The organism is Chryseobacterium sp. A301, from assembly GCF_054489425.1.
Window position 1 is genome coordinate 173,015 of sequence record NZ_JBTMWY010000001.1, and the last position, 57,671, is coordinate 230,685.

Annotated in this window: 54 protein-coding genes (1 of these 54 cut by a window edge); 25 read left to right on the top strand and 29 right to left on the bottom strand. The window is 40.9% G+C overall.

Features of this window, described 5'->3' with window-relative positions; all coding sequences use genetic code 11:
• Window positions 1-2: 2 nt before the first annotated feature.
• The 5 genes from ACX3PU_RS00805 to ACX3PU_RS00825 all read left to right on the top strand — a co-directional run bounded on the left by ACX3PU_RS00805 (window position 3) and on the right by ACX3PU_RS00825 (window position 4,639).
• Entirely contained in the window at window positions 3-332 is a 330-nt protein-coding gene (locus tag ACX3PU_RS00805) for a HesB/IscA family protein (RefSeq protein ID WP_459082838.1), read from the top strand.
• A 75-nt stretch (window positions 333-407) separates the two neighbouring features.
• Window positions 408-1,856, top strand: coding sequence for a Fe-S cluster assembly protein SufB (sufB, locus tag ACX3PU_RS00810; RefSeq protein ID WP_459082840.1), 1,449 nt, complete (start codon window positions 408-410; stop codon window positions 1,854-1,856).
• Between the two features lie 71 nt (window positions 1,857-1,927).
• Entirely contained in the window at window positions 1,928-2,674 is a 747-nt protein-coding gene (sufC, locus tag ACX3PU_RS00815) for a Fe-S cluster assembly ATPase SufC (RefSeq protein ID WP_459082842.1), read from the top strand.
• 71 nt (window positions 2,675-2,745) lie between these two features.
• A complete protein-coding gene (sufD, locus tag ACX3PU_RS00820) occupies window positions 2,746-4,053 on the top strand; it encodes a Fe-S cluster assembly protein SufD (RefSeq protein WP_459082844.1) in 1,308 nt (435 codons plus the stop codon).
• Window positions 4,054-4,120: 67 nt separating this feature from the next.
• On the top strand, window positions 4,121-4,639 hold the full coding sequence (locus ACX3PU_RS00825; protein ID WP_459082846.1) for a hypothetical protein: 519 nt from the start codon (window positions 4,121-4,123) through the stop codon (window positions 4,637-4,639).
• Window positions 4,640-4,659: 20 nt separating this feature from the next.
• Here ACX3PU_RS00825 and ACX3PU_RS00830 read toward each other — a convergent pair whose 3' ends face one another.
• Together ACX3PU_RS00830 and ACX3PU_RS00835 are read right to left on the bottom strand one after the other, a co-directional pair.
• A complete protein-coding gene (locus ACX3PU_RS00830; RefSeq protein WP_459082848.1) occupies window positions 4,660-5,817 on the bottom strand; it encodes a M20 aminoacylase family protein in 1,158 nt (385 codons plus the stop codon).
• 1 nt (window position 5,818) lies between these two features.
• Window positions 5,819-7,282 carry an MFS transporter gene (locus ACX3PU_RS00835; protein WP_459082850.1) on the bottom strand — a complete coding sequence of 488 codons (1,464 nt, stop codon included), beginning with the start codon at window positions 7,280-7,282 and terminating at the stop codon, window positions 5,819-5,821.
• Window positions 7,283-7,499: 217 nt separating this feature from the next.
• On the opposite strand from ACX3PU_RS00835, the gene ACX3PU_RS00840 reads away from it, so the two are divergent.
• On the top strand, window positions 7,500-8,192 hold the full coding sequence (locus tag ACX3PU_RS00840; RefSeq protein WP_459082852.1) for a ribonuclease H-like domain-containing protein: 693 nt from the start codon (window positions 7,500-7,502) through the stop codon (window positions 8,190-8,192).
• A 9-nt stretch (window positions 8,193-8,201) separates the two neighbouring features.
• Window positions 8,202-8,531 (top strand): SUF system Fe-S cluster assembly protein, encoded by a 330-nt coding sequence (locus ACX3PU_RS00845; RefSeq protein WP_459082854.1) that lies wholly within the window; start codon window positions 8,202-8,204, stop codon window positions 8,529-8,531.
• A gap of 68 nt (window positions 8,532-8,599) precedes the next feature.
• Here the strand turns inward: ACX3PU_RS00845 and ACX3PU_RS00850 are convergent, their stop codons facing one another.
• Complete coding sequence (locus tag ACX3PU_RS00850) at window positions 8,600-9,442, bottom strand: sulfurtransferase (RefSeq protein WP_459082856.1); 843 nt, start codon at window positions 9,440-9,442, stop codon at window positions 8,600-8,602.
• 12 nt (window positions 9,443-9,454) lie between these two features.
• The gene (locus ACX3PU_RS00855) at window positions 9,455-10,303 is read right to left on the bottom strand and encodes a hydroxymethylglutaryl-CoA lyase (RefSeq protein ID WP_459082858.1); all 849 of its coding nucleotides are present in this window, start codon (window positions 10,301-10,303) and stop codon (window positions 9,455-9,457) included.
• A gap of 161 nt (window positions 10,304-10,464) precedes the next feature.
• Here ACX3PU_RS00855 and pepT point away from each other — a divergent pair, with 161 nt between their 5' ends.
• A complete protein-coding gene (gene pepT / locus ACX3PU_RS00860; protein ID WP_459082860.1) occupies window positions 10,465-11,718 on the top strand; it encodes a peptidase T in 1,254 nt (417 codons plus the stop codon).
• Window positions 11,719-11,826: 108 nt separating this feature from the next.
• Window positions 11,827-12,660: a UDP-2,3-diacylglucosamine diphosphatase gene (locus tag ACX3PU_RS00865; RefSeq protein ID WP_459082862.1), complete on the top strand. Its 834-nt coding sequence runs from the start codon at window positions 11,827-11,829 to the stop codon at window positions 12,658-12,660.
• Between the two features lie 5 nt (window positions 12,661-12,665).
• Here ACX3PU_RS00865 and thiL read toward each other — a convergent pair whose 3' ends face one another.
• Both thiL and ACX3PU_RS00875 read right to left on the bottom strand, forming a co-directional pair.
• A complete protein-coding gene (thiL, locus tag ACX3PU_RS00870) occupies window positions 12,666-13,724 on the bottom strand; it encodes a thiamine-phosphate kinase (RefSeq protein WP_459082864.1) in 1,059 nt (352 codons plus the stop codon).
• Between the two features lie 36 nt (window positions 13,725-13,760).
• Complete coding sequence (locus ACX3PU_RS00875; protein ID WP_459082866.1) at window positions 13,761-14,255, bottom strand: acyl-CoA thioesterase; 495 nt, start codon at window positions 14,253-14,255, stop codon at window positions 13,761-13,763.
• Window positions 14,256-14,342: 87 nt separating this feature from the next.
• On the opposite strand from ACX3PU_RS00875, the gene ACX3PU_RS00880 reads away from it, so the two are divergent.
• On the top strand, window positions 14,343-15,551 hold the full coding sequence (locus ACX3PU_RS00880; RefSeq protein ID WP_459082868.1) for an aminoacetone oxidase family FAD-binding enzyme: 1,209 nt from the start codon (window positions 14,343-14,345) through the stop codon (window positions 15,549-15,551).
• Between the two features lie 9 nt (window positions 15,552-15,560).
• On the opposite strand, the gene mutS is transcribed toward ACX3PU_RS00880, so the two are convergent.
• Entirely contained in the window at window positions 15,561-18,140 is a 2,580-nt protein-coding gene (gene mutS / locus ACX3PU_RS00885) for a DNA mismatch repair protein MutS (protein ID WP_459082870.1), read from the bottom strand.
• Between the two features lie 64 nt (window positions 18,141-18,204).
• Between mutS and ACX3PU_RS00890 the strand changes: the two genes are divergently transcribed.
• The 10 genes from ACX3PU_RS00890 (at window position 18,205) to ACX3PU_RS00935 (ending at window position 27,347) form a co-directional block, all read left to right on the top strand.
• Window positions 18,205-18,741, top strand: coding sequence for an RNA methyltransferase (locus ACX3PU_RS00890; RefSeq protein WP_459082872.1), 537 nt, complete (start codon window positions 18,205-18,207; stop codon window positions 18,739-18,741).
• Window positions 18,742-18,985: 244 nt separating this feature from the next.
• A complete protein-coding gene (locus ACX3PU_RS00895) occupies window positions 18,986-19,639 on the top strand; it encodes a CBS domain-containing protein (protein WP_459082874.1) in 654 nt (217 codons plus the stop codon).
• Between the two features lie 3 nt (window positions 19,640-19,642).
• Window positions 19,643-20,509 carry an NAD kinase gene (locus tag ACX3PU_RS00900; RefSeq protein ID WP_459082876.1) on the top strand — a complete coding sequence of 289 codons (867 nt, stop codon included), beginning with the start codon at window positions 19,643-19,645 and terminating at the stop codon, window positions 20,507-20,509.
• A gap of 73 nt (window positions 20,510-20,582) precedes the next feature.
• Window positions 20,583-21,653, top strand: coding sequence for a class II fructose-bisphosphate aldolase (gene fbaA, locus ACX3PU_RS00905; RefSeq protein ID WP_459082878.1), 1,071 nt, complete (start codon window positions 20,583-20,585; stop codon window positions 21,651-21,653).
• Between the two features lie 78 nt (window positions 21,654-21,731).
• Complete coding sequence (accD, locus tag ACX3PU_RS00910; RefSeq protein WP_459082880.1) at window positions 21,732-22,583, top strand: acetyl-CoA carboxylase, carboxyltransferase subunit beta; 852 nt, start codon at window positions 21,732-21,734, stop codon at window positions 22,581-22,583.
• A gap of 52 nt (window positions 22,584-22,635) precedes the next feature.
• Window positions 22,636-23,148 (top strand): DUF6973 domain-containing protein, encoded by a 513-nt coding sequence (locus ACX3PU_RS00915; RefSeq protein WP_459082882.1) that lies wholly within the window; start codon window positions 22,636-22,638, stop codon window positions 23,146-23,148.
• A gap of 38 nt (window positions 23,149-23,186) precedes the next feature.
• Complete coding sequence (locus ACX3PU_RS00920; protein WP_459082884.1) at window positions 23,187-23,696, top strand: DinB family protein; 510 nt, start codon at window positions 23,187-23,189, stop codon at window positions 23,694-23,696.
• Between the two features lie 47 nt (window positions 23,697-23,743).
• Entirely contained in the window at window positions 23,744-25,456 is a 1,713-nt protein-coding gene (locus ACX3PU_RS00925; RefSeq protein ID WP_459082886.1) for a M14 family metallopeptidase, read from the top strand.
• Window positions 25,457-25,536: 80 nt separating this feature from the next.
• Entirely contained in the window at window positions 25,537-26,940 is a 1,404-nt protein-coding gene (locus ACX3PU_RS00930) for a nucleoside recognition domain-containing protein (protein ID WP_459082888.1), read from the top strand.
• 5 nt (window positions 26,941-26,945) lie between these two features.
• Window positions 26,946-27,347, top strand: a complete 402-nt coding sequence (locus tag ACX3PU_RS00935; RefSeq protein ID WP_459082890.1) for a hypothetical protein — start codon at window positions 26,946-26,948, stop codon at window positions 27,345-27,347.
• Window positions 27,348-27,385: 38 nt separating this feature from the next.
• Here the strand turns inward: ACX3PU_RS00935 and ACX3PU_RS00940 are convergent, their stop codons facing one another.
• From ACX3PU_RS00940 to mraZ, 15 genes are all read right to left on the bottom strand, one after another.
• Window positions 27,386-27,796, bottom strand: coding sequence for a BrxA/BrxB family bacilliredoxin (locus tag ACX3PU_RS00940; RefSeq protein ID WP_459082892.1), 411 nt, complete (start codon window positions 27,794-27,796; stop codon window positions 27,386-27,388).
• 214 nt (window positions 27,797-28,010) lie between these two features.
• Window positions 28,011-28,457 (bottom strand): GatB/YqeY domain-containing protein, encoded by a 447-nt coding sequence (locus tag ACX3PU_RS00945; protein ID WP_459082894.1) that lies wholly within the window; start codon window positions 28,455-28,457, stop codon window positions 28,011-28,013.
• Between the two features lie 49 nt (window positions 28,458-28,506).
• Window positions 28,507-30,342, bottom strand: a complete 1,836-nt coding sequence (gene ftsZ, locus ACX3PU_RS00950; RefSeq protein ID WP_459082896.1) for a cell division protein FtsZ — start codon at window positions 30,340-30,342, stop codon at window positions 28,507-28,509.
• Window positions 30,343-30,356: 14 nt separating this feature from the next.
• Window positions 30,357-31,733, bottom strand: a complete 1,377-nt coding sequence (ftsA, locus tag ACX3PU_RS00955) for a cell division protein FtsA (protein ID WP_459082898.1) — start codon at window positions 31,731-31,733, stop codon at window positions 30,357-30,359.
• A 30-nt stretch (window positions 31,734-31,763) separates the two neighbouring features.
• The gene (locus ACX3PU_RS00960) at window positions 31,764-32,609 is read right to left on the bottom strand and encodes a cell division protein FtsQ/DivIB (RefSeq protein WP_459082900.1); all 846 of its coding nucleotides are present in this window, start codon (window positions 32,607-32,609) and stop codon (window positions 31,764-31,766) included.
• A gap of 18 nt (window positions 32,610-32,627) precedes the next feature.
• Window positions 32,628-33,995 (bottom strand): UDP-N-acetylmuramate--L-alanine ligase, encoded by a 1,368-nt coding sequence (murC, locus tag ACX3PU_RS00965; protein WP_459082902.1) that lies wholly within the window; start codon window positions 33,993-33,995, stop codon window positions 32,628-32,630.
• Between the two features lie 2 nt (window positions 33,996-33,997).
• Window positions 33,998-35,092 (bottom strand): undecaprenyldiphospho-muramoylpentapeptide beta-N-acetylglucosaminyltransferase, encoded by a 1,095-nt coding sequence (murG, locus tag ACX3PU_RS00970; RefSeq protein ID WP_459082904.1) that lies wholly within the window; start codon window positions 35,090-35,092, stop codon window positions 33,998-34,000.
• 13 nt (window positions 35,093-35,105) lie between these two features.
• Window positions 35,106-36,341, bottom strand: a complete 1,236-nt coding sequence (locus tag ACX3PU_RS00975) for an FtsW/RodA/SpoVE family cell cycle protein (RefSeq protein ID WP_459082906.1) — start codon at window positions 36,339-36,341, stop codon at window positions 35,106-35,108.
• 3 nt (window positions 36,342-36,344) lie between these two features.
• Entirely contained in the window at window positions 36,345-37,682 is a 1,338-nt protein-coding gene (gene murD, locus ACX3PU_RS00980; protein WP_459082908.1) for a UDP-N-acetylmuramoyl-L-alanine--D-glutamate ligase, read from the bottom strand.
• A gap of 4 nt (window positions 37,683-37,686) precedes the next feature.
• A complete protein-coding gene (gene mraY, locus ACX3PU_RS00985; RefSeq protein WP_459082910.1) occupies window positions 37,687-38,928 on the bottom strand; it encodes a phospho-N-acetylmuramoyl-pentapeptide-transferase in 1,242 nt (413 codons plus the stop codon).
• Between the two features lie 9 nt (window positions 38,929-38,937).
• Window positions 38,938-40,398, bottom strand: coding sequence for a UDP-N-acetylmuramoyl-L-alanyl-D-glutamate--2,6-diaminopimelate ligase (locus ACX3PU_RS00990; RefSeq protein WP_459083483.1), 1,461 nt, complete (start codon window positions 40,396-40,398; stop codon window positions 38,938-38,940).
• Window positions 40,399-40,413: 15 nt separating this feature from the next.
• On the bottom strand, window positions 40,414-42,405 hold the full coding sequence (locus ACX3PU_RS00995) for a penicillin-binding transpeptidase domain-containing protein (protein WP_459082912.1): 1,992 nt from the start codon (window positions 42,403-42,405) through the stop codon (window positions 40,414-40,416).
• Window positions 42,392-42,754: an FtsL-like putative cell division protein gene (locus ACX3PU_RS01000; RefSeq protein WP_459082914.1), complete on the bottom strand. Its 363-nt coding sequence runs from the start codon at window positions 42,752-42,754 to the stop codon at window positions 42,392-42,394. Before ACX3PU_RS01000 ends, ACX3PU_RS00995 begins: the two co-directional genes overlap by 14 nt.
• A gap of 37 nt (window positions 42,755-42,791) precedes the next feature.
• A complete protein-coding gene (gene rsmH, locus ACX3PU_RS01005; protein ID WP_459082916.1) occupies window positions 42,792-43,694 on the bottom strand; it encodes a 16S rRNA (cytosine(1402)-N(4))-methyltransferase RsmH in 903 nt (300 codons plus the stop codon).
• A 22-nt stretch (window positions 43,695-43,716) separates the two neighbouring features.
• Window positions 43,717-44,190, bottom strand: coding sequence for a division/cell wall cluster transcriptional repressor MraZ (gene mraZ, locus ACX3PU_RS01010; RefSeq protein ID WP_459082918.1), 474 nt, complete (start codon window positions 44,188-44,190; stop codon window positions 43,717-43,719).
• Window positions 44,191-44,440: 250 nt separating this feature from the next.
• Between mraZ and ACX3PU_RS01015 the strand changes: the two genes are divergently transcribed.
• From ACX3PU_RS01015 to ACX3PU_RS01025, 3 genes are all read left to right on the top strand, one after another.
• Window positions 44,441-45,199 carry an alpha/beta fold hydrolase gene (locus ACX3PU_RS01015; RefSeq protein ID WP_459082920.1) on the top strand — a complete coding sequence of 253 codons (759 nt, stop codon included), beginning with the start codon at window positions 44,441-44,443 and terminating at the stop codon, window positions 45,197-45,199.
• An 80-nt stretch (window positions 45,200-45,279) separates the two neighbouring features.
• Window positions 45,280-45,903, top strand: coding sequence for a ribosome biogenesis GTP-binding protein YihA/YsxC (gene yihA, locus ACX3PU_RS01020; RefSeq protein ID WP_459082922.1), 624 nt, complete (start codon window positions 45,280-45,282; stop codon window positions 45,901-45,903).
• Window positions 45,896-46,351 carry a GNAT family N-acetyltransferase gene (locus ACX3PU_RS01025; protein WP_459082924.1) on the top strand — a complete coding sequence of 152 codons (456 nt, stop codon included), beginning with the start codon at window positions 45,896-45,898 and terminating at the stop codon, window positions 46,349-46,351. Before yihA ends, ACX3PU_RS01025 begins: the two co-directional genes overlap by 8 nt.
• 28 nt (window positions 46,352-46,379) lie before the next feature.
• Here the strand turns inward: ACX3PU_RS01025 and msrA are convergent, their stop codons facing one another.
• From msrA to ACX3PU_RS01050, 5 genes are all read right to left on the bottom strand, one after another.
• Window positions 46,380-46,937, bottom strand: a complete 558-nt coding sequence (gene msrA / locus ACX3PU_RS01030; protein ID WP_459082926.1) for a peptide-methionine (S)-S-oxide reductase MsrA — start codon at window positions 46,935-46,937, stop codon at window positions 46,380-46,382.
• A 107-nt stretch (window positions 46,938-47,044) separates the two neighbouring features.
• The gene (locus tag ACX3PU_RS01035; protein ID WP_459082928.1) at window positions 47,045-48,022 is read right to left on the bottom strand and encodes an ROK family protein; all 978 of its coding nucleotides are present in this window, start codon (window positions 48,020-48,022) and stop codon (window positions 47,045-47,047) included.
• Between the two features lie 182 nt (window positions 48,023-48,204).
• Window positions 48,205-51,276, bottom strand: coding sequence for a preprotein translocase subunit SecA (gene secA / locus ACX3PU_RS01040; RefSeq protein ID WP_459082930.1), 3,072 nt, complete (start codon window positions 51,274-51,276; stop codon window positions 48,205-48,207).
• 115 nt (window positions 51,277-51,391) lie between these two features.
• The gene (locus ACX3PU_RS01045) at window positions 51,392-51,613 is read right to left on the bottom strand and encodes a DUF2795 domain-containing protein (RefSeq protein WP_002662059.1); all 222 of its coding nucleotides are present in this window, start codon (window positions 51,611-51,613) and stop codon (window positions 51,392-51,394) included.
• A gap of 149 nt (window positions 51,614-51,762) precedes the next feature.
• On the bottom strand, window positions 51,763-52,794 hold the full coding sequence (locus tag ACX3PU_RS01050; protein ID WP_459082932.1) for a GDP-mannose 4,6-dehydratase: 1,032 nt from the start codon (window positions 52,792-52,794) through the stop codon (window positions 51,763-51,765).
• A gap of 77 nt (window positions 52,795-52,871) precedes the next feature.
• On the opposite strand from ACX3PU_RS01050, the gene ACX3PU_RS01055 reads away from it, so the two are divergent.
• Both ACX3PU_RS01055 and ACX3PU_RS01060 read left to right on the top strand, forming a co-directional pair.
• Entirely contained in the window at window positions 52,872-53,672 is an 801-nt protein-coding gene (locus ACX3PU_RS01055) for a DUF2797 domain-containing protein (RefSeq protein WP_459082934.1), read from the top strand.
• A gap of 85 nt (window positions 53,673-53,757) precedes the next feature.
• A complete protein-coding gene (locus ACX3PU_RS01060; RefSeq protein ID WP_459082936.1) occupies window positions 53,758-56,409 on the top strand; it encodes an AsmA family protein in 2,652 nt (883 codons plus the stop codon).
• Window positions 56,410-56,455: 46 nt separating this feature from the next.
• Here ACX3PU_RS01060 and ACX3PU_RS01065 read toward each other — a convergent pair whose 3' ends face one another.
• Window positions 56,456-56,806 carry a hypothetical protein gene (locus ACX3PU_RS01065; protein WP_459082938.1) on the bottom strand — a complete coding sequence of 117 codons (351 nt, stop codon included), beginning with the start codon at window positions 56,804-56,806 and terminating at the stop codon, window positions 56,456-56,458.
• Between the two features lie 178 nt (window positions 56,807-56,984).
• Window positions 56,985-57,671, bottom strand: the 3' portion of a protein-coding gene (locus ACX3PU_RS01070; RefSeq protein WP_459082940.1) for a prolyl oligopeptidase family serine peptidase. Its footprint extends 1,434 nt past the window's final position; only the last 687 of its 2,121 coding nucleotides appear in the window; its start codon lies off the right edge, out of view; it ends in the stop codon at window positions 56,985-56,987.

Consider the following 57,671-nt stretch of genomic DNA (forward strand, 5'->3'; position numbering starts at 1 on the left):
CAATGATCAAAGTAAGCGATCAAGCAAAACAGAAAGCCATCCAACTCATGAGCGATGATGGGTTCGATGCACTAGTAGACTACATTCGTGTAGGCGTGAAAAGTGGGGGATGCTCAGGACTTGAATATGTCCTGAAATTCGACCATTCGAAAGAAGAATTAGATCAGGTTTTTGAAGACAACGGCATCAAAATAATCATTGATAAGAAATCTATCCTCTACCTAGCGGGAACCGTACTTGAGTATTCAGGTGGCCTCAATGGAAAAGGATTCGTATTCAACAATCCGAATGCCTCGAGAACTTGTGGTTGTGGAGAAAGTTTTAGCTTATAGCAAGCAAAGGGCTCCAAGTGCAGCCTCTAATTCTATAAAACAAATCGTTTTAAAGAATAACCTATTGTAAATCTTATGACTAAATATACAGAAGACGATCTTAGAGAAGATCTCAAAACCAAAGAGTACGAAGCGGGCTTTTATACGGACATTGAATATGAAGATTTCCCGACCGGACTGAATGAAGACATTGTTCGATTAATCTCGGAAAAGAAAGAAGAACCAAGCTGGATGACGGAATGGCGTTTAGACGCATACCGAGTTTGGCTTAAGATGACTGAGCCTACTTGGGCCAACATCAAACATGAATCTCCAGACTTCCAAGCTATTAAATACTATTCAGCGCCCAAGAAAAAGCCAGAATTAGAAAGTCTTGACGAAGTAGATCCAGAACTACTGAAAACCTTTGAAAAACTAGGGATTAACATCGAGGAGCAAAAAAGGCTTTCCGGTGTGGCTGTGGACATCGTAATTGATTCCGTATCTGTAAAGACCACCTTTCAAAAGACACTAAAAGAAAAAGGGATTATTTTCTGCTCTATTTCGGAAGCCATCAGAGAACATCCGGAACTGGTCAAAAAATACCTAGGCAAAGTAGTTCCGAGAGGAGATAATTTCTATTCTGCCCTAAACTCCGCTGTATTTTCGGACGGTAGTTTCTGTTACATTCCAAAAGGGGTGAAATGCCCTATGGAACTTTCTACTTACTTTAGAATTAACCAAGCGGGAACAGGCCAATTCGAAAGAACTTTGGTCATCGCAGACGAAGGAAGCTATGTATCTTACCTGGAAGGATGTACTGCACCATCGAGAGATGAAAACCAATTGCACGCTGCCGTAGTAGAGCTAATTGCAATGGACGGTGCCGAAATTAAATATTCCACAGTCCAAAACTGGTATCCAGGAGACGACCAAGGAAAAGGAGGGGTTTACAATTTTGTAACCAAACGTGGACTTTGCGAAAAGAATGCAAAAATTTCTTGGACCCAAGTAGAAACTGGATCTGCCGTGACTTGGAAATACCCAAGCTGCATTCTTAAAGGAGACAACTCCATTGGAGAATTCTACTCGATTGCTGTGACCAACAATCATCAATATGCCGATACTGGGACCAAAATGATCCACATAGGTAAAAACACAAGATCCACGATTATTTCCAAAGGGATTTCTGCTGGAAAATCGAACAACTCATACCGTGGACTAGTGAAGGTGATGCCAAGCGCAAAAGGAGCGAGGAACTTCTCACAGTGTGATTCACTCTTAATGGGCAATGAGTGCGGCGCGCACACTTTCCCATATATTGAAATAAAAAACCCAACTGCGCAACTTGAGCATGAGGCCACCACTTCCAAAATCGGAGAGGATCAGATTTTCTATTGCAACCAAAGAGGAATCAACACAGAAAAGGCCATCGCACTTATTGTCAATGGATTCAGTAAGGAAGTACTAAACAAGCTTCCCATGGAATTTGCAATTGAAGCTCAAAAATTACTTGAAATATCACTAGAAGGATCTGTAGGATAATATCCCCAGATTAAAAACCTAAATTTAAAGTCTGCCATCACGATTGGCATCACAAATACGCAAATTAGATTATGCTTAAAATTAACAACCTACATGCCGAGATTAAAGAGGAAGGCATTGAAATACTAAAAGGAATCAACCTAGAGATCAAACCGGGAGAAGTCCATGCAATCATGGGACCTAACGGAGCAGGAAAATCAACTCTTTCTTCTGTCATTGCAGGAAAAGAGGATTACGAAGTTACGCAGGGAGATATCCAATTTGAAAACAGCAGTATTCTAGAGGACGCACCGGAAGACCGGGCACACAAAGGAATTTTCATGTCCTTCCAATACCCGGTGGAAATACCTGGTGTGACGGTAACAAACTTTATCAAAGCTGCGTTAAACGAGACTCGTAAAGCGCATGGTTTAGAGGATCTACCTGCAAAAGAACTCCTTGCTCTTGTGAGAGAAAACTCGGAAAAACTAAATATTCGCAAAGATTTCTTAGGCCGTTCGTTAAACGACGGATTCTCAGGTGGAGAAAAGAAAAGAAATGAAATTTTCCAAATGCTAATGTTGAATCCCAAACTTGCGATTCTGGACGAAACGGATTCGGGACTCGATATCGATGCCTTGCGAATCGTTGCAGACGGGGTAAATTCATTTAAAAACGAGGGAAATGCAGTTTTATTAATCACGCACTACCAAAGACTTTTAGATTATATCCAACCTGACTTTGTTCATGTTCTAGCCGATGGGAAAATCATCAAAACGGGTGACAAATCTCTTGCCTTAGAACTTGAAGACAAAGGCTATGATTGGCTGCTAAACTAAGATCTTAACCTGGGAGGCCAACCTCTCGACTTATTTTTTGCCCCGTGGGGCAGTAAAACCTAAATATAAGAATGCCACTATTAGAATCAATTCAAAATAACCACCCTGAATTTCTACAAACTCTTGAGCACCGTTTTCTAGATGAACCTAGAAAGGAGGCTCTTGCGAAATTCCTTGATCTAGGCTTTCCGACTAAGAAAGACGAGGAATATAAATACACGAACCTAAAGGAAATTACAGAAAAAGAGTACTCGATGTTCCCTGTGGAAGAACATCATATCACCGAGCAGCAATTAAGCGAACTGCATCTAGGAGAAGAAAACTTTGACTGGATCGTGTTCATTAACGGGAAGTTGCATAAAGAACTATCCAAAGTCTCCATTGAAAATGTGGAATTCATGTCCTTTAAGCACGCCTTAAACGATGCGAACTACAAAGAAGTTTTTGAGAAATACTTTGGCAAAGTTGCAAATCCAGAATTGGCGTTTACCAATTTGAACATGGCTTATTTCCGCAATGGATTCTTCATGAAAGTACAGAAAAACGTCGTGATTGAAAAACCAATCCACGTATTCTATCTATCCGACAATCAACCTACCCATACTTTCTATAACACAAGAAACCTACTGATCGTGGATCAAGGTGCTGAAATCGAAGTCATTGAAAGTCATCACAACTTTGACTCTCATAGCGTCCTAACCAATTCGGTTACGGAAATTTTCACCTACTCCAATGCAAAAGCGGATTGGCACAAAGTTCAAAACGACTCTGCTACTTCCTATTTAATTGACCACACGTTTGCCCAACAAGAAAGTGACAGTCTCACCACAGTAAACACATTCTCTTTCGGAGGGAAAATCATTAGAAACAATTTGGATTTCATTCAAAACGGTTCTAATATTAATTCGTTCATGAACGGAATTACCCTTATTGGAGACGACCAACTTGTAGATCACCACACGGCGGTACACCACAACCAGCCTAACTGTGAGAGTTATCAAAACTACAAGGGAATCTACAACGATCGTTCTCACGGGGTCTTTAATGGAAAGGTTTTTGTGGATAAAATCGCACAAAAAACCAATGCCTACCAGCAGAATAACAATATTTTACTCTCTGAAGGAGCAAGTATTGACACGAAGCCACAATTAGAGATTTTTGCAGACGATGTAAAATGCTCCCACGGCTGTACCGTAGGTCAGTTAGACAAAGATGCACTGTTCTATTTAAGACAGCGCGGGATTTCTGTCAAAGAAGCGCGGGCCCTTTTATTATATGCCTTTGCAAATGATGCGATGGAAAACATCGACATCGAACCTCTAAAAACCAAAATCTCAAAACTTTTAGCCGAAAAACTAGAAGTTCAAATTGAGTTTTAATTTTTTTCATAAATGATTTTTTAGATCTGCCGCCTTTTGGACGGCAGATTTTTCGTTATTTTACACCATGGATCACAAGGCAATTAAAGAAAATATCCTTTCCTATTCAAAAGAGCAGAAAGTAAAAGAGGCTGTGGAATACCTCGTGGAAACCTATGGATTAAGCCACAGCAACATTCATGGGTTTGAGCTCCGAAGCGAAATCTCACCAAACAGTCTTCTTCTCACAGCCGAAGGCCCCATAGGAGGAAAGCAAACGGTGTATTTGCCTCAAAATATTTTGCATTTCGATCTTTCCCTTATCCTCAATATGATTGCACATGAGATGCTCCATGTTCGTCAAAAGGACCGCGAAAATCCAGTGGAGGATAAAAATGAACGCGAATGGCAAGCCTACTACGAAATGCTATTCCATCCCCACTTTCCTTTGATCCCTGATGCTCCTGATTTTAACCGCATTCAATTTGCCGAAAAAGCCCTTATTTACTACAACAGGATGGGAGAAGGATCTGCACTCCAAATTCGATATGAAAAACAAAAAAGGCAAGTTCAGGCGCTACTTGAGTCTCTGAAATTGCCTAGTTAGAAAGGAATGTGATTCTTTATCTATTTTAGATACTCTTCCACGAGGTGGATCCAATAGCTCGCGCCAACTGGTAAAATACTTTGATTAAACTGGTATTTTGGATGATGTACCATAAAGCCTTCTCCATTGCCCACCATGCAATAATTTCCCTTTTTCTTTTGTAGCATAAAAGCGAAATCTTCACTTCCCATATACGGCGGGGAAGGATATTCCACACGTTCATTGCCAAAATACTTTTCTGCAACTCCTTTAGCAAACGCTGTTTCTTCTGGTGTATTCACGAGCACTGCACCGGGCACTCCTTCTTTGATTTCATAAGTCACTCCAAAACTTTCTGCCTGCGCTTTCGTGATGGACTTAATCTTAGCTAAAACCATTTCTCGATCCTCAGAGCGCATCGTTCTCGTACAAATCTTTAACGAAGCGGTTTGCGGAATTACATTTCCTGCATTTCCTGAATTGAAAGCTCCTATGGTCACCACCGCGCTATTCCATGGACTCATATTTCGACTTACAATCGTTTGCAATGCCATTACTAGGGCGCTTCCTGCCACTACAGGATCAATTGCTTTTTCAGGCATGGAACCGTGTCCTCCTTTGCCCTCTAAGATGATCTCCCAATTGTCAACTGCAGCCATAAACTCGCCATCTGCAAAATGAAAGGTCCCTTCTTTTAGCCCCGGCATATTATGCATTCCAAAAACAGCATCCATAGGAAATTTTTCAAAGAGCCCATCTTCGATCATTGCGACTCCTCCCTCCATGGTTTCTTCACCCGGCTGAAAAATTAAATGGATCGTTCCGTTAAAATTCTTCGTTTCAGCTAGGTATTTTGCCGCTCCAAGAAGCATAGAGGTGTGTCCATCATGCCCACACAAATGGGACTTCCCTTCGAACTGACTTTTGTAAGGGAGATTGTTATCTTCCTGGATAGGAAGCGCATCAAAGTCTGCTCGTAAGCCTATGGATTTATTTGAATCTCCAACTTTCAAAGAAGCCACGATTCCGTATTTCCCTATCCCCTTGGTGACCGTATACCCTTCAAACTGTTCCAATTTCTCTGCAATAAAATCCGCTGTGTTTTCTTCTACCATGGACAGCTCAGGCGACTTGTGCATGGTTTCCATCCACTGGTTTAACTCTGCCTGTCTGCTTTTTAAAATTTCAATTGTGTCCATACTATTCAATTTGTTTTTTACCTTTTGGTATTGTGACCAGAATGCTAATTATGGCAAGAATTGCCATAATGAAATTTACGCCTAAGGCGATACTAGCGCCTTGGCGAATTGCTAAATTATCTTGTCGTCCCTGAAAAACGACCAAGTTGTTCACCCATTCAATCGGGCCCTCATTCCCGCTAAGTGCCGTAAACACACTTGCAGAAATCGCCACTCCAATAGCCGCTCCTAACGAAGAAGCCATTTTATAAATTCCCGAGCCTGCGCCTGCCTGATCATCAGGCAAATTGGAAAGTGCCGCATCCGTCGAAGGCGTGGCATAAAAGGCAAGACCCACCCCGAAAAGTGAGAAGGCTACAACGGCTAAAATTTTATAGGTATCCGTCATGACAAAGGTCAACATCAGAAGTAAAATGGAAAACCCTACAATACTTGCTCCCCAAAGCATCGGTTTTCTTGCTCCAAAACGTTGGAGCAACTTTTCTCCGACTCGGATAAAGGCGACAATGGCGATTGCGTATCCTAAGGTTAAAACACCTGACTCTTGAGAACTTAAACCTGCTCCCAATTGAACGAGGGATAGGGAAATAATCAAAATTCCGGCGCACGCATTTAAAAGAAAATTAGAAATTGTTGCCCCTGTATACGTAAGGTTTTTAAACAATTTAAAATCCACGAACGCTAAAGAATTCTTAATTTCAACTCGGAAAAACACAACACCGAAAAGAACAAATACTCCAAGTAGCCCTAAGGACTTTGGACTCATCCAGCCCCAATCACTTCCATTCGATATGAAGAATTGAAAGGCTATAATCGCGATCATAAAAGTGACCACGCCCAGGAAATCAAATTTATAGGAGCCGTTCGTTTCTGTTTTGCTCTCCGGAGTTCCTCTCACCATTAAGAATCCAATGATGGAGATGATAACGGTACTCCAAAAGATATAGCGCCATCCTAAATTAGAGGCCACAAGTCCGCCAAATAAAGCACAAAAACCTGAACCTCCCCATGAACCAATCGACCAAAGACTAATGGCTCTTTGTCGTGCAGGACCTTGCCAATAAGCTTTCACTAGTGCAAGACTGGCAGGCATTAAACAAGCTCCGGAGAGTCCTTGCAAAATCCTCCCGCTGATTAATACATAAGAACTAGAAGGTCCTATCGGCGTAATTGCAATGAGAGCGGACCCCAGCATGCTTAGAATAAATCCTATCTGAACCATTTTCACTCTACCCACACGGTCTGCAAGTCCTCCCATGACCACGATAAAAATTCCTGAAAATAAAGAGGTAATTGAGACGGCAATGTTCATCGTGTTTTGCTGAATTCCAAGATCTTTCGCCATTTCCACATTGATATTCAATGTAGTCTGTGCGAAGAGCCAGAAAGCAAGCACCCCAAGAATCATCCCAAAAAGCAAACGATCTGTACCCTGGAAGCCTGAGGACGTTGTGTTTGTTTCCATACTATGTTATTTATATGTTTTTGTGCTTAGAAAAAGTATTCTTTTTAGGTTTCTTGAACCTGCCATTCACGAATTATTCCTACCCTGCTTTTCAAATACCTACTTACAAATTGTAAGAATTTTATCTTCTTTGATTAACGAAGTTAGTATATTTTTCTTTGCCGTGAAGTGTAAAAGTGTTAACTTAACTTTACATTAGTATCTAAAGTCCCATCCTATGATAAAACAAATTCCCATTGAAAAGATCCTATTTTTAGACATAGAAACTGTCTCACAAAAGCCAAAATGGGAAGAACTTTCCGATACAGAAAAGTACCTATGGAACAAAAAAGCAAAATCCCAACTTCTGGAAGGTCAGGATTCCTCGGAAGTCTACTTTGAACGGGCCGGTATTTTCGCAGAGTTTGGAAAAATTGTCTGTATCTCTGTGGGTATGGTCGAAAAATCAGGCCGCTTGAAAATTAAAAGCTATGCTGACAATGACGAACTCATCCTTCTTCAAGAATTCGGCGAACTTTTTAACCACGCTGGCATGCGTGGGACAATTCTCTGCGCTCACAACGGAAAAGAATTTGATTTTCCATGGATTTCTCGGCGCTATCTAATCAATGGAATGCAGCCACCCCAAGCGTTCCAAAATTTTGGAAAAAAACCTTGGGAAATCCCCCATCTAGACACGCTCGAACTTTGGAAATTCGGAGAATACCGTAGTTTCGTTTCCTTAGAACTTCTTTCTCATGTATTAGGTCTTCCCACGCCAAAAGACGACATTGACGGGTCCATGGTTTCGTCTATCTTTCATATAGACAAAGATTTAATTAGAATAATTAAATATTGTGAAAAAGATGTCTTAACTTTGGCAAACGTATTTTGCCGACTTAGGCAAGAACCTATTTTAGAACGTTATTAAGAGAATTAAATGAGTTTAACAGACGAACAAGTCGCTAGTATAGGCGAAAAGATTATTTTAACATTAAAGACGGTTTACGATCCTGAGATTCCGGTCGATATATACGAATTAGGGCTTATTTATGATGTCCAAATTTCAGAAGAAGGGGAAGTGAAAGTCATCATGACTTTAACCACTCCGAACTGTCCAGTTGCCGAATCCCTACCCCAAGAAGTGAAGGAAAAAGTCGCAGGAGTTCCTGGCGTGAAAAATGTAGATTTAGATTTGACATTTGAACCGGCATGGAACAAAGACATGATGAGCGAGGAAGCAAAATTCGAGCTTGGCATCTTATTCTAATCGTTAGCCTAGATATAGGCAAAAAATCATACAAAAAAAGAGGATTTAGCATCCTCTTTTTTGTTTTTTTAACGCGTAGCAAGCGGCTCGCTGCTTCGACTCCACTCACTCCATGATCCCACATAGAGCGTAGGGACTTCAAGTCCTGCATAACTCATTGCCAAAATGGTATGACAGGCCGTGACACCAGAACCACAATGTACAATAGGGGAATGACTCTCCTCTTTCTCAAGAATTGATTCGTATTTTGATCTTAAAATTTCTTTGTCTAAAAACAGTCCGTGCTCATCTAAATTTTCAGAAAAGGGAACATTCAAGGCTCCTGGAATATGGCCTGCGACTAGGTCAATGGGTTCAAAATCTCCTTGGAAACGGCTCTCTTCTCTCACGTCAATTACCACTCGCTCTTTTTGATCTATTGCTTTTTTCACCTCAAGAAGGGATACAACAGGAAGACCCCATACTGTGGCCGCTATTCTTTCGGCAGGCTTTGCTTGCTGAGGTCCTGAACCCAGAGGGATTCCCTTAGATGCTCCTGCTGCAAATCCACCGTCTAGTACGTAGACCTCATCGAGGCCAATCGCTTTTAACATCCACCAAGCTCTTGCGGCCGCATTTGCGCCAAAACTAGTGTCATAAATCACGACAAATGAGTCACGTCCTATTCCGAGCTGACTCACCGTCTCTAAAAACACAGAAATTTGCGGAAGCGGATGTCGTCCCCCTTTTGTAGGGTCTTGCGTTACAGCACTTAAATCTGTATTTAAATCTACAAACAATGCTCCGCTTAGGTGGCTTGTCAAATACTCCTCCTTGGCTCCCGCTCCTGTTCTTGCGTCCCATAAGACAAGTGAGGGATCAGAAAGCCTATCCTTCAACTCCTTTGCTGAAATTAATGTAGTGTTCTTCATTGCATTAAAGTATTAAAAATGGAACACGTCTTTTGCCCGGTTATAGGCACTTTCAAAATTCAGTAAATTAAGACCGTGGGGAATATTTTTATTGTGCAGAAAATTAATCAATTGCTCCGTTGGAAGATTACCGACTAAATCGTCTTTGGCCATTGGGCATCCTCCAATTCCTTTAATAGCAGTGTCAAAACGCAAGCAACCCCGATCGTAGGCTGCTTTAATTTTTTCGTAAGAGTCCTCGTAGCGATTGTGAAAATGCGCACCAAAATTAATCTCCGGATTTAAACTTGGAATTTTGTCGAATAACAAATCTATGGTCTCGACTGTAGCCACTCCAGTTGTATCGGAGAGTTGGATGTTCGTGATGCCTAACTCAATAAAACGTTTGGCCCAATAATCCACATCCTCCCATCTCCATTTTTCCCCATAAGGGTTTCCAAAGGCCATCGAAAAGTACAAATTCAATTCTTTGCCTTCTGCATTTGCCATTTTAAAAATCTCTCCAATTTGTCGAAAGGCTTCTTCTTGATTCTTGTTTGTGTTTCGGAATTGAAAAGTTTCCGAAATAGAGAAAGGGAAGCCTAAAATATCGACATTGGAATGGCTTAGTGCTTTTTCAGACCCGCGTATATTCGCGACAATCACAGAAAGTTTTGTCTTCGAATTGGATTTGTCTATTCGGTCAACTACTTCTCCACTGTCCGCCATTTGGGGAATTGCCTTTGGGGATACAAAGCTTGCGCAATCTAAAACATCAAAACCTACACTCATAAGTTCATTTATGTAGTCAATTTTAGTGTCAGTGGGAATAAATTCACCCCATCCTTGCATGGCATCTCTTGGACATTCAGTAAGAAACATGTGTTTGTATTTGCGTTTACGTAAAGATAAACATTTTGACCAAAGTCCAAAATCTACTCTCAAAAAATCACCGAACTCCAAACGGGGCATAAACCTCCTTGCAAGAGTTTAGGGCTAATTTATTACCTTTGTTTAATTACAATTACATATTCTATTAAAGCATGCAACCGATAAATTTTACACCTGAGTGGAAGTCTAAACTTCAAGACCGTTTTCTGAATTACGTGAGAATATACTCCACCAGTGACCCTGAAAGTGAATCTTGTCCTTCAACTCCTCAGCAGTGGACCATTGCAAAATACATATTTCAAGAGCTTCAAGAACTAGGACTTAGCGATGTAGAACTAGACGGACAGGGGTATATTTATGCCACCCTGCCTTCCAATAAAGAAAATGACAGTGATCCGACAATCGGATTTATTGCGCACTACGATACTTCACCCGACTTTAATGGAGAGAACGTCAATCCTCAAATTTGGGAAAATTACGACGGAAAAGATCTTATTTTAAATGAGAAAACAGGATTTACTTTGTCTCCTAACCGCTTTGAGAGCTTGAAAAACTATGTAGGTCAAACCTTAATTACTACGGACGGAACCTCTCTTTTAGGGGCGGACGACAAAGCAGGTGTAGCGGAAATCGTGACTGCAGCTGAATACCTGTTAGCACATCCCGAAATCAAACACGGAAAAATAGCCATTGGATTTACTCCTGATGAAGAAATTGGTAGAGGGGCTCATAAATTTGATGTCGAAAAGTTTGGAGCAAAATGGGCCTACACCATGGACGGAAGTGAAGCGGGAGAACTTGAATATGAAAACTTCAATGCTGCAGGAGCGGTTGTGAAGATCCACGGACTTAGTGTCCACCCTGGATATGCCTATGGAAAGATGGTGAATGCTGCTTTGCTGGCCAGTGAGTTTGCAGCGCTACTTCCTGCAGATCAAACCCCTGGAACGACAAGGGGGTATGAGGGATTTTTCCATCTTATGGAAATCACAGCGGACATCTCCGAAGCTAAACTTCAATACATTATCCGTGACCATGACAGTGAAAAATTTGAACAGAGAAAATCCCTACTTGTATCCATCGTGAAGGAGTTCAATGCAAAGCATGGAGACGACACTGCGCAGGTCGAAATCACGGAGCAGTATCGAAACATGAAACAACAATTTGAAGGCAAGATGCACATTGTCGATATTGCAGCTGAGGCTATGAAAGCCTCAGGTGTTGAACCCAAAATTAAAGCCATCCGCGGAGGTACTGACGGAGCACAACTTTCCTACATGGGACTTCCTTGCCCAAATATCTTTGCGGGAGGAATGAATTTCCACGGACCCTATGAATACGTGGCAATAGAAACGATGCAAAAAGCAATTAAGGTTATTATTAACATCGCTCAAGCAGAGAAATAAATTGAGTCCATACTCCCCTTACTTTCACTTGAATTAAGGGGAGTTTAAATTTAATTTTAAGTTCATACGCAATTCATATCTACCCTTTATCTTTGGGAAAAACGCATTATGGCGGACCGAAGAGAAATTGAAATTGCTATCGTCTCAGATCTTCATCTTGGAACCTACGGGTGTCATGCCAAGGAATTTTTAGCTTATTTGAAAAGTATCCATCCCAAATTACTCATTTTGAATGGAGACATTATAGACGGTTGGGCCTTCTCCAAGCGCTATTTTCCAACGTCGCATATGGCCGTCATTTCTGAACTGTTCAAGATGATGCAGCGAGGAACCAAAGTGATTTACATTACAGGAAATCACGATGAATTCCTAAGAAAATACGCCGACATTTCCTTTGGAAACCTACAACTGACCAATAAGTACCTTCTTGAGATTCATGGGAAAACGCATTGGATCTTCCACGGAGACATCTTCGATCATACGACGAAAGGGGGTGCCAAGATAATTGCGAAAATAGGAGGTATTGGGTACGATTGGCTCATCCTACTCAACCGAGCCATCAATTGGGTTTTAAAATTGATGGGCAAACAAAAAGTCTCTCTTTCCAAACAGATTAAGAATTCGGTGAAAAAAGCGGTCAAATTTGTGGGCGATTTTGAACAAAAAACCATTGAACTGGCGATTGACAATCAGTACGATTTTGTCATCTGCGGTCACATCCACATGCCTTGCGACAAGGTTGTGGAAACGAAAATGGGAAAAACCCGCTATCTTAATTCTGGGGATTGGATTGAAAATCTTTCTTGGTTAGAATACGATCTAGGAGAATGGAGCCTTCATTACTTTGATTCCACTCAATACAAAATCCCTAAACTCGAACCTTACAAAACAAATGTAGAGCTTAAGGATTTTCTAACTCAGAATAATTCCGCAGTGGTGTAGACTCTTTATTCCTCCGCATTCAAAAAAGCATCCCAACCTTGAGCCGTCAAGTCGGCCAATTCGTTACTTCCTCGAAGTACCATTTTATTTCCTTGTGGCGCATCCACAACATGTCCAATGATTGAAAAATCAGGATGGTTTTGAATTTTATCGAAATCTGTAGCGGCAATCGTAAAAAGAAGTTCATAGTCTTCTCCTCCATTAAGGGCACACATGGCTGGATTAAGATTAAACTCATCGGCCGTCGTAATCGTGTTTGGATCTAAAGGAATCTTCTCTTCGTAAAGTCTAATTCCCACGCCAGATTGCTGGGAAAGATGCAAAATTTCGGAGGCCAGTCCGTCTGACACATCAATCATCGAAGTCGGCTTAATACCCAGAGTAACTAATTTTTCCTTTATATCCGTTCTTGCTTCCGGTTTTAGTTGACGCTCTAAAATGTATTCATATCCTTGCATCTCAGGCTGCATGCTTGGATTGACAAGGAAAACAGAATGTTCTCTCTCTAAAATTTGAAGACCTAGGTAGGCTCCTCCGAGATCACCACTTACCACAAGTAAATCTCCTTCGTTTGCCCCGCTTCTTTTCACAATTTGATCCTCTGGGCTTAACCCAATGGCTGTGATACTAAGAATTAGCCCGGAAGTTGAACTTGTGGTATCTCCCCCTACTAAATCCACCTTATAATGCTCACAAGCGAGACGAATACCTTCGTAAATCTCCTCCAATGCTTCCACAGGAAAACGATTGGAAACCGCAACGCCGACCACAATCTGTGTAGGTGTCGCATTCATTGCGGCAATATCACTCAAATTTACAACCACCGATTTATACCCCAAATGCTTTAAAGGCACATATCCCAAATTGAAGTGAACTCCTTCAATCAGCATGTCGGTACTTACCAGTACTTGCTGATTCAAAGGATCGATCACGGCCGCATCGTCTCCGACGCCTCGTTTTGAACTCTCATTCTTTAAACTGATTGTGTCTGTGAGGTGCTTAATTAAACCAAACTCTCCCAAAGCAGAAATCGGTGTGCGCTGTGGATTTTTCTCTTCTAACATAGGCTATAACTTGAATTCTAAATTGTGAGATATACTTTATTTAAACTGTGAAGGATCTATGTTTTCGGGACGAAATGGGAGAGACTTCAGATCGTCTTTGGTGAGGATTTTTGTGGATTCTGATTTAAATTCATTCATCACTTCCATAATATCAGAAGGAGGTGTGGTGCTTTTTCTAAGCATTGTATCAATCCATACACCCAGAGCTACCGCACTGGCACAGTGAGTCCCATCCGCCAAATAAAACTTGTGCAAAAACCGATAGATTCCTCCATCCTCTGAAACTCCATCAATTTCCAAACTAACTTTCACTTTCTGCCCCATGTAAATTTCTTTAAAAAAGGAGAATTGTTCGTTTAGAATCACAGGGCCAATGCCCCATCGGTTTAATTCTTTTAAACCCATCTTACGTTCAGTCATAAAAGCCATCCGGGCCTGTGCGCAATACTGCATATAAGACGAATTGGCCAAATGGCGGTTGGCATCGATATCGCTCCAACGCACGTTAAAATCACAAAAGTATGTTGACATATAAGTATACTATTTAATTCTTCAAAATTACGCATAAATGAGCGGCTAGAAAAATTGTAATTTTGCAGCTGAAAATTAATCGTACTCATGCAAAAAAAGCACGTGATCGTAATTGGAGGAGGAGCAGCTGGATTTTTTTCAGCGGCTAACCTTGATGCCTCCAAATACCATCTGACCATTCTGGAGCAAAATCAAGAAGTATTACAAAAGGTAAAAATATCCGGGGGAGGTCGCTGCAACGTATCGCATGCCGAATTCGATCCGAGAGAATTAGTGGAGTACTATCCGAGAGGAAAAAAAGAGCTCCAAAGTGTTTTCTCCAAATTTCAGCCTGCAGACACCATGGAATGGTTTTCTCAGAGAGGAGTCGAAATCAAAATTGAAAACGACGCTAGAATGTTTCCTATATCCAATTCTTCTTCATCTATTATAGAATGTCTTAAAAACGAGGTCCAAGGTAAAGGATTTGAAATCCGCACCAAGACCACGGTTCTAGCTCTTGATTATGAGGACGGATTCTACCGCGTGCAAAGTACAGCAGGAGAATTTAAGGCCGATTATGTTATTTTCGCGACAGGTAGTTCACCAAAATCACTAAAACTATTGGAATCGATGAATCATAAATTGGTTCCGCAGGTCCCGTCCTTATTCACCTTTAACATTAAAGACCCAAGACTAGAAGGGCTCGCTGGCACATCTTTTCCCCAGGCCGAAGTTAGGTTTCCTCAACTAAAGTCTGAAGAAAATGGTCCAGTGCTCATTACCCATTGGGGACTTTCTGGCCCCTGCATTCTTAAAGCCTCTGCATGGAATGCAAGAGAGCTCGCGGATTTAAAATACGATTTCAAAATCGTCGTCAACTTTATTAACCTTTCTTTCGAGGAAGCGAAATCCCGGTTCATGGAGTACAAAGAGGCGCATCCTAAAAAAAGTCTTGCCCAAAGCAAGCTTTTTGAAGTCACCAATCGCTTCTGGAATCACATGATTCACTATTGTCATATAAAAGAGGAAAACCAGCTGGCCAATCTATCCACCGCACAAATTCATACCCTTATGAAAAACCTATGCGAAAGTGAATTTCAGGTGAAGGGCAAGTCTACTTTTAAAGATGAATTCGTTTCCGCAGGCGGTGTGGATTTAAAAGAAATCGATTTTAAAACGATGGCTTCAAAAAAGAAGGACCGCCTTTACATCGCGGGAGAAGTCTTAAACATTGATGCAATCACAGGAGGGTTTAATTTTCAGGCCTGTTGGAGCGAAGGCTGGCTCATTAGCCAAGCGCTAAACAACCTCTAAAAAGAGCCTCTACTTCCCAATCATTTTTTTAATCGAATTCAATTTCATTAGAGCTTCGATCGGAGTTAACTCATCAATGTTAATCTTGGTAAGTTCTTCGCGAATGTTTTCAAGAACGGGATCGTCCAACTGGAAGAACGACAATTGCATATCTTCCTTTTGATCTTTCCTTCCTTTCTTTTCAGGTGTGGCTCTTCGGCTCTCAAGTGTTTTTAAAATTTCATTTGCGCGATGAATCACAGGAGAGGGCATCCCTGCTAATTTGGCCACATGAATCCCGAAACTATGCTCACTACCTCCCCGAAGCAGCTTGCGTAAGAAAACAATACTTCCTTTGTTTTCCTGAATGGAAACATGGTAATTCTGAATTCTTGCAAAAGAACTGCTCATCTCGTTTAATTCATGATAGTGCGTAGCGAAAAGGGTTTTGGCCTTTGTTTTATCCTCATGAAGAAATTCAGCAATGGCCCAAGCGATTGAAACCCCGTCGTAAGTAGAGGTTCCCCGTCCGATTTCATCCAATAAAATCAGACTCCTTTCGGTCCTATTATTCAATATACTAGCCGCCTCGTTCATTTCAACCATGAACGTAGATTCGCCGGCCGAAATATTATCTGAAGCTCCCACGCGAGTGAATATGCGGTCTAGTATTCCAATTTCTGCATGCTTCGCAGGAACAAAACTTCCAATTTGTGCAAGCAAACATACCAGGGCTGTTTGGCGAAGGATCGCAGATTTACCGGCCATATTGGGTCCGGTTACCATCATAATCTGCTGGGTTTCCCTGTCTAAATACAAATCGTTTGGAATGTATTTTTCGCCCAGTGGAAGGACCTTTTCAATGATAGGATGTCGCGCCTCCTTTAAATCAATCGAAAACGAATCATTTAATACCGGTCGCGTATAATTCTCAGCGCTCGCAAGCTCGGAAAGTCCAATTCCCACATCAATTCGTGCAATGATTTGAGAGTTGGCTTGAATCCCTATAATATACTGCATGACATGCTGACAAACTTCGCTATAAAGTTCAAATTCTAACTGAGAGATTTTATCTTGGGCCCCTAAAATCTGGGTTTCATACTCTTTTAACTCTTCTGTAATAAACCGCTCTGCGTTCACCAAGGTTTGCTTTCGAACCCATTCGCTGGGCACCTTGTCTTTGTGCATGTTTCTCACTTCAATGTAATAGCCAAAAACATTATTGAAATCAATTTTTAAGGAACTGATTCCGGTTCTTTCAATTTCACGGGCGCACATTTCATCCAGAAATCCTTTGCCTTTGCTTTGCAGGCCTCGAAGTTGATCAAGTTCACTAGAGACACCCGTCTTAATCACATGTCCCTTGGAAAGACTCACAGGCAATTCCTCATGGAGATGAGAATCTAGGTACTCGATTAATTCGCTAAGGTTATGCAGAGGATTTAGTAGATCCTTAGCTTCTTTAAATTCACTGAGTTTTTGATCGATGAGCTCTATGCACTTTAAGCTTTGACTTAGATTGCCTAATTCTTTAGGTAGAATCTTTCCGGAAGCCAATTTTCCTAAAAGCCGGTCTAAATCGGAAATGGTTTTCAAATCGTCTAGAATGTCAAACTTAAGGGTTTCCTTCTCATTAAAAAACTCAATTAACGAGAGTCGGCGATTAATTGCCTTTAAATCGAGTAGCGGCAAAATAATTTGACGTCTTAATAAACGACCCCCCATCGGGGTGACGGTATGGTCAATAATTTCTAACAGACTTTTTCCCTCTCTTTGGCTTGGATTTACGACTTCCAAATTTCGAAGGGTGAAATTATCAAGGACCAAGTAATGATTTTGCGGGATGCTCTGAAGCGTAGTTATGTGCGATAAGAGTGAATGATGTGTATCCTCCACAAGGTACGCGAAAATCGCACCAGCAGCGACAATTCCCATCTCTAGATGGTCTACACCATACCCTTTAAGAGATTGGGTTTTAAAATGGGAAGCTAACTTTTCTCTAGCATACGGTAGTTGAAATGCCCAGTCCTCAAGTTTAAATGTATTCTTGCTCGAAAGATTGCCAGGAAGCTCCTTAAGTCTTTGAAATATAATTTCGCTGGGATCGAATGTATCTACTACATGGGTTAGCTCCTCAAGTTTCCCTTCTCCAATAAAGAACTCACCCGTTGATATATCCACAAGTGCATACCCAAACTGGTCTTTTACTCGGTGCATAGACATAAGGTAATTGTTCCGCTTGGAGTTCAAAACTTGATCGTTAAACGTAACCCCCGGTGTCACGAGTTCCGTCACCCCTCTCTTAACGATGCCTTTTACCGATTTTGGGTCCTCCAATTGGTCACAAATCGCCACTCGAAGTCCACTTCGAACCAATTTTGGAAGGTAAGTGTCAATGGAGTGATGAGGAAAGCCGGCAAGCTCGGTTCGCGAATCGCCATTGTTTCTCTTGGTAAGAACGATCCCTAAAATTTTAGAGGCTTTTACCGCGTCTTCTCCAAAGGTTTCGTAAAAATCACCAACCCTAAAAAGCAGTAGAGCATCGGGGTATCGCGCCTTGATCCCATTGTATTGGCTCATTAAGGGGGTGAGCTTCTTTTCCTTCGCCATGTTTTTTTATATGCATCGGTCGCTAGGACCCGTTGTTTTTGTTAATTTTGTCAAAAATACAAAAATGTCATCCACAAAAAAACTCAAACTAGAGGAGCTAAATCGAATTGACGTTGAGACGTTCAAGAAAAAAGAAAAAATTCCTTTGGTCGTGGTGCTCGACAATGTACGAAGCATGCACAATGTGGGATCTATTTTTCGAACTGCGGACGCATTTATTGTCGAGAAAATTATTCTATGTGGCATTACCCCAACACCTCCGCATCGAGAAATACAAAAAGCAGCTCTAGGGGCGACTGAAAGTGTGGACTGGGAACACGCTGCGTCGATCTCTGAGGCATTGCAAGACCTTAAAAGCAAAGGCTATACCTGCATAGGTATCGAACAAACAACCCACAGTGAGAATTTGGAATCTTTTGCCATCAAGAAGAATACGGCTTACGCGGTTGTTTTAGGCAATGAAGTCGATGGATTAAGCGAAGAATCGCTTTCCCTTTACGATCATTTTTTAGAAATCCCTCAGTATGGAACCAAGCATTCTCTCAATGTTTCGATTTGTGGCGGAATTATCCTTTGGGAATTTTTCAAAAAACTGCAATAACAATTCAACAGGGCTCCCAAAACGAGCGTTGAATTGTAAGAAAAGAGCAGAAACCTGAAAAAACAAGACAAAAAAAAACCGCAAGATCCTTACGGACAGGGCGGTTCAATAAATCTAATAAAAAGTAAAAATGAAAGACCGCAAAGATAACTCTTTTTTACAATGCAAACCAAGAAAAATTTTCGAGCCTCAAAATCCCGTCTGAAAATACGGTCCCTTTTTATATTTTTCCTAAATTAGCCTAATGTTTATAAAAGAATACATTTCCAAGGACTATCCCGCTTTTACAAAGAACGATTCTATTGAATCTGCCTGCGAGATCGCCCGGGAATTTGGTCATTCTCATATATTCATTAAAGACCGGGGTGTTTATGTGGGTGCATTAAGTCAAAGCTTTCTGGAAGAAAGCCCTGAGGGTAAGATTGCTTCATTAGATCTCCACTTCGAAAAATTTGCGATCTATGATGACGGCAGCATCTTAGACACCGTAAAGCTCTTTTATATCTTTAATTCAAACATTGTTCCTGTAATTGGAAAAAACGAGAAGTATTTGGGGTACATTTCAAGTGATGACTTGTTTAATGAATTTTCAAAATACCCGCTGTTTTCCGAAAGCGGAGCCATTCTCATTGTACAGACCAATACGGTCCATTATTCCTTTTCCGAGATCACCACAATCGTGGAAGGAAACAATTCGAAACTTTACGGCCTTTATGTAAGTGCTATCCTCGAGGACGGGGTGCAAATCACCATGAAAATCAAAAGCGATACGCTTAGCTCGATTGATGAAACCTTTGAGCGCTATGGCTACACCGTGATTCATAAACAATACGATGATCAGAAAGACAAACTCATCAAAGATCGTTTTGGCTTTTTCCAAAAATACTTAGAGGTTTAATCGATGAAAGCAGCTATTTACACACAAAAAAATGATCTCGATACGTTCCTGTACTTAAGCAAGTTCATTTCTGAATTAGACAAACGAGGAGTGGGCACCGTTTTATATCATGGAATGGCCGAGGCCATGCAGTTTTCAAAAGATTTCGACACTTTCCATAGCAAGGAAGACCTTAGTGACCGAAAGGTCGATTTGTTTTTCACCTTTGGAGGGGACGGTACGCTTGTAAGCTCCTTACTATTTGTGCAGGATTTGGAAATCCCGGTTGTCGGGGTGAATACGGGTCGACTCGGATTCTTAGCCAGTTTTACCAAAGAGGAAGTATTTAAGGAACTAGATGCGATTCTAAAAGGCAGTTATAAAATTTCAAGGCGTTCCGTGATCGAGGTGGTTTGTCCCAATTCGGATGAATTCTTCCCATTTGCCTTAAACGACATTGTCATTTCCAGAAAGGAGACCACCTCGATGATTACAATCGATTCCTTTATTGACGATGAGTTTCTAAATGTTTTCTGGGGTGACGGAGTAATCATTTCTACACCCACTGGATCGACTGCGTACTCTTTAAGTTGTGGAGGCCCTATCATAGCACCCGAAAATGACAACTTCGTTATCACACCCATCGCACCACACAACCTGAATGTAAGGCCTCTTATTGTCAAAGACGATGCCCAGTTTAGGCTTAAAGTAGAAAGTCGCGTCCCCCAATACTCTTTGTCCCTAGATTCTCGATTAATACATATTGACACAGACACGGAGCTAATCATACGAAAAGCGGATTTTAAAATTTCACTTGTTCAACCTACCAACTTAAGTTTCTACGAAACGATTCGTCAAAAGCTACTGTGGGGCAAAGACAAAAGAAATTAATTCGACGATCCAACAAAAATTATTAACTTTACAAGATTAATTATTCCATTTTTCAACCTTAAAACTACAACAAATGAGTAGACAGTTTCCTGCAGGAGTCGCAACCGGACAGATGGTTACCGATATTTTTCAATACGCGAAAGAAAATAGATTTGCTTTGCCGGCCGTAAACGTAATTGGTTCGAGCAACGTGAACGCTACGATGGAGACCGCTGCAAAGTTGAACTCTCCTGTAATTATTCAATTCTCCAACGGAGGGGCTGCCTTCAACGCTGGAAAAGGACTAAGCAATGACGCTCAAAAGGCAGCAATCCTTGGTGGAATTGCTGGGGCAAAACATATCCATACGTTAGCGGAAGCTTACGGTGCTACCGTAATCTTACATACAGACCACTGTGCCAAGAAATTACTTCCATGGATCGACGGACTCTTGGAAGCGAGCGAGGAGTTCTACAAATTATATGGGAAATCCCTCTACTCTTCTCACATGTTAGACTTATCGGAAGAGCCTATCGAGGAGAACATTGACATTTCTGCTAAGTATTTCGAAAGAATGGCGAAAATGAATATGACTTTGGAAATTGAACTTGGCGTAACCGGCGGAGAAGAAGACGGAGTAGACAATTCCGGAGTAGATTCATCTAAACTTTATACCCAACCTGAAGAAGTTGCTTATGCTTATGAAAGACTAAAAGCAATTTCTAATAACTTTACCGTTGCTGCAGCCTTTGGGAATGTACACGGAGTATACAAACCTGGGAATGTTAAATTAACTCCAAAAATCCTTGACAACTCTCAAAAATTTGTGGAGGAGAAATTTTCTACCTCTAAAAAACCAGTAAACTTCGTATTCCATGGTGGATCTGGATCTTCTTTAGAAGAAATTAGAGAAGCGATTGATTACGGAGTGATCAAAATGAATATTGACACGGACCTTCAATTTGCTTATTCCGAAGGAATTCGTGATTATATGGTTGACAATGTAGAGTTTTTAAGATCCCAAATCGGAAATCCAGAAGGAGCCGACAAACCGAATAAGAAATTCTACGATCCAAGAGGTTGGGTAAGAAAAGGAGAAGAAACGTTCTCAAAACGTTTGGTTCGTGCTTTTGAAGACCTAAACAACGTAAACACATTAAAATAAACCAAAGTATTTATTCTAATAAGGTGTAAGGTCATTTTAGAATTATTGACTACTTTTGTGCATTAAATATTATCGAACATGGCATTTGACTGGTTCAAGAGAAAAACAAAAAACATTACAACGTCGACCGAAGATAAAAAAGACGTTCCAAAAGGTCTTTGGCACAAAACACCGTCTGGTAAAATCGTGGAACACGATGAATTGAAGAGAAACAACTATGTTTCTCCTGAGGATGGATTTCACGTCCGAATAGGAAGTGAAGAGTTTTTTGAAATGTTTTTTGACCACAACAAATTCAAGGAATTGAATCCCGATGTGGAAAGTGTGGACATGCTTGACTTTAAGGATACAAAATCCTACACCGACCGTCTTAAAGAAGTAAAAGCGAAAACGAAACTTACAGATTCGATTCGCAATGCAGTGGGTAAGGTAAACGGTTCAGAAATGGTTATCTCCTGTATGGACTTTGCTTTTATCGGAGGTTCACTTGGATCTGCAATGGGAGAAAAGATTCGCCGGGCAATTGATTACAGTATAGAGCATAAATTGCCTTATATGATTATCTGCCAATCTGGAGGTGCGAGAATGCAAGAAGCGGCATTTTCATTAATGCAGCTTGCTAAAGTTCAAGCCAAACTATCTCAACTCTCAGAACATGGACTTCCTTATATCGCCTATCTTTGCGACCCTACTTTTGGAGGAATTACAGCTTCGTTCGCTATGACTGCGGACATCATTATGGCAGAACCGGGAGCACTAATTGGATTTGCTGGACCTCGTGTCATCCGCGAAACCATTGGAAAGGACCTTCCAGAAGGATTCCAAACCTCCGAGTTTCTACTAGAAAAGGGATTTGTTGATTTCATCGTGAAACGAAACGATGCAAAAAACAAAATAGCACAGACCTTATCTTTGCTAACACACGCTTAATTCAACAACCTACTAATACAAAAATCTCACCTTCACAGGTGAGATTTATTTTATGAGAAGTGCGATTATAATTTTATTCGGTGCGATAAAAAGTCTCTCCCTAAAGAAGTTAGTCCGCATGTTTAGCCTTGGGCTTCGCTACCCTCATTATTCCATTTTAGGATTCTATGCAACGCTACGTACGTTTGCAATCACAAAACGACTCTTCCCGAAAACCAATTCAACCAGTGGTGTAGGCAACGCATTTCGACATGCCCTATGGACGTGTCTTATTGCCATGTACTGCTCTAAGATTTCCTCTAGTAAAAAGGCACTCAAGTATGCCAAGGTATTTACAGATATGCATGAGGATCTTTTCCCCAACCAACCGCTTGAAACCAAAATGGATCTCCATAACAATCATGTGGGGCTCCACTTGTTTGAACAAATGCTTCCGGGAATTCATCGACAATTTTTTGAAACTGGATTTTTCGTTGAAAAATTGCTTGAAAAAACAAAATCGGCGCAAGTTCTTACCTCGCTAACGCAAGAAACTACGGACGAACTGGTGTACCTTGGTGAATAATTTTTACCTTTACTTCACTTTAATTTTAGCAATATACCATGTACAACCTTAAAACAGGCCTTCTTCGTGAGTTTTCGCATGAGGCCAATAGCACCAAAGAACTGTTTAACGCGCTGCCTGAAAGCGCCTTAGAGCATCGCGCACAACCTCAACTTTGGTCCCTGCGAGATCTTGCTTCTCATATCATTAGCATCTACAGCTGGTACGAGGGTGTTTTCAACTCGAACTCCATTGACATTTCTCAAATAGAAAAACCCGTGGGAACCCACGCTACTATTGACGAGCTACGCTCACCACTAGATACTCAAATAGCAAAAGCGAACTTAGCCATTGAGAATTGGGATGAACAGACCTATCTTCAACCTTGGAAATTGGTCCATGGTGAAACCGTGTTAATCCCGGAGTCCCCTAAAATTGGAACGATTCGTGGCATGCTCTTTAGTCACCTTTATCACCATAGAGGGGAGATGGTTGCCCATTTGCGCACCCTTGGACATCCCGTTCCAGGACTTTACGGACCTACGTACGAACAAACCGTTTCCAAGTAAATTTCCTCAACGAGCGTACTTACTCTACTAAATTGGCTTATCATTTTATGAAATTTTCAATCTTTCTTTGCGTCCTGAGTACTTGGTGTGTAGCGCAAAACCAGCTTACTCCCTTCGAAAAAGGCAATGGCAATCAGTCCCCTACTTATGAAGAAATGCGTGATTTCTACCAAAAACTGGATAAAAATCACTCCACCATTCTTCAAAAAGAATATGGGAAAACAGACAGTGGCTATCCTTTAGAAGTTCTGTTCTTCAGTAAAGACCGAAACTTCAATCCAAAAAAATCTACAAAAAAAGCAATCCTTTTGGTAAACAATGGGATTCACCCGGGAGAACCGGACGGCATTGATGCTTCGATGATGCTACTTCGTGATCTCGCAGAAGGGCGAATTGAAGCACCAAAAAATGTATTGTTAGCGTTTGTGGCATCCTACAATATAGGAGGGATGTTAAATCGGGGATCCTACTCAAGAGCAAACCAAAACGGTCCTGAAGAGTACGGATTTCGTGGGAATGCTCGCAACTTTGACTTAAACCGCGACTTCATTAAAGCCGACAGTAAAAACGCACGAAGTTTTCAGGAAATTTACCAAGAATTAAATCCAGATGTATTTATTGACAACCACGTTTCTAACGGAGCAGATTACCAATACACCCTTACTTACATTGCAACGAATAAAGAGCGTCTTGGGACCGTTCTAGGTTCCTATTATCATCAAGAAATGAACCGTGAGATCGCAAATCACCTTCGATCCAAGGGAATCGATCCCATACCTTATGTGAATGTATGGAATGGAACGCCTGAACAGGGGTATGAACAATTTATGGATACGCCTCGCTACGCGACTGGCTATACAACGCTCTTCAATACCATTGGAACCGTGCCTGAAACCCACATGCTAAAACCCTACACAGATCGCGTAAAAGTAACTTATGAAAATATGCGTTCCTATATCGATTATACGGAAAAGCATTACAAAAAGATTAAAGAAAAAAGGCTTCAGAACCTGAAGCAATATACGCCAGGATCCTCCTACACGATTGGATGGGAAATCGATCCTACGAAAGTGGAATCCATTGAGTTTAAAGGATATGAAGCTCGCAAAATAAAAAGTGAAGTTTCGGGAATGCCTAGACTTTTTTATGACCGAACAAAGCCATTTACGAAAAACATCAAATTCTATAATGCCTATCGATCTACAAAGGACATTCAAATTCCAAGGTATTATCTAATTCCAAAATCTCAGTGGAATGTAATTGAGCACTTGGAGCGCAATAAAATTCAAATGACTCCCTTAGACAAAGACAGTACGTTCGTGGCGCAGCTTTACGAAATAAGCGACTATCAAACCTCCAAAAACCCGTACGAGGGTCATTACAACCACTACAATACCCAAACGAAAGCGAGCACAAAACAAATTCGTTTTCAAAAAGGCGATTTCTTGATCTCCACACAGCAACCGGGCGTAAAGTATCTACTTGAAACCTTGGAGCCCGAAGCGGTGGATAGCTTTTTTAATTGGAATTTCTTTGATGGAATCTTAATGCGCAAAGAGCATTTCTCAGATTATGTATTTGAAGATACGGCAGCGCAACTTCTCAAAGAAGACAAAGCCTTAAAAACTGCATTTGAATTGGAAAAACAGATCAACCCAGAGATGAAAAAAAGCGCAGCCATGCAGCTTAACTGGATTTATGAACACTCCCCTTACTTTGAAGCGACTTATCGCCACTATCCTATTGCTAGGATCTTGTAAGAATATCTAGTGAGTCTCTATTGACCTCGCCACGGGCTTGGTAGGGAATGTATTTTTAAAAACAACCAAATCTATACTAAATGGTTTTAAGTAAAATCTGGTCCGCCTTCATTATCGTTGCCATCCTCGTGGCTAGCGTTAAATACCTTTTTTCACCCAATTACAAAGCGATTTACAATGATATGGTGGTGGGCCAAGGCGGTGACACTGTGCAAATCTCTAGTATGCCCTTACAGCAGCTTAGTCCAGAGATTCAAAATCAATTGTCCTCCAATGAGAACTATGAAAAGGATCATATTGGGTACAAAGTCGACAGCCAATCGCAAGAAGTACAAGTATACCGAATTCAAGAGACAGACGGTGTAATTGGCACCTCGGAGACGGCCGTCACCATTTGTATTGGACTCATTGGGATTATGACACTGTTCATGGGCTTCATGAGCATTGCGGAGAAAGCAGGAGGAATTAATCTACTCTCCCGATTAATACAGCCTTTCTTCTCGAAGCTATTCCCTGAAATCCCTAAAAACCACCCTTCCTTTGGTCATATGATGTTAAATTTCAGTGCAAACCTTCTTGGGCTAGACAATGCAGCGACCCCCTTTGGTCTTAAAGCGATGGAAAGTTTACAGACCCTAAATCCCTCCAAAGAAAAAGCAAGCAATGCGCAAATCATGTTTTTATGTTTGCATGCGAGTGGGCTTACGCTTATTCCTGTGTCCATCATTGCGATTCGTGCTTCCATGGGATCCGCGACCCCTACGGATATATTTCTACCTTGCCTAATTGCGACTTTTGCAGCCACTTTGGCAGCTATGACCATCGTTTCCATCAAGCAAAAAATAAACATGTTCCAACCCATTATCTTAATGTACGTGGGGGGAATTTCGGCCTTAATTGCTCTTTTGGTGGTGTACTTGGTGCAGCTGAACAAGGATGAATTAGGTGTATTTAGTGCCGTCTTAAGCAACGGTTTAATTCTCTTCATTTTCTTTGCTATCGTGCTGGGAGGACTTTACAAAAAGATCGACATCTTCGATGCGTTTATTGAGGGTGCAAAAGATGGATTCTGGACCTGTGTTAAGATTATTCCTTACCTCGTAGGGATGTTAATTGCCATTTCTTTGCTTCGAACTTCGGGTGTCTTTGAAATTATCATCGATGGAATGAAATGGGTCGCAAACTACGCTTCCTTAGATACTCGCTTTATTGACGGACTTCCTACAGCACTGATCAAACCTCTTTCGGGATCAGGAGCTCGTGGAATGATGGTAGATACCATGACTACTTTTGGTCCGGATAGTTTTGCTTCCCGACTTGCAGGTGTCTTACAAGGCAGTTCAGATACCACATTTTACGTAATTGCGGTTTATTATGGTGCCGTCGGAATCCGCAATGTACGCTATACGGTGGGAGCGATGCTTCTTGCCGACTTAGTTGGAATCCTTACGGCGATTTCTCTTGCTTATTTATTCTTTGGTTAAAAATTATGATACACGATAAAGATTACATACTACGAATGGTTCAGCAGTTGAGCGAAGCGCTCGCCAGGCTACTCCTAGGAAACAACGAAGGAGTTCCACAAGAAGAAGAACTAGCCCTGGACACCCAAATTCGAAATGTCTTTAAATGTTCAAAAAAGGAGCTAGGTGAAAAAACTTTCGAAGAGATAATGGCAGAAATACAGACCAAACCTGAATCGCATCAGATTGGATATTTCGAAGTGATGGCTCACTTCTTCTTTCTTCAAAATAAGACAGAGCCAAGGGAAGAGTGGGCACAGAATGCAAAAGCTTTTTACCAAATCTGGCTTGAAAAAAGCAAAATATTTTCCCTCGTCGTAATGCAAAGACTCGGCGAATTAGATCAAAACAAAACCGGCGAGATTTAATCTTGCCGGCTTCGTTTTTTTCTTAGGTATTTAATCTCCTAGCAGTACTCGTCGTAAGCTGCTTGAAGATTTGCAGCGATTGCTCCTGCAGGATTTCCTTCAATGTGATGTCTTTCTAACATGTGCACAAGTTCACCGTCTTTGAAAAGGGCAACACTTGGAGAACTTGGTGGAAACGGCGCAAAATGTCTTCTTGCTTCTGACACGGCGTCATTATCAAATCCCGCAAACACAGTCACCAATTGATCTGGTTTTTTCTCTCCTGTAAGAGAGTTTACAACCCCTGGCCTTGCTGCTCCTGCAGCACAACCACATACGGAGTTCACCATGACAAGCGTCGTTCCTTCTTTCTTAAGGGCCTCAGTTACTTGCTCTGCTGTTGTAAGGTCCTGAAAACCTCTATCAGTAAGTTCAGCCTTCATCGGCATTACTAATTCTTCTGGATACATATCGATATTATTTATAATTAAAAATTCTATTCAAAGTTAAAGAATATTATTTAGTTTTTGTTACTCTAAAAGTCATCAAAACTATTCCAATTCTGCAAACTGGACAAATTGTCCAAACAAAAAAGCCTCGAACCAAAGGTCCGAGACTTCAAATCAAATCGATATGCAAAGGTTGAATATCCTACTTATGGGTACGCCTTTCTGCGTACAGCTACTACGAAAGTAACTTTTTGGCCATCTGGGAAATACTTTTCCCGTCCGATTGCCCAGCTAGGTCCGTAGAGGCTTTGCCCATTACTTTCCCTAGATCTTTTATAGATTCTGCCCCAACTTCCACAATAATAGCGCGGATGGCAACTTCTAAATCTGCTTCAGAAAGTTGCTCTGGTAAAAAGGCTTCGATCACTTTCATCTGTGCTTCTTCTACTTCAGCCAAATCCTTGCGGTTTTGTGCTGTAAATTGCTCAAACGAATCTTTACGTTGCTTAATCATTCGCTGAAGAATTGCAATTTCCTGCTCACTACTCACCTCTGCTCCTTTTGCTTCGGTTTTCAAAAGCATGATTTGTGCTTTCACTGCGCGTAAAGAATCGAGTGCAACTTTATCTTTATCTTTCATTGCGGCTTTAATCGCCTCATTAATGACAAGTTCTAAACTCATTGTTTTTGTTTTTGGTTAAAATTTATAGAAGGTAAAAACAACCTGCCTTTTAATCCACGTCTTTATTTAAAAAACGGTTTTCTTTTAGCTGAGTCCTTCCTTCGTTTTCGGAGAGAAACGTACTGATCGTTTGATCCGAAGCATTCTGCTCACCAATGGAGATGTTTTTTCTTCTAAAGGCTGGGATCGTTTCAAAATCATCGTTCTCCGTAATGTTTTGGTAACGAGAATTGAATTCTTTAAGTTTATTTCTTCTTTCGTTCACCTTTTCCATATTGGTTGGCTTCGCAATAAAAGTAAACTCTTCGCTTGAACTCGTTTCTACTTTTTTCTCCTCTAGCTCTTTCGCAGGCTGTGTTTGCTTTTGCTCAGGTTCGACTTCTCGTTTTTCTTCAGGCTGTACTTTGGATTCGACTTGAAAAGCAATCTCTTCTTTTTCCTCTATTTCAGGCTCAAATTCGAAGGATTTCTTTTCCGCTTGAACAGGCGCTTTCTTTTCAATCGGTTCTTCAACCTCAAAGCTGAAAGATTCCGGTTCAAGATCATTCTCCATTCCACTATAACTAAAAAGATCTAATTCTCTTTGCTCTGATTCTTCTGACTCATCCCCAAATTGAAATCCTTCGGATTCGTAAGGGTTTTCTGAAAAGGTGTCAATCTGAACCTCTGTTTCCATTTTAGGAATAGGGGCAGCACTTTGAGGTCTGTTGCCTGGAGTTACTGCACGAAACTGAATGCCAGGATCCTCCTCATCGTCTAATCGAAAAAGATTTTTTTTCGTAGGCTCAGGAGCTGAGTCTCTTTCTGCCTTCGTTTTAAACGGAGATTCCTTGGAAATCATTTCTCTTCGAGGATCATCCAAAGCAATTTTAATGGTTTCTGTTGGTCCATCGTACTTTCTATTGTCCTTCGCAAATCCCGTCGCGATGACAAGAACACTGACAGAATCACCTAATTCTTCATCCGTTCCGACTCCAAAAATAATATCGGCTGTATGGCCTGCTTCTTTTTGAATGTGATCCATAATTACTCCGATTTCATCCATGGTAACTTCTTGCGCTCCACTTCGAATCAGTAGCAATACATTTTTCGCTCCTGTGATTTTATTGTCATTAAGCAAAGGTGAGTCGAGGGCGATCTTCACTGCTTCTTCTGCCTTGTTGTCCCCTTGAGCTCTACCCGTTGACATTAAGGCTGTACCTGAATTTTGAAGGACTGATTTCGCATCTCTAAAGTCAATGTTTACATCAAAGTACCCCGTGATAACTTCCGCCATTCCTTTTGCAGCGTTAGTCAAGACCTCATCGGCCTTCGCGAAACCTTGCTTGAAGCCTAAATCTCCAAATTGCTGTCTTAATTTATCGTTGTTGATCACAATAAGTGAATCCACATTATTTCTCAATTTGTCTAGTCCGATTTCCGCTTGTTCTAAACGACGCTTTCCTTCAAAACTAAACGGTACGGTCACGATTCCGATGGTCAAAATGCCCATCTCTTTTGCTACTTTTGCAATTACAGGCGCGGCACCCGTCCCGGTTCCACCTCCCATTCCAGCGGTAATAAATACCATTTTGGTATTTTGACCTAAAGAAGCTTTAATTTCGTCTATACTCTCAATGGCAGATTTTTCTCCGACTTCGGGATCTGCACCTGCCCCAAGTCCTTCTGTTGTTGAAATTCCTAATTGTACTTTGTTCGCAACAGGGTTGTTGTCTAAAGTTTGAGAATCTGTGTTGCAAATTACAAAATCGACCCCATGAATTCCTGTTTCATACATGTGCTTTAAGGCATTGTTTCCGCCCCCTCCGACACCAATTACTTTTATGATAGAAGAATTTCCTTTCGGTAAATCAAATGAAAATCCTTGTGTGCTTAAATTTTCCATATCTGTTGTTTTTGTTATTCTACTTCTTCAAAAAATTTCTTTACGCTTTCCATGATCTTTTGCCCTAGCGTAAGTCCTCGGCGCTTACTTTGCACCGACTCATTTGATTGCTCTAATTCGATTGCATCTAAAGATTCTTCTCCTTCAAGTGATTGACTGTCTGGATGTATTTCGTTTGTATCCATCTCCTGATCAGAGTCTAAATCCTTTCCTGTAAAATTCTTTTTGTCTCTAATTTTCAAACTCTCCATAAGGAGTCCAATGGCCGTCGCATATTCCGGACCTTTCAAAAATTGATTCTTATCGTTTGATACGTATTCGTTTGCGCACCCCAGACGAGAATCAAACCCTGTCGTGTAATTGGTAAGCTGTCGAATGTGCTTTAGGTTGGATCCGCCACCTGTAAGAACAATTCCTGCAATCAGTTTTTTCTTCTGTTCAAACGCTCCGTAGGCCTTTAGTTCCGTATTCACCATTTCTAGAATTTCCTCTACCCGAGCATTAATCACTTGCGCGAGTGTCTTTAAAGAAATTTCTTTGTCCGCTCTACCGTGCAATCCAGGAATTGTGACGAAGGTGGTATCCTTCTCCATTTCTGGAACGGCAGAACCAAACTTCACTTTCAGCTGCTCTGCATGCTTTTCAATAATTGAGCATCCTTCTTTAATATCGTCTGTAATGATTCCACCTCCGTAAGGAATTACGCAGGTATGACGAATAATGTTGTCTTTGAAAATAGCAATGTCCGTGGTACCCCCTCCTATATCGACAATAGCCACACCGGCTTCTTTTTCTTCTTTGGTCAGCACCGCTTCCGACGAAGCAAGTGGCTCGAGCGTTAAGGCTTCCATTTCAAGGCCCGCCTCTCGTACGCATCGGGCGATATTGCGAATACTTCCCATTTGTCCTACGACCACGTGGAAATTAGCTTCTAGTCGTTTCCCGTGCATTCCAATCGGCTCTTGAATTTCACCCTCAGAATCCACTTTATATTCTTGGGGTAAAACATGGATAATTTCTTCACCCGGAAGCATCACGAGCTTTTTCACTTGCTCTTTAAGAACCTCGATATCTTCCTCCGTGATGTATTGGTCGGGATGTTCTCGCATGATATAGTCCGAGTGTTGCAAAGAGCGAATGTGTTTGCCTGCAATGCCCACTGTGACTTTAGAGATGGCCACACCTGAACTTTTTTGCGCTTCTTCAATCGCTGTTTTAATTGAACTAATCGTTTGAGAAATGTTGTTCACAATTCCCTTATGCACTCCAAGACTTTTGGCCTTGCCTACCCCTAGTACCTCAATTTTCCCATGGGTATTTCGACGACCGACAATGGCCACAATTTTGGTGGTCCCAATGTCTAATCCTACTGAATACTCTTGATTTTCCATTTGTATGCTGATTTGATTTTGTTTCTTATTTTAATTCTTCCTTTGTGTACTACGTAATGCTGCTTCGGCTAAAGCCTTCTTTCGCGCAATCTCTGGCGCTTTCTCAAACTCTTTCATCCTTGCTCTTAGAATGCTGTCGTTAGGCTTATAATGCGGGTTTAAACTGGTGACGATCTGATTGTCGTACCGAACCGAAATCTTATTGTATTTCTCTTGGTTCTGGTACACTAAAAATTTTTCTACGAAAGACTTGAAGCCCTTTAGTTTGAGTTCCAAATTATCCAAATCTCCTATTTCTACTTTGAAGTTGCCTTCACTAGTCAGAAGAAAATAGCTGTCTTTTTGCTTTTGAATACCAATGAAGTAATTCTTTGCAAAGGAATCTTGCTTTACTAGCTCAATCAGTTTAGCAATTTCTTTATACTCACTGCGTTTTATATCCCCTGAAACCAAAAGAACAGGGTGTGAATAAACCTTTGAAATTGGAAACTCCTCCCCTTTTGTGTCCACATAAAAATCTTGTCCCTGTCTTTGCATTCGAAATGCAGGTACTCGTTGCAGAATGTCTATATTAAGGTTCCCATTTAAGTTCAAATACACATTGGCGCTATCCACGGACGGAAAAAAATTAACCTGCTTCTCCAGTTGAGGAATGTCAATTTCACCGACCACTCCTTTTGGATTTGCCGCCTTAATGAAGTCCTTTACATTCTTCTCATCTATAAAGTAAACTTTTGCAGTTCCTGGCGTTTCAATCAGATTCACAGATACCTTTTTCATGGGAGCTTCTCCAAATCGTTTCAAAGAAAAACTAAGCAGAAATCCAAAAAGGACGACTGTACAAAATATCTTTAAAATTCTCCACTTGTTCTTCATAACCGCTTCTCTATTCCTTTATGCTTTTGCCTGACTCTTTTCCATCCACTTGGTGATGGGATCAAACAAGCGATCAATGTTTCCAGCCCCTACAGTGACTAGAATATCAAATTCTTTTGTTTTTATTATTTCTAATGCTTCTTCTAATGAACATTGCTGTTTATCCAAATGCTGAATCTTTTCGAGTAAAGCCTTTGAGCTAACCCCCGGAAAATCTTCCGCTCTTTCTCTTGCCGGATAAATATCCAGTAGAAGTAAAGAATCACTATTCTCTAAGCTCTTTGCAAATTCCGATTCAAAATCTCGGGTTCTGCTATATAAATGGGGCTGAAACACCACAAGTACTTTTTTATCAGGATAAAAAGTTCGAATCGAACTAAGCACTGCATTGAGTTCCGTCGGGTGATGCGCATAATCGTCTATATAATGCTTTCCAGAGGCAAAATGAGTTAATGTATAGCGTCTTTTAATTCCTTTGAAGCTTTGAAGTCCCTTATTCAAAACCTCAATATCCACTCCCATCTTAAACAAAAGAGCGATCGCGGCCGTTGCATTTTCTACATTATGCGTTCCCGGGATGCTCCAAGAGAATTCCCAAGTTTGTTCCTTGTGATGAAAATCAAAATGCATTAGACCCTCCTTGATTCTCAAATTATCTGAGTAAAAATCTGCCTCTTCGTTGACAGCATAGCGTAGGCAGCTACGATCTACCTCTACTCCTTTTCTTACAAACAACTGCTGATCGTTTGGAAGCAAGTTTGCAAATTCACAAAATCCTTGTTCCATAGCTTTGCGGTCTCCATAGATATCCAAATGATCGGCATCATTTGATGTGATGATAGCCCAGTCCGGGGAGAGACTTAGAAAACTACGGTCAAATTCGTCAGCCTCAACCACGCTAATTTGATCCCCATTATAATAAAAATTAGACTTAAAGTTTTCTGAGATTCCCCCAAGGAAACAAGAAAATGGCAAATTTGCCTCTTTGCATAAATGAGCCACTAGAGTGGAAGTTGTCGTTTTTCCGTGGGTTCCTGCAATCGCTAACGACTCAGTAGCCTTTGTAATTAAACCAAGTGCTTTCGCACGCTTGATGACCTCAAACCCACTTTTTTCAAAATAGTCTAAGATTTGTAAAGACTTAATTGCTGGGGTATAAATAACAAGGGTTGATTCCTTTTCTAGTGCACGAATCGCAGGGGAAATTTCATCCTCGAATGAGATTTCCATTCCCTCTTCTGTTAGTTTCTCAGTGAGCCCTGTTGAGGTTTTGTCATAGCCTAATACCCGAATATTTGAAGCCTGGAAATAGCGAGCCAAGGCACTCATTCCGATGCCTCCAATGCCTACAAAATAGACGACGTTATATTTCTCAGTTAATTTCATTTCTATGCTCTATTTACTTTAGTCAAAATTGTATCTACAATATCTTTTGCGGCCGTTCTCTTTGCGAAAAACTCCAAATTCTTACTCATTTCTTCTCTTACCTGCTCCTTTTCACAGAGATCTAGCAAGGTGGGCCAAAACTCTTCTTTCATCTCACTGTCTTTTACCATGAGAGCTGCATTCTTCTCTACCAGTCGTCGTGCATTTGCAGTTTGATGGTCTTCCGCGGCAAAAGGGAAGGGAATCAAAATCATCGGTTTCCCAACCACTGCAAGTTCAGAAATGGCAATGGCTCCTGCTCTAGAGACGATTACATCCGCTGCGGAGTAGGCTAGTTCCATGCCTTTTATAAACTCGACCACTTGCAAGTTTCGACTTGTGAAGTGACGAGTTTGCTTCTCAATGGTTTGAAATTCCGCTTTACCCGTTTGCCAAATCAATTGATAATCCTTTTCTAGAAGCAAAGGCAGGTGTTCAAGCCATGCTTGGTTAATCGCATGAGAACCAAGGGAACCTCCCACAGATAAAAGGGTAAGCTTGCTTGGGTCAAGCCCAAGCTTCTGTTTGGCTAAGCTACTTTCTTCGAGTCCATTTAAAATATTTTCTCGAATCGGGTTGCCTAAAAATCGAGTTTTCTCTTCGGGAAAGCCCTTCACATTTGGATAGGCAGTAAAAATAAGAGAAGCACTTTTGCTAAGGATCTTATTGGTTACTCCTGCATGCGCATTTTGCTCCTGAATAAAAGTGGGTACCCCGAGTCTTGTCGCGGCATAGAGCGCAGGTCCACTTGCAAACCCTCCCGTTCCCACAGCAAAATCAGGATTGAACTTTCTTACAATTGATTTTGCTTTTTCAATACTAGAATAGAGTTGGAATGGAAGTTTAAAATTGGAGAGTAAATTTCCCCGATTAAAGCCAACAATATCAAGCCCTTCAATGCGATACCCAAGCTGTGGCACCTTTTCCATCTCCATTTTTCCATTGGCGCCAAGAAATAAAAATTCAGCCTGAGGAAAGCGTTTTTTGATTTCCTCAGCAATTGCGATCGCAGGAAAGATATGCCCTCCTGTTCCACCACCGCTTAATATGACTTTCATTTTCTTTTCCATTCTATGCAATGTCATTGATTTCTTCAACACTTTGTTTCTTTCCAATGCCTTCTTCATCATAAACCTGAATTCGGGCACTTACATTTAAGACCAGTCCTAATTGCAAATAGGTCACTAACATGGAGGTTCCTCCATAACTTATCAAAGGCAAGGGCTGCCCTGTCACGGGTATTAAATTAATAGCCACGGCTATATTAACACTCAATTGCACAAAGATCATCAGCCCTACCGCCAGCACTAATAAAGAACCAAAAAAAGCAGGCATCTTACTGGCAATCATCACAATCCGGATGATCATAATGAGGTAGAGGACAATGAGTGCGGTGGCTCCTATAAACCCATATTCTTCAACAATAATGGCGAATATAAAGTCCGAGGCGCTTTGAGGAAGCATTTGCTTGAGTGCACTTTTACCCGGACCCATACCCGTCAGACCGCCATGAACTATGGCCGCTTTGGCTTGCATGACTTGGTAATTCTTGGTTTTCATCTCTTCGGTGTCCATATCGACATCCGTTTTTGAGGAGGTAAATGTTTCAATTCTACTCATCCAAGTGTGGACCCTATTCCCACCCATTAAATTGGTGTTCAAGGCCACCATAATAAAAAGCATTCCCAGAACTACAGACGAGGATATAAAGCCTGCAATGTATTTCCAATGCAATTGCCCAATCACAAGTACCCCAATGGACACCATTAAGATCATTAAGGCCGTCGACCCATTGTCTCTTGCTACAAGTAGAAAGACAAGTAGAATAGGGCCAAAAATATAGAGAACGTTCTCGTACCAACGACGGTCCCTATGAATCTTCTTAGTCAAATAACGACACAAATAAATGATTAGCATTAAGTAGGCGATTGACGAGGGTTGAAACGAAAGTGAGGTTCCTGGGATCTTTAGCCACCGTGCTGCACTGGCTCCGTCAATGGTATTACCGCTTAAAATTGTAAAGACCAAAAGTATAACCATAATGCCTAGTAAAAAGGCACTTAATTTCCCTATATGCTCGTATTTGAAAAGTCCTATGGCTCTCATGAGCACAAGTCCACCCACCACAAAGAGTACATGACGGGTCAAATGACTCGTCGTCGTCCCTGAGTTCACAATGTATTCCAAGTTTGAACTTGCAGAATACACGGGGAAAATCGAAAAGGCTGAAATCAAAATTATCACAATCCAAAGAACTTTATCGCCCTTTAGATATTCAAATTTGTTTTCGGTTTCTGGCTCGTGCATTTCTTACTTGTTATTTGTTTTCAACGCTTCTTCTTTAAATTGATTGCCCCGATCTTGATAATTATCAAACAAATCGTAGCTCGCACAACAAGGCGAAAGCAAAACGGTATCTCCAGGTTCTGCAAGCGATTTGCAAATGGCCATCGCTTGTTTCATACTAGAGGTATCGTAAATGAACTCCATTTTATCTTTGAAAAAGTCAATGATCTTTTGGTTGTCTAATCCCATGCAGACCACCGCCTTTACTTTCTGCTTTACGAGATTCTCAATCTCTGTATAGTCGTTCCCTTTGTCTGTACCGCCTACAATCCAGATCGTGGGATTCTTCATGCTTTCTAAAGCATAATAGGTAGCATTCACATTGGTAGCTTTGGAGTCGTTGATATAGCGCACTCCTTTTTGAACGGTGACCTCCTCAAGTCTATGTTCTACGGCTTGAAAGCTCATTAGGGAATTGCGGATACTTTCATTGCTTATATTAAGTACTTTCCCCGCAAGGGACGCGGCAAGGCTATTGGCTACATTGTGATTCCCCATAAGGGATAAATCCTCAATCTTAATCGAAAATTCGTCTTGGAATTTCACAACCATCTTGTCCCCTTGCGTATAGGCACCCTCGGAAAGAACTTCCTTCATGGAGAAAGGAAGCATTCTGGCTTTCACTGACAGTTTCTCAAGTAAGTTAAGACTCATTTCATCGTCTCTATTGTAGATGAAAAAGTTGTCGTTCTGTTGGTTCTCTGCAATTCTAAATTTGGCTAGTGCATACTCTTCGTAATTGTAGTTGTACTGATCCAAATGGTCTTTTGAGAGATTCAAAAGCAGAGATATAAAGGGTCTAAAGTTCTGTATATCATCCAACTGAAACGAACTCACTTCCAGAACATAGTAGTCGTAATTTTGTTCAGCGACTTGACGCGCAAAACTACTTCCTATATTGCCTCCAAGGCCTACATTGAAACCATCATTTTTAAGTAGATGGTAAACTAGCGAGGTCGTGGTCGTCTTGCCGTTGCTCCCCGTGATCGCAATGATTTTAGCCTTTGTATACTCGGAAGCAAATTCGATTTCTGAAGACAGCCGAATTCCCTTCTGATTGATTTTGAAAACAATCTCTGCCTTTTTGGGGATACCTGGACTTTTCACAATCCAATCCGCATTTAAAATCTTTTCTTCCGTATGCTGTCCTTCCTCAAAATCGATCTGATTTTCAATTAAAAGTTTCTTATAGTTTTCACGTATTTCACCCTGGTCTGAAAGAAATACTTCCAGGCCCTTCTTCTTGGCTAAGTACGCAGCTCCAAAACCGCTTTCTCCTCCTCCTAAAACTACAACTCTCATCTCGTTATCTTATTTTTAGTGTGATTAAACAAACGACGGCGAGAATCACTCCAATGATTATCATTCGATTCACAATTTTACTTTCATGGTATCCACTTTTCTGATAGTGGTGGTGCAAAGGACTCATTTTAAAGAATCGATTGTTTTGTGCATATTCTAACCCATACTTTCTTTTACGGTATTTAAAGACCGAAACCTGCAAGACGACTGATAGGTTTTCAAGGACGAAAATCCCACACAATACGGGAATTAATAATTCCTTTCTTAAGATCACGGCAAGCACAGCAATCACTCCCCCAATCATCAAACTTCCTGTGTCTCCCATAAATACCTGCGCTGGATAGGTGTTGTACCAGAAAAATCCGATCACCGCTCCGACCATGGCAATGGCAAAAATCGTGGTTTCCCCCATATTGGGTAAGAACATGATATTCAAATAGTCCGCAAAAATGATATTCCCGGACAAATACGCTAAGAATGCTAAAGTTAATAAGATGACCGCACTGGTGCCGGCCGCGAGGCCGTCAATTCCATCGGTTATATTGGCGCCATTCGATACTGCTGTGACAATAAAAATCACAATGGGAATAAAGACAAGCCATGCCCATTTTTGAGCATCTGCTTCGTCCATCCAAAAAAGCATCCCAGTGTAATCAAACTCATTGTTTTTCACAAAAGGAACTGTGGATACGGTTGATTTTTCTGTGGGCATAAAGTTTTGCTCCACATTGTTACGGTTTAAGATCTGCGCATCCGCATATTTACGTTTGACCGTCACATCCGGGTGAAAAAACATAGTTACCCCTACGATCAGTCCAAGTCCCACTTGTCCAATGACTTTGAACTTCCCACTTAGGCCGTCTTTGTTCTTTTTAATTTTCTTCAAATAATCATCTACAAAGCCAATTGCACCCATCCAAACCACTGAAATCAGAAGCAGAAGAATGTAGACATTAAAGACTTGTGTAAAAAGCAGAACAGGTATGACGGTAGCTACGATAATAATAAGTCCCCCCATCGTAGGAGTACCTTCCTTCTGTTTTTGCCCTTCTAGTCCAAGGTCTCTAACCAGCTCCCCCATCTGGCGACGGCGAAGGAAATTGATGATCTTCTTACCAAAAACCAAAGCAATAAATAGCGAAGTCAACACCGAAATCGAAGCCCGAAACGAGATGTATTTCAGTAGATTAAGTCCCGGAATATGAATTCCGTTAGCGGTAAGGTATTCGTACAAATAATATAACATACGCCTTATTTATTTATCCATAATTTTTATTAGCTCGGAAATCACTTCCTTGTCATCAAAATGATGCTTCACTCCAGAAACATCTTGATAGGTTTCATGTCCTTTGCCAGCCACCAGAACAATATCTCCTGGCTCGGCAAATTTTATAGCCATTTTTATAGCTTGTTTTCGGTCTTGAATGACCGTGTACTTACTGTAATTCTGCGGTTCAATTCCTGCTTCAATATCCTTTAGAATGAGTTCGGGATCCTCCGTTCGTGGATTGTCTGAGGTAAGAATGGCAAGAGTTGAATTTCGAGTGGCAATTTTTCCCATTTCAGGACGCTTGGTTTTGTCTCGATCGCCACCACACCCAAAGACGGTAATGAGTCTTTCGTTCTTGGTCCGAATTTCATTTATGCTCAAAAGAACATTTTCTAAAGCATCAGGTGTATGAGCGTAATCCACCACAAAATAAATCCCTTGGGGGGATCTTAACGTTTCAAAACGTCCATTTACCCTTTTAAGTGTAGAGATAGCCTGAAGAATTGCTTGCTTGTCTAAACCCAGTTCTGCTGCAATACTGTACACTAGTAAAAGGTTTGAAGCATTAAATTTTCCTGTGAGTGTCGTCCACACTTCCCTTCCCTCAAACGATAAAAGCATTCCATTAAAGTCCGCTTCTAAAATTTTAGCCTGGTAGTCTGCTATGTTTTTAAGCCCAAAAGAAACTCTTTTGGCTTTCGTATTTTGAACCATAATCGACCCGTTCTTATCATCTGCATTGAATAGGGCAATAGAATTCGAGCCGAGCGTATCAAAAAGTTTTTGCTTTGCTTTAATATAGTTTGCAAAGGTTTGGTGATAATCCAGATGGTCATGCGTAATGTTGGTAAAGGCTGCAATTTTGAAATTGATCCCAAACGTTCTCTTTTGGTCGATCCCATGCGAACTGACTTCCATAAATGCAAACTCGCAACCTTCCTCCACAGCTTGCGCTAAGAGTCGATTGACTGTTACCACATCCGGGGTTGTATGGGTTGCCTTTATCACCTTGTTACCAATTCTATTCTCTACTGTAGAAAGCAGAAGACAAGGGTATAGCATTTGGGAAAACACTTCGTGAAGCAAGGTTGCCACCGAGGTTTTTCCGTTGGTCCCTGTGACTCCTACAAGGGTTAACTTCGAGGAAGGATTCCCATAGAAGTTAGAGGCTAAAAGGGCTAGGGTTTCGGCGCTGTCTTTGACTAGTATGTAACAAACAGATTCTTCTACTTTCGCTGGAATCTCTTCACAAACCACCCCTTTTGCTCCTTCGTAAATTGCCTGATCAATGAAGGAATGACCGTCTACAGCCTGTCCTCTTAGCGCCACATAAACAGAGTTTGGACCTACGGTTCGGCTATCAAACCCAAGACTTTTCACCTCCAAGGACGTGGGTCCCTTTAGGTCTACAACGGAAATTCCATTTAATAAATTTTGTAAAGTCATGGTCATTCTAATACTCTAATTTTGAAGCGTCAAATAAATTCTTTGGTCTTTGTTTAGGGCTCTTCCTTCTAACGGGAACTGCTCTTTAATTCGACCTACCCCTTTATAATCCACTCGATACCCTTGGTTTTCCAACGCAGGGATCACATTTTTTCCAATTAATCCTACTACACTTGGCATCACGCCTCCACGAACGGCCACTTTGGGTTCGACACGTGTTAATTTGCTTAAGTCCACTTTCTTATCCACAAGAAGTTCCTTCTCAATGTTTTGCGGTGTTTTAAGAAAGGTTTTTCCCGCAATTTCTTTAAATACAGGAGCTGCTACAGTACTCCCGTAGTAACTTTTCGACTTGTCCGGTTGATTTACAACGACAAAGCAGGTGTACTTGGGATTGTCCGCCGGGTAAAACCCTCCAAAAGAGGCTTGGTATTTACTCGGTCCCGGTTTCCAATATTCAAACCTTGCCGTTCCTGTTTTTCCTGCCATACTTAGATTCGGTGTAAATATGCTTCGAGCGGTTCCCTTTTCGACGGCTTTCGTAAGTGCGGAAGTCATCATGTGAATGGCTTTCTGAGAGGCCATCTTATTTACCATGACCTCGGGCTGAGCCTCAAAGAAAACATGCCCATCTTTCATCACTTTATCAATAAACAAAGGTTTTACCATTTTGCCTCCGTTGGCAATTCCATTATAAAAGGTTGCAAGTTGCAATGTATTTAATCGAACTGCGTAGCCAAACGAAATAGAAGCCAATGCCCCTTTGCTCCAACGATCACTCTGAGGGGTTTGAATAAAAGGTTTGGTAATGCCTGGCAGTTCAATGTCCATTTTATCAAAGAGTTTCCAACGACGCAAATGGTCAAGGAATACTTCAGGATTGTCGCCATAAAACTTAGTGATGAGTTTTGCTGAACCTACGTTGCTAGATTTTGCAAGCACTTCGCTTATATCGTAAATGCCCCCACCATGATCGTCACTAACGGGCTGTCCTGCATACACCCAAGAGCCATTGCCCACGTCAACAGTCGTTTCTTCGTCTATAAATCCATCATCCATCGCCGCTAAAAGAGACACCGCTTTAAAGGTGGAACCTGGTTCAGTGGCATCTTTTAGTGCATAGTTATAAGCATCTACATAAACTCCGGGTTCTGTTCGTCGCAGATTTACCATTGCACGAACCTTCCCGGTTTTCACTTCCATGACAATCACACTTCCGTGATCCGCATCAAATTCAATTAGCTGCTTTTCCAGCGCTGAATTTGCAATGTCTTGGATTCTAAGATCCAATGTCGTGTACACGTCCTGTCCATCGACGGGCTCATGAACTTTCCAATAATCAATGGGTTTCCACTGTGACGAATTAATTCGTTGTTCTAAACGTTTACCGTCCTTTCCACTAAGGAACTTTGAAAATGCTCCCTCTAGCCCAGACTGATACTTTCCATTGTCCATTCCAATGGTTCCTGCTCCAATTTCTGATGTGGCAAGTTCACGACGGTAATTTCGATCCACAATAAAACCGCCACGGTTCTTCCCTTTCTCAAAAAGAGGGAACTTGCGAATCCGATCGTACTCATCGAAATCGAGTCCTTTCACCAGACTGAAATATTGATTTTCTTTCTTACGCTGCGCATCAAACTTTTGACGAAAATAGGTTCTCGGCTTTCCAAACATGAGACTTAAAGAATCCGTTAAAGGACCAATATTATTACTGTAAGTCGTATCCCGGATCACTTTGAAATCAAGATAAATGTCGTATCGCATGACGGTGGTTGCCAGAATCGAGCCGTCCGCCGCATAGAGATTTCCACGAGCTGCTTTTAAGACGGCTTCCCGATAGTTCTTGCTAATATAATCCTCTTTAATCTCCTCCACATTGGTGTTTTGAAGAACAATGATCCGAAAGAGAAAGACGACAAAAGTAGCAATAGCAACGAGGGCGAAGAAATACCCCCACCGTAAGGTTCTTTTGCGTTTAATGTCGTACTCATTATTTCTCTGCATGGGTTGAGTCGAGTTTTATTAGTAATTTATGTGGGTGACTCTCTAGGGTCATTAAAGAGTCTGTTATCATTTCTTTTCCTAATTCTGATTCCATCTTCACTTTAATAAGTCTGCTCTGCGCATAGGCGTTTCGTGATTTGTATTCTTCACTAGCTTCCTTTAGCGCATTTACTTTCTCAATTTTCTGATTTACAAGATGGTTGCTATAAATCATACTGATCAAAAGAAAGAAGAGCAACAAAAAATACTTATAATGCGCTTTAATTTCATCCCTATTGAGAAAATTCCCCTTGACAATGTCTATGAAGGTTAGTTTTTTCTTGGACTGATAAACGCGCTTTTTGGCCATATTTTACTTAAATGTCAGTTGAAACTGTCCTTTTTGTTTATAATTTAATTCCTGTGCGCATCTTTGCGCTTCGTGCTCTCGAGTTGGATTCAATTTCTTCCTCAGAAGGCACAACCGCTTTATTTCTCAACAGCTCAAATACTTTATCGTAATTTCCATACACATCTCTCACAGGCTCTCCTTCAAATTTTCCATTCTTCAAAAATCGTTTTACTAACCGATCTTCAAGAGAATGGTAAGAAATTACAACAAGGCGACCTTGCGGCTTTAGCACGCGGTGCGCTTGAAGAAGCATCTCTTTTAAAGCGTCTAATTCTTGGTTCACTTCAATTCGAATCGCTTGAAATACTTGAGCGAAGAACTTATTCTGCTTAAACGCAGGAATGAAGGCAAATAGTGCCTTAAGGTCCTCAGTCGTTTCAATGGATTTCCCTTTTCTTTGGTTCACGATGACACGTGCTAACTTTCTTGCGTCTCTTAGTTCCCCGTAATTGTAGAAGAGATCCGCTAGAGCTTCCTCTTCGTATTCGTTGATTACTTTCTTCGCATCTAGACTCTGCATCACATTCATTCTCATGTCTAACGGAGCTTCGCTTCGAATCGAAAAACCGCGTTTTCCTTCATCAAATTGATGGGAGGAAACTCCTAAATCTGCTAGAACACCACTTACTTGTGAAACACCATACATTAGCATGGCGTTTTCAAGAAATCGAAAGTTTTGATTCACGAGGGTAAATCGATCGTCCGAAATTCGATTGGCAAGAGCATCCAAATCCTGATCAAAACTATAAAGTTTTCCTTTTGAAGAAAGGCGGGCCAAGATTTCACGCGAATGCCCCCCACCACCAAAAGTGCAGTCTATATAAACTCCATCAGGGTCAGTGACTAACTCATCGACACTTTGCTTTAAAAGCACTGGACTATGGTATTCGTTTTCCATCTTTTTGGTGGTTCTAAGCGCTTTATTCTAATTCAATATCTTCTATACCTTGATCTCCCATTACCTCTTGTGCAAGATTTGCGAAATCTTCTTGGGTAGTGGAAATCACCTCTTCATAGGCCTGCTTATCCCAAACCTCAAAAAGCTCACCCGCACTGGTTACAACCACTTCTTTTCGAAGTCCTGCAAATACAGTCAAGTCTTTTGATATTTGGATTCTTCCTGCACTATCCAACTGCACGGTTTTTACGCCAGCAGTAAACATTCGGATGAAATCTGCATTCTTTTTCACAAAACGATTCAGTTTATTAATTTTGCCCATCAACTTATCCCAGTAGGTTAAAGGGTAAACTTCCAGACAATTTTGAAACACAGAGCGTTTAATGACAAAGGTCTCTCCTTCAAATCCCTCCATCTGCTTTGCAAGCGATGAAGGCACTTTCAGACGACCTTTGTCATCAATTTTGCATTCGTATGTGCCAATAAAATTCTTCATTTGGGACAAATTTATATAATTATTTCCAAAAGCTCCCACTTTTTCCCACTTTTTGACTTAATGTTTATAACTTTTAACTCAAGAACTAAGCCTTTGATTTAAAAGACCTTATACCAAAAGTGGAAATTGGAGAAATATTATTAAAAAAGGGTAATTTACTTTAGAGCTTTTTTCTTATTTTTAATCGGTATGATTTTATCGTCATATGTTTTCTTAAATTTGTACTTTTGCTTTAGCTATCAAGCGTTATATGTTATTTAAAACCAAAAAAGAAAAAAAATTCTCCTATATTATGGAAGGCGAGGGTCATCCTATCGTCCTGTTGCAGGGTCTGATGGGTGGACTGAGTAATTTCACAAGTCTCATATCTTACTTTTCTTCAAGAGGATTTAAAGTTTACTTTCCCGAACTACCCATTTACGATCTGCCCGTACTTAACACCAATTTGACAAGTATCGCGAAATACGTTGCGAAATTTATTGAAGAACAAGTAGGGGAACCTGCCACCGTAGTGGGAAACTCCATGGGAGGACATGTGGGTTTAATACTCACACTCTCTAGACCCGATCTTGTAAAGCATCTTGTTCTTACGGGAAGTTCCGGGCTCTACGAAAGATCCTTTGGCGATAGCTTTCCTCGAAAAAGCGACCGAGACTACATGAAGGCAAAAGCGCAAGAAGTGTTTTATGACCCAGAGGTGGCCACGGACGAACTTGTGGACGAAGTCTTCTCTATCGTAAACGACCGAGGCAAGGGGATTAAAACCGTGATGCTGGCACGCAGCGCAATTAAACACAACATGGAGACCGAACTTCATAAAATTAAAGCACCTACCTGTATCATTTGGGGGAAGCAGGATTCCGTGACACCACCCGAAGTGGCTGTCGAAATGGATCGATTAATACCGAATTCGGATTTATTTTGGATTGACAAGTGTGGCCATGCGGCCATGATGGAAAAACCAGACGAATTCAATTCCCTCTTATACGAATGGCTGAAAAATAAATAATTAGAAAAGGAAGTTTTTGCTTCCTTTTTTAATAGAACCTCACCAGGTTCTGAATACAAACCTTTGAACACAGACTTAACATGATAATCAAATCCGCCGAGTTTTTAAAAAGTTCTTCCAAATGGCAGGAATGTCCAGAACCCAATCGTGCAGAATATGCCTTTATTGGTCGATCCAACGTAGGGAAGTCTTCGCTTATTAATGCGATGATGAACCACAAGGATCTTGCGAAAACCTCGCAAACCCCTGGAAAAACTCAGTTAATCAATCACTTCCTGATTAATGAACAGTGGTATCTAACCGACTTACCCGGCTATGGATATGCAAAAGTCTCGAAAGTGAAAAGAAAAGACTTTGAAAAACTGATTACCAACTATGTACTGAACCGAGTGAATTTGGTTAACCTATTCGTCCTTGTCGATGTACGGCACACACCCCAAAAAATAGACTTGGAATTCATGCAATGGTTGGGAGAGAGTCAAATCCCTTTTTCCGTCGTGTTTACCAAAGCTGATAAACTATCAGCAGGCAATGTGAACAAAAATGTAGAAGCCTACAGAGCGAGTATGCTTGAACTATGGGAAGACCTTCCTCACATGTTCATTACCTCTGCGGAAAAAAAAGTAGGAGGAGACGAGGTTCTCTCATATATCGAGCAAACCAATCAAATGCTCGTGAAAAACAAAGTTCGATTTGATGACTAATTTCACTTGGCACTGCAAATCGTTTGAGGAGTTGCAGACATCAGAACTTTACAAAATCTTGGCCGCTAGAGCAGAGGTTTTCGTTATTGAACAACAATGTCTCTACCAAGATATGGACTTTGATGATCAAATTGCACTGCATTTATGGGGGGAATCTAAAAATGAAATTGCAGCGTATTGTCGAGTGTTTGCCCCCGGCCTAAAATATCCTGAAGCCTCAATAGGCCGCGTATTAACAGGGAAGAATTTTCGACGAATCGGACTTGGAAAACAGTTGATAACTAGGAGCATAGAGGTTATTTCCACAAACTTTAAAACGGACAATGTCTGTATTTCTGCGCAGGACTATCTCCTACAATTTTATGCGGATTTTGGATTTGAACCCACGGGTAAATCCTATCTAGAAGATGGAATACCGCATAGTGAAATGAAAAAAGGGAAAGCTTAACACTTTCCCTGTAATTCCTTGTATTTGTTTACACTTCCTCCCTTAGCATTCCCTTCTGCCCAAAATAGGCATTGAATTTTGCAATTTTCGGTCCTACAACCGCGCTGCAATAGGGCGTACTTGGGTTTTCCCAGTAATAGCCTTGATGGTAAGTCTCTGCAGGGTAAAACTCCGCAAGTGGTTCTACTTTTGTGACGTAGTCTCCTTCCCATTTCCCTTCGGCCTTAGATCGCTCTATCGATTTTTCAATGCTGTCTTTTTGCTCAGGTGAATCATAAAATACGATCGATCTGTACTGGGTTCCTATGTCATTTCCCTGACGGTTAAGCTGCGTCGGATCGTGCAAAAAGAAAAACACTTCCATAAGTTGTTCAAAAGAAATAATGTTTGGATCGTATATTAGTTTTACGACCTCTGCATGCCCAGTCTCTCCCGTACAAACCGCTTCGTATGTAGGGTTTGGAACATGCCCTCCACTGTATCCGGAAATCGCTTTTTCGACTCCTTTCAACAGATTAAAACAGCTCTCCACACACCAAAAACATCCACCGCCAAATACGATTGTTTCAAAATTTTTAGATTCCATTGTTTCAAAAAAGTAATTGTTTGTCCTGTAAAGTGTCCTGAGTCCATCTCACCTCACTATTAGGACGTTTCAAATTGTAAAATCTTTTAGGGATTAAAAAGAAGGGATTACAAACTGTTTTCCCAAACCAGCGCACTAGCACCTAGAATGGCCGCGTCCGCTTCGTTCAATTCACTAAAGACCAGTCTGACTTTGCTTCTGAATATCGGAAGTAGATTCCTTTCCATATGGAGTTTTGTAGGTTTCAAAATGAAGTCACCTGCTTGAATCACGCCCCCGAAAAGCAGAATGGCTTGAGGAGAAGAAAACATGACAAAGTTTGCCAAGGATTCCCCTAATTTTTGTCCTGTATAACGGAAAACTTCAATAGCCGTTGGGTCCCCCTTCATGGCGCACTCATGTACAGTTTTTGAATTAATATCTTCTTCCGCATATTGATTCAGAAGAGATTCTGGAAATTCAGCTCGCATTTTCTTTGCGGTAATGGCGATGCCGGTTGCCGAAGCATAAGACTCTAATGAGCCTTCCGATCCTGTACTCCAGTGCTTTCTACCGTTGGGCTTCACAATCGTATGCCCAAGTTCACCGGCAAAACCGTCGTGTCCATAGACCAATCTTCCTCCACAGACAATCCCACTTCCTACTCCTGTACCAAGGGTAACCATAATGAAATCTTTCATTCCTCGCGCAGCGCCGTACAGCATTTCTCCTAAAGCGGCAGCATTTGCATCATTTGTCATTTTACACGGAACGCCAAATTTTTTGGTCATCATCTCAGCAAAAGGAATTACTCCTTTCCATTTCAAATTAGGAGCATGCTCGATGGTCCCATGATAATAATTTGCATTCGGAGCGCCTACACCGATTCCTTCAAACGATTTGTTATCAGAGCAATGCTCCTCAATTAGTGGCTTGATGGCTAGATAAAGTGCATCGACTAGTTCTTGCGGGGTTTTATAGTCCTCGGTCTTAACTCGGCCTTTGCCTAAAATTTCACCTCGGTGATTTACGAGTCCATATTTGGTATTGGTACCCCCGATATCAACGCCTAATGCGACTTGATTTGATAAGTTTATTAATGCCATTTTATTTTACAATTGAGACAATAAAATTACTAAAAAATAAAATCATATCCTTACAATCCGCTAGAAAAGTAAGGCAAACCCCGTGGAAACCAGAATTCCAGACCTTTGTATCCCACGGGATTAGGCTAAAAACAAAAAACCCAGGCATTTCAGCGCCTGGGTCTTTTGAATTCATTTGAAAATTAGCTTGGGATTTCTCCTTTGTATAAGAAGGAAATGGTTTCCATATTAATCTTCTCTACCATTTCACTGAAAAGGTGAAAAGATTCCTGTTTGTAAATTACAAGTGGATCCTTTTGTTCGTACACCGCACCTTGAGAAGATCTTCTAAGATCATCCATCTCGCGCAAATGCAATTTCCAGTTTTCGTCAATAATAGACAAGGTTATGTTTTTTTCAAAATCTTCAATGAGACTCTGGCATTTGGTTTCGTGCGCTTTTTCAAGATCGGTTACAATGGTAATCGATTTAAGTCCATCGCTAAACGGAACTTGAATCATTTTGAACATGCTACCTTGGTTTTTGTATACATTCTCAATGATTGGGAAAGTTTTCTCTTTCAATAGTTCCAATCTATTTTTATAGTCCTCTTCTGCTGCTGCAAAGACAATTTGAATTAACTGCGCATTGGTTTTGCTCTTGAAATCGCTTTCTGAAACCGGGGCTTCCATGGTGAAGCTTCGAATGATCTCATATTCGAATTCTTTGTAATCTCCTTGTAGTTTCGTTTTGTTTACTATCGTTTGAGAGACATCAAAAATCATGTTGGCAATATCAAACTTAAGGTGATCTCCAAAAAGAGCATTCTTTCTCTTTTTGTATATCACATCTCTTTGCTTGTTCATGACATCGTCATACTCCAGGAGTCTTTTACGTATACCAAAGTTATTCTCCTCCACTTTCTTCTGTGCTCTTTCGATGGACTTCGTAATCATCGAATGTTGAATCACTTCTCCTTCCTTATGACCCATACGGTCCATCATTTTCGCAATTCTTTCCGAACCAAATAGACGCATTAAATTGTCTTCAAGCGAAACATAGAACTGGGAACTACCTGGGTCTCCCTGACGTCCTGCACGACCTCTTAACTGTCTGTCTACACGTCTAGAATCGTGGCGTTCCGTACCGATAATCGCTAAACCTCCCGCTTCTTTCACGGCTTGGACTAGCTTAATGTCGGTTCCTCTACCCGCCATATTGGTTGCAATGGTAACTTGACCCGGACGCCCAGCTTCTGCCACGACTTCCGCTTCTTTTTTGTGAAGCTTTGCGTTCAGAACTTGGTGATTGATTTTTCTAAGTTGAAGAGCTCTTGAAAGAAGTTGTGAAATATCAATCGAGGTTGTACCCACTAGTATAGGTCGACCTTGAGCCGTTAATTTTTCAATCTCTTCAATAACTGCATTGTATTTTTCACGGTTCGTTTTGAAAACAAGATCCTGACGGTCGTCTCTTTGAATAGGACGGTTGGTTGGAATAACAACCACGTCTAATTTATAAATTTCCCAAAGCTCTCCTGCTTCCGTTTCGGCTGTACCTGTCATCCCCGCAAGTTTGTTGTACATACGGAAGAAGTTCTGCAAGGTCACGGTCGCAAAGGTTTGAGTCGCCGCTTCAATTTTTACATTTTCTTTCGCTTCGATCGCCTGGTGAAGTCCATCGGAATAGCGTCGCCCGTCCATTATACGTCCGGTTTGCTCATCCACGATTTTCACTTCTCCATCTATCACGACATACTCATCGTCCTTTTCAAAAAGCGTATACGCTTTCAAAAGCTGACTTAAGGTGTGTACACGCTCTGATTTTTCAGCAAATCTTCTAAATAGATCTTCCTTCGCTGCAAATTCAGCCTCTTTTTCTAAGTTTTTCGCTTCTAAATCTGCGATTTCAGTACCGATATCTTCTAAAACGAAGAAATCTTTGTCCTCAACACCTGTTGATAGATATTCAACTCCCTTATCGGTTAAATCAATCTGATTGTTCTTCTCATCAATTACGAAATAAAGATCTTGATCCACCTTTGGCATATCGCGGTTGTTATCCTGCATATACTGCGCTTCCGTTTTTTGAAGCAGCGCTTTGTTTCCTGTTTCGGATAAGAACTTAATTAAAGGTCTTGATTTTGGAAGTCCTCTATAGGCTTGAAGAAGTTTGAATCCTCCTTCTTTATTTTTCCCCGCGGCAATCAATTTCTTAGCCACGTTAAAGACATGCGTAATGGTTTGTTTTTGTACAGATACGATGCGGTCTACGGCAGGTTTCAAAACATCAAATTCCTGACGATCTCCCTGAGGAACCGGACCGGATATAATTAAGGGCGTTCTTGCATCGTCTACTAAGACGGAATCCACCTCATCGACGATTGCAAAATTAAGTTCTCTTTGCACTAACTCTGTAGGAGAAGTGACCATGTTATCCCGGAGGTAGTCAAATCCAAACTCGTTATTGGTTCCGTAGGTAATATCTGAATTGTAAGCACTTCGTCTTCCGTCGGAATTCGGTTGATGGTTGTCAATACAGTCGATGGAAAGTCCGTGGAATTGATAGATAGGCCCCATCCATGCGGAGTCTCTTTTCGCTAAGTAATCGTTCACAGTTACAACGTGTACCCCTCTTCCTGAAAGAGCATTCAGGTAAATCGGTAAGGTACCCACTAAGGTTTTCCCTTCCCCAGTGGCCATCTCTGCAATTTTTCCACTGTGAAGAACGACCCCTCCAATAAACTGAACATCGTAATGGACCATGTCCCAAACGACAGGTGTACCGTGCGCGTTCCATTGGTTTTTCCAAACCGCTTCGTCTCCTTGTATCTCAACGAAATCTTTATTTTCCGCTAAGTTTTTGTCCCAATCGAGTGCAGCAACTCGAATCTCTCCATTTTCCGCCCAACGTCTTGCCGTTTCTTTCACGACTACAAACGCTTCTGGCAAAATGGATTCTAATATTTTTTCCTCTACCTGATAAGATTCTTTCTTAAGGGTTTCAATCTGAGTGAACATCCCTTCTTTCTCATCAATGTTTGTTGATGACTTAATTTGCTCTTCAAGTTTGTGTATTTCCTCTGTGATCGATTGAGTGCCTGACTTTAATAGCTCTTTGAATTCTTGCGTTTTCGCTCGTAATTCCTGATCGCTTAATTCCTTAATACTCGGTTCTGCAGCTTTAATTTTCGCTACTACTTTCTTTACTTCTTTAAGGTCTTTTGCGTTTTTATCTCCTAAAAACCCTTTAAGCACTTGGTCTAAAAAACTCATATTTTCAATATTTAACTGTGGACCCAGGGGTCACAAACTTTTTGAGCACTAGGTCGCTCTTTTGGTGATATAATTCTAAAAAAGCTTTAAGCATTATGCCTAAAGCCTTATTTCTTTAGTATTCGTCTTCGTTCCAAAGGAAATCCTCGTCGGTGGGATAGTCGCTCCACACCTCTTCGATGGATTCATAGATTTCCCCTTCGTCTTCGATAGCCTGAAGGTTTTCCACTACTTCCATCGGCGCTCCGGTACGGATCGCGTAGTCAATAAGTTCCGCTTTGGTCATTGGCCAAGGGGCATCACTTAAATAAGAAGCTAATTCTAATGTCCAATACATATTTTTAGTATTTATAAAATTTTTGCAAAAGTATAAAAATAGATGATGGTATTGTCTTTTTTATGACTGATTTTCAATCTTTTTACTATTTTATTTTCCATTTGGGAAAAGAGTAATTCGAAAAAGTACGATCACACCCTATTTACAGACTATTGAAGTGGTTTTCTCAAAAACCATTCCACAAATTTTTTTATGCCATTTTGGAAGTTTGTGCCCGGGGAATAGTCTATTAACGCCTTTGCTTTGTCAATATTGGCATGTGTTCTTTCCACATCGCCAGGCTGCATTGGCAATTGCTTTTTCTGTGCCTTTATCTCCAAGGTGGATTCTAGCGTCCCTACCATTTCATTTAGTGAAACGACTTGGTTCTCCCCTAAATTTACAATCTCATAGAGGGGGGAATGGGCTTCGAGATAACGTAGAGCCTTTATAATCCCGTCAATGATATCCTCTATATACGTGTAATCTCTCGAGGTCTCTCCCTCTCCAAAGAAAGGTATTTCCTCCTTATCTTGAATCAACTGAGCGAATTTATGAATCGCTAAATCAGGCCTTTGACGGGGCCCATAGACGGTAAAGAATCTCAAATGGATCATATCCATTCCGTACAAATGGTGGTATACATGGCCTAAAATTTCCGTGCTTCGTTTGCTAGCTGCATATGGGGAAATTGGCAAATCCACAGCATCCGTCTCCGTAAACGGTACTTTCTTGTTGTTTCCATAAACACTAGAGGAGGATGCGTTTAAAAATTTCTTAATTCCAAACTCCTTGCATAGTTCCCACAAATTAGTCGTACCAATAACGTTTACTTGCTGGTATTCAATCGGGTTTTCGATGCTGGGGCGAACGCCCGCGAGCGCAGCTAAATGAATAACGGCCTGAACAGGAACCTGACGAAATAGCTCTCGAAGAGATTCTAAATCTCTAATGTCCACTACCACTAAACGATATTTCTCAGATAGAACCTGAGTCTGCAGTATTTCTAAATCTGCTTCTTTCGAATCAAATGTAAATTCAGGGTCTCTACCAAGGGACAATAAAGTATTTTGAACTTTTATTCTATAGTCATAAAAATCGTCGAAATTGTCAACATTAATGACAGAATGTCCATTTTTGAGTAAAGTCTCGATAAGATGCGATCCAATGAATCCACTTCCACCGGTTACTAAATAAGTCATAGCGGGTATTTAGCTACAAATTTAAGAAATTTAGCATGGCAAATCTTTAATCCTTACTTTTACTTAAAATTTACGAAATGCACTTTGAAGGCCAACTAATAAAAATGATTACTCAAAACGCGAGTCCCATTCAATATTACCTCAACCTATCGCACGATCTTATTCATATGAATTCTTTGATTGGCAAAACTGTAGAAATATCGCACCTTGGTTATCAATGCGTAAACTGCCAGCGTGAGGAGAAAATTTTTAGAATGGGTTTCTGCAAAAAATGCTTCTTTGAGAGTCCTTACACTAGTGAGTCCATTATTCGTCCTGAACTATCCAAAGCCCATCTGGGGGAAGGAGAAAGAGACCTAGAAGTTGAAAAATCGATTCAACTCGTGCCTCACATCGTCTATTTAGCGTATACAGGTGAGGTCAAAGTGGGCGTAACAAGAGAGTCGCAGGTTCCCACTCGGTGGATTGACCAAGGAGCTACCTTTGCCCTTCCCATTGCAAGAACAGAAAATCGATACGAGGCCGGAATGATTGAGGTTGCGCTCAAGTCGAAATTGTCTGATAAAACCAATTACCGAAGAATGCTCAAAGACGAATACGAAGAGGATCTTGACCTTACCCAATTCAGAAGTGAAGTTCAAGATCTGTTCCCCGCTGAATATGCAAAATTCTTTAATTCAGAACAGGATCTCTGGAGACTAGATTATCCCTACGAGGCACCCGAAAAGGTAACCACTATCTCGCTCGAGAAAAAACCCTCCTTTACTTCGGTCTTGAAAGGAATAAAAGGCCAATACTTAGCCTTTGAAGGCGGCTCTGTTTTAAACGTGCGTGCACACGAAGGATTTGTCATTGCACTAGAAACGAAAAAAGAATAAGAATTATTTCAAAGAAATAGAAAAAGAATAGTGATTGTCTGGAGAAAAGCTATTATTTTTGTTATAAACACAAGTGCTATCACCCATGATGAACAAAAAAAGCGTCCGAAGAATTTTGCTCACGATAGGGCTACTTGCTCTTGCCGTCGTGCTAATAAATCTTGGATTCAACTTATTTTTAAAGTATAAGTTACCCTCTTATATCGAAAACAATTCTGACTACATTCTTTCCTATGAGTCCCTCAACGTAGAACTTGGGAATGGATCCGTTCACCTCGAAAATTTAGAAATCGCATCCAAAAACCCGGCGAACAAGGATGTAATTGGTTTAAACGGAAGTGTAAAATCGGTTTACGTTAGCCAGCTCGGAATTTGGAAGGCAATCACAGGCAAATCTATTCAGGCGTCCTCACTAGTATTAAATTCCCCTAACTTACAAGTCACCTTAGCGAAACCAAGAGATAGCAAAACTGGAAAAAAACGCAGTCCGATGCCGTTTCGAAATATTACCATTGATAACGGCAATATTAAAGTTACCAAACCGGCAGGGGAAAGATTTCTAGAGGTGGAAGATCTGAACTTGAAAGTCACAAATCTTCAACTTTCAGAAAAAGGAATTGAAAGCAAGCTTCCCGTTGTATTCGACAAGTACGACATTCAGGGAAATAAGTTTTATTTCCAACTCGAGGAGCTTTATGCAATTCAAGCAAACCATATCACGACGAAAAACGGGAAAATGAGCATTAAAGGCTTTGAAATCGTAACTTCCGTCAGCTATGAAAACTTCGTAAAATTGTATCCCAAAAAGCCAAATATGCTTTCTGTGAAGTCCAGAGAGTTAAACTTTACCGATTTAGCCCTAAAAAAAAACACGCTCTCTTTGTCTAGAGCCGAATTTATAGACCCTGTCATCACAATCAGATCCAATAGAACCGCCGTAAAGACTGAGAAAAAACCTTTCCAATTTATTCTCGACTTGCAAGATGTGGAACTAAAAAATGCCAAGGTAAATCTGTTAAAGCCAAACGGAGTAACCGCTTTCTCTGCCGGACAACTTGATTTGGAGATCCATAAACTACGAATGGACGAAAAATCAGCGCAAGGGAGAATTCCATTCACTTATGCTGACTTTTTGATTTCTGCCAAAGACCTTAGAGTTCAAAATGACCACCAAGACCTACACATTGCAAGTGCGAACATAGATCCGAAGAAATTAGATTTACAAAATTTACGATTTACGAAAGCCTCTACTAACCCAACGAAAGTACAGACCGAGGGCAAGTTAAACCGCGTAAGCCTTTCGCTTGATTCTTGGGAATTCATCAACCGTAAACTCGCCTTAAATGCAAATTCCCTTCTTGTGCAAGGAGCAGACCTTAAGGTTTATTTACCGGCTACGAAAAGCTCTAAAAATCCAACACCGATTACAGGATTAGATTTTCCCTTAACCATTAAGACAATCTCTCTTCAAGATGCCAATTTGAACCTCCTAAAACAGGGAAATTCTCAAATTATCAGAGGAATAGCCGTAAACCTTTCCGATTTTAAGATTACAAAGGAAAGTTCCAAAAAGAAAGTTCCTTTCGTAGTAGGCAACTACAAAATTTCCTATGATCAGTACCATTCTAAGTTAAATAAGACCTACAGCTTGAAAACGGGACCACTTTCTTGGACGAATCAAGGGCTTCAAATCGAAAATCTCGAATACAAACCTTCGGTTTCCCAAGCTCAGTTTATTTCTAGGATTCCGGTCGAAAAAGACCTGTACGACCTCCGCGCAAAAAAAATTCACTTTATAGGTCGACTAGAACTTCTTCAGGATAAAAAATTCGTTGAGGGAACTAGTTTGAAATTAAGTGGTGTGGACGCCTCGATTTTTCGAAGCAAAATCCCCCCGGATGACCTAACCATAAAACCAATGTATTCGGCTCTACTTCGAAAAATAAAGATCCCGATGCATATCCAAAACCTAGACATCGTGGACTCAAAATTGGTCTATGAAGAAGACACCAAAAAGAGTGACGGGCCAGGTAAACTGGTGTTTGGAAGTTTAAATCTGCATTTAGACAATCTTAATTCTGGACAGACGAAATCCACTCAAATCCCCATTACAATCCATACTCGATTTATGGACCTCTCTCCTATGGTAGTAAATTGGAAGCTGGATACAGGCTCTTCTAACGATCAATTTTCGATCCATGGAAACGTTTCAGAACTTCCCGCCTCAAGTATAAATAGTTTTGTAGAGCCCTATTTGAAAATACAAACCACAGGGTATATCAAAAAGCTCGATTTTGCTTTTACAGGCAATCGATCCACTTTGAACGGAAATGTACAGATGAAGCATCAGGACCTTAAAGTTTCCATCCTTAAGAGTACAGGAGAAAAGGATAAACTCTTATCCGCGGTTGCCAATCTCCTCGTTAAATCCAATTCTGGAGTCTATCCCGAAACGGTATCGGTTGATGATGTACAGCGCGACCAGACCAAATCTTTTTTCAATTTTTTCTGGCAAGGCATTCAAGAAGGACTTAAAAAGACTTTGATTGGAAACAATGTGGAAAAGCAAGAAGTCGTAGCAAAAAAAACAGTGGAAACCACCAAAAACACGGTGGAGGCTGTAAAATCAGACGTTCAAAACGTGAAGAAAGACTTGAACGAAAAAATCAATGTTAAGAAGGAGAAGCCAAAGAAAAAAGGACTATTCGAGGTTTTCAAGAAAAAAAAGAAGGAATAATGCGCAGCATTACTCCTTCCTAGCTCTTGTTTATGCAATCCTTGAATTATAGAGCTTCAAAATTCAAGGAATCATCTTCCTCCGTGCAAATCTCCCTAATAAAATTGTCAAATTTTTCTCCTGGGTAATTGCTCTCTGCTCCGTAGGAATCTATCAATATTCCACGACGTCCACCCTTTTCTTGGGCTACATACAAAACGGCATTATCGTCAGGATTACTATCCCCTTCAAATCGGTAGGATCTAACAATAATAAGATCCGTGGGCTCAAACGTTTCGGATCCTTGGTCTAGCACCATTTCTCCTTTTTCATTCATTCTAAACTCCGAGTGGATCCCGCGTTCACGCAGTTTGTTCATGACTTCACTCAAGGTTTTCATTGGTTTAAATTCTGACATATTAAGTATTTTTGGTTTGTGATTACTGAGTATACATCAAATTTAGTGCAAAAAGGACCAATTCAGAGTAATAATTCCAATTATGAGCTTTTGTCACGTTCTGTCAAAGAGCTGTGCGTACAAAAAGCAGGTGCCCTAAAAGAACACCTGCTTAAAGGATCTTGCTCAAACAATCAAATTAGTGGTCAAGCGTTGTGATACCCATTTCACTTAACGTGAAACTTAATTTATCAGCATTTTCGTTAATCATTTGATCCGTCGATCTACCTGCCCCGTGTCCTCCATTAGTTTCTATACGAAGTAGAATGGGCTTGTCACAGCCTTGTTTGGCCTGAAGCTCAGCTCCAAACTTAAACGAATGCGCAGGCACAACGCGATCGTCATGATCACCCGTTGTAATCATAGTGGAAGGATAACATGCATTCTCAGCCACATTGTGTAGGGGGGAATACGATTTAAGGTATTCAAACATTTCTTTGCTGTCTTCGGCCGTGCCATAATCGTAAGCCCAACCCGCTCCTGCGGTAAACTTATTGTATCGTAGCATATCCAAAACTCCTACAGCAGGTAGTGCGACCTTTGCTAAATCAGGACGCATGGTCATGGTGGCACCCACTAGGAGTCCGCCATTAGAACCACCTGAAATGGCCATGTAGTCTTTTGAGGTGTATCCTTTGCTTTGCAAATACTCACCCGCGGCAATAAAATCATTAAACACATTCTTTTTCTGAAGTTTAGTTCCGGCATCATGCCATTTTTTCCCATATTCTCCGCCACCGCGAATGTTAGGTACAGCATAAACGCCTCCATTATCCATCCAAACTGCATTAACAACGGAAAAACCTGGAGTTAAGCTGACGTTGAA

Coding starts and splice junctions, on each gene's coding strand:
- ftsZ (WP_459082896.1), bottom strand. CDS start 30,342: ATGGAAAATTTAAGCACACAAGGATTTTCATTTGATTTACCGAAAGGA.
- sufD (WP_459082844.1), top strand. CDS start 2,746: ATGCCACTATTAGAATCAATTCAAAATAACCACCCTGAATTTCTACAA.
- ACX3PU_RS00825 (WP_459082846.1), top strand. CDS start 4,121: ATGGATCACAAGGCAATTAAAGAAAATATCCTTTCCTATTCAAAAGAG.
- msrA (WP_459082926.1), bottom strand. CDS start 46,937: ATGGAATCTAAAAATTTTGAAACAATCGTATTTGGCGGTGGATGTTTT.
- ACX3PU_RS00920 (WP_459082884.1), top strand. CDS start 23,187: ATGTACAACCTTAAAACAGGCCTTCTTCGTGAGTTTTCGCATGAGGCC.
- ACX3PU_RS00890 (WP_459082872.1), top strand. CDS start 18,205: ATGTCATCCACAAAAAAACTCAAACTAGAGGAGCTAAATCGAATTGAC.
- ACX3PU_RS00930 (WP_459082888.1), top strand. CDS start 25,537: ATGGTTTTAAGTAAAATCTGGTCCGCCTTCATTATCGTTGCCATCCTC.
- ACX3PU_RS00855 (WP_459082858.1), bottom strand. CDS start 10,303: ATGTTTCTTACTGAATGTCCAAGAGATGCCATGCAAGGATGGGGTGAA.
- ACX3PU_RS00845 (WP_459082854.1), top strand. CDS start 8,202: ATGAGTTTAACAGACGAACAAGTCGCTAGTATAGGCGAAAAGATTATT.
- ACX3PU_RS00960 (WP_459082900.1), bottom strand. CDS start 32,609: ATGAAGAACAAGTGGAGAATTTTAAAGATATTTTGTACAGTCGTCCTT.
- thiL (WP_459082864.1), bottom strand. CDS start 13,724: ATGTTAGAAGAGAAAAATCCACAGCGCACACCGATTTCTGCTTTGGGA.
- ACX3PU_RS00865 (WP_459082862.1), top strand. CDS start 11,827: ATGGCGGACCGAAGAGAAATTGAAATTGCTATCGTCTCAGATCTTCAT.
- ACX3PU_RS01045 (WP_002662059.1), bottom strand. CDS start 51,613: ATGTATTGGACATTAGAATTAGCTTCTTATTTAAGTGATGCCCCTTGG.
- ACX3PU_RS00945 (WP_459082894.1), bottom strand. CDS start 28,457: ATGAGTTTAGAACTTGTCATTAATGAGGCGATTAAAGCCGCAATGAAA.
- ACX3PU_RS01035 (WP_459082928.1), bottom strand. CDS start 48,022: ATGGCATTAATAAACTTATCAAATCAAGTCGCATTAGGCGTTGATATC.
- yihA (WP_459082922.1), top strand. CDS start 45,280: ATGATAATCAAATCCGCCGAGTTTTTAAAAAGTTCTTCCAAATGGCAG.
- ACX3PU_RS00840 (WP_459082852.1), top strand. CDS start 7,500: ATGATAAAACAAATTCCCATTGAAAAGATCCTATTTTTAGACATAGAA.
- ACX3PU_RS00850 (WP_459082856.1), bottom strand. CDS start 9,442: ATGAAGAACACTACATTAATTTCAGCAAAGGAGTTGAAGGATAGGCTT.
- ACX3PU_RS00835 (WP_459082850.1), bottom strand. CDS start 7,282: ATGGAAACAAACACAACGTCCTCAGGCTTCCAGGGTACAGATCGTTTG.
- ACX3PU_RS01050 (WP_459082932.1), bottom strand. CDS start 52,794: ATGACTTATTTAGTAACCGGTGGAAGTGGATTCATTGGATCGCATCTT.
- murD (WP_459082908.1), bottom strand. CDS start 37,682: ATGAGAGTTGTAGTTTTAGGAGGAGGAGAAAGCGGTTTTGGAGCTGCG.
- ACX3PU_RS00915 (WP_459082882.1), top strand. CDS start 22,636: ATGAGAAGTGCGATTATAATTTTATTCGGTGCGATAAAAAGTCTCTCC.
- ACX3PU_RS01060 (WP_459082936.1), top strand. CDS start 53,758: ATGATGAACAAAAAAAGCGTCCGAAGAATTTTGCTCACGATAGGGCTA.
- ACX3PU_RS01000 (WP_459082914.1), bottom strand. CDS start 42,754: ATGGCCAAAAAGCGCGTTTATCAGTCCAAGAAAAAACTAACCTTCATA.
- fbaA (WP_459082878.1), top strand. CDS start 20,583: ATGAGTAGACAGTTTCCTGCAGGAGTCGCAACCGGACAGATGGTTACC.
- ACX3PU_RS00935 (WP_459082890.1), top strand. CDS start 26,946: ATGATACACGATAAAGATTACATACTACGAATGGTTCAGCAGTTGAGC.
- rsmH (WP_459082916.1), bottom strand. CDS start 43,694: ATGGAAAACGAATACCATAGTCCAGTGCTTTTAAAGCAAAGTGTCGAT.
- mraY (WP_459082910.1), bottom strand. CDS start 38,928: ATGTTATATTATTTGTACGAATACCTTACCGCTAACGGAATTCATATT.
- ACX3PU_RS00805 (WP_459082838.1), top strand. CDS start 3: ATGATCAAAGTAAGCGATCAAGCAAAACAGAAAGCCATCCAACTCATG.
- murG (WP_459082904.1), bottom strand. CDS start 35,092: ATGAAAGTCATATTAAGCGGTGGTGGAACAGGAGGGCATATCTTTCCT.
- ACX3PU_RS00925 (WP_459082886.1), top strand. CDS start 23,744: ATGAAATTTTCAATCTTTCTTTGCGTCCTGAGTACTTGGTGTGTAGCG.
- ACX3PU_RS00830 (WP_459082848.1), bottom strand. CDS start 5,817: ATGGACACAATTGAAATTTTAAAAAGCAGACAGGCAGAGTTAAACCAG.
- mutS (WP_459082870.1), bottom strand. CDS start 18,140: ATGGCGAAGGAAAAGAAGCTCACCCCCTTAATGAGCCAATACAATGGG.
- ACX3PU_RS00995 (WP_459082912.1), bottom strand. CDS start 42,405: ATGCAGAGAAATAATGAGTACGACATTAAACGCAAAAGAACCTTACGG.
- ACX3PU_RS00880 (WP_459082868.1), top strand. CDS start 14,343: ATGCAAAAAAAGCACGTGATCGTAATTGGAGGAGGAGCAGCTGGATTT.
- ACX3PU_RS01025 (WP_459082924.1), top strand. CDS start 45,896: ATGACTAATTTCACTTGGCACTGCAAATCGTTTGAGGAGTTGCAGACA.
- ftsA (WP_459082898.1), bottom strand. CDS start 31,733: ATGGAAAATCAAGAGTATTCAGTAGGATTAGACATTGGGACCACCAAA.
- ACX3PU_RS01055 (WP_459082934.1), top strand. CDS start 52,872: ATGCACTTTGAAGGCCAACTAATAAAAATGATTACTCAAAACGCGAGT.
- ACX3PU_RS01065 (WP_459082938.1), bottom strand. CDS start 56,806: ATGTCAGAATTTAAACCAATGAAAACCTTGAGTGAAGTCATGAACAAA.
- pepT (WP_459082860.1), top strand. CDS start 10,465: ATGCAACCGATAAATTTTACACCTGAGTGGAAGTCTAAACTTCAAGAC.
- ACX3PU_RS00875 (WP_459082866.1), bottom strand. CDS start 14,255: ATGTCAACATACTTTTGTGATTTTAACGTGCGTTGGAGCGATATCGAT.
- mraZ (WP_459082918.1), bottom strand. CDS start 44,190: ATGAAGAATTTTATTGGCACATACGAATGCAAAATTGATGACAAAGGT.
- ACX3PU_RS00900 (WP_459082876.1), top strand. CDS start 19,643: ATGAAAGCAGCTATTTACACACAAAAAAATGATCTCGATACGTTCCTG.
- ACX3PU_RS00940 (WP_459082892.1), bottom strand. CDS start 27,796: ATGTATCCAGAAGAATTAGTAATGCCGATGAAGGCTGAACTTACTGAT.
- secA (WP_459082930.1), bottom strand. CDS start 51,276: ATGAGTTTTTTAGACCAAGTGCTTAAAGGGTTTTTAGGAGATAAAAAC.
- ACX3PU_RS01015 (WP_459082920.1), top strand. CDS start 44,441: ATGTTATTTAAAACCAAAAAAGAAAAAAAATTCTCCTATATTATGGAA.
- murC (WP_459082902.1), bottom strand. CDS start 33,995: ATGAAATTAACTGAGAAATATAACGTCGTCTATTTTGTAGGCATTGGA.
- ACX3PU_RS00895 (WP_459082874.1), top strand. CDS start 18,986: ATGTTTATAAAAGAATACATTTCCAAGGACTATCCCGCTTTTACAAAG.
- ACX3PU_RS00975 (WP_459082906.1), bottom strand. CDS start 36,341: ATGCACGAGCCAGAAACCGAAAACAAATTTGAATATCTAAAGGGCGAT.
- ACX3PU_RS00990 (WP_459083483.1), bottom strand. CDS start 40,398: ATGACTTTACAAAATTTATTAAATGGAATTTCCGTTGTAGACCTAAAG.
- sufB (WP_459082840.1), top strand. CDS start 408: ATGACTAAATATACAGAAGACGATCTTAGAGAAGATCTCAAAACCAAA.
- sufC (WP_459082842.1), top strand. CDS start 1,928: ATGCTTAAAATTAACAACCTACATGCCGAGATTAAAGAGGAAGGCATT.
- accD (WP_459082880.1), top strand. CDS start 21,732: ATGGCATTTGACTGGTTCAAGAGAAAAACAAAAAACATTACAACGTCG.